This is a genomic window from Thalassotalea euphylliae (assembly GCF_003390335.1).
In the GTDB taxonomy this organism is placed as follows: Bacteria; Pseudomonadota; Gammaproteobacteria; order Enterobacterales; family Alteromonadaceae; genus Thalassotalea_F; species Thalassotalea_F euphylliae_B.
The window spans coordinates 4,439,843-4,497,513 of record NZ_QUOU01000001.1 but is presented as its reverse complement, the minus strand read 5'-3'; the positions used below and the strand labels follow the sequence as shown (position 1 = coordinate 4,497,513).

Here is a 57,671-nt window from a genome sequence, read left to right as displayed (position 1 = left end):
GCAAACAAATTTAGTAAAGCGGTGGCTGCGATATACAAGTTGCCGACATTTTGTCATAGCTATTTGCTCACTAAGTTATTTTGCTCACAAGTAAAGTATGCCGGAACTTCACGCGTAAAATTACAGCGCATCTCGAACCAAGAGGTTGAGCTAACGCTTGCCAACATTAAACGCGTGCAAAACCACATTGGTGGTGTTCATGCCATTGCCGCATCGTTACTCGCCGAATCGGCGACGGGTATTGTTTTTGGTATGAATGTCCCAGATAGCCACTTGCCATTGTTAAAGTCGATGACGGTAAATTACAACAGGCGTATGCAGGGGGCACTAACGGCGAAAGCGCAGTTGAGCGACGCACAAATCACCGCTATTACCAGCGAGGAAAAAGGGGATATGCTAGTGCCAGTCACGATTACTGATGAATCAGGGCAAGCGCCGATTGAATGTTTAATGAATTGGGCTTGGGTGCCGAAAAAGCGCAAGTAACCTAAGCCCCAAACAAGTACAAACGCTAAGGCAACATACCAGCGCTTTACACTCGACCAAGCATCTAGCATTATTAATCGACACTTTAACGACTAATACTGCGAAATGCTTGTCAGCGCTTATCTCGTCGATAAGTTGTCATGTCAACGCAACCAGTGATGGATTATTGGGTTAACTGACCCGGGTTAACAACATGACATACGCCGTGAATATTAAGCCCATTACCGCTAAAAAACTCAGCGTTTTGCTTATCGCCGCTGTGGCGCTTTTCGTATTTGCTGCAGGTATGGCAAGTACCGCATTTGTGATTCAACAGCGCAGTTTAGCGCATATCAACCAAGAGCAATTGCCCCGCGTTTATGGTGACTTTAACCAGCTAGTGAAGATAAGTCGGTTGATCGAGTCGCTCAATAAAGTGCAGCTGTCATCGGCAGTGCCAGCAATGGTTGAACAGCACACAGAGTGGGCAGCATCCGCTAAACTCGCTTTTCAATCGTTGCGCGCTAACCGCTTACAGTTTTCGGCGCTTGAAGCATTGATTAACTTTGACCGCGCGACCCTGAATCGACTCAGTGAAAATGCTAACCGCAATGCCATGCTGACCCAACTGGCAATCGAGCGAGTCGAAGTGGCTCTTGCCTTGCTGGCAAATTCAAGAGATCAGCAGCCACTGGCACTCAACACTGCCTTACGCTTGTTAAAGACCTCATTAGAAGCCATTGCTAAGCAACCTGTACCCCTTGAGCAAGCGTCGATAACCGCACAAATAGAACAGCTGTCTCAATGGCTTGCACTGCAACGCGCAAACGGAAATCGCAACACTTCCAATACGCTAGTTGAGGCGATTCGCTTACTGGTGGGCATTTTTACTGATGAGCACGCCTTGTTTGGCAAATGGCAGGGACAACAGCGATTATATGGACAATTTAACACTCAGGTTGAGCAGGCGATCGCTGAGCTGATCAACTATCGCGAACAGCTAAGTCGCAACAATGCGATTAACGGCACGCGCATTGATCCAGATGCTGCTATTCGCTTTCGAGGTTATTCAGTGCTATTGAGCGATGCTGTGGTTTGGCTAGCAAGTTTGGCGGCGGGCTTTTTTATCATTGCATTAATCCTTGTATCGCGTTTACACAAACGTCACCATCAACGTTTAGATCAGCTGGTGGGATTCACCTCGGCGGTGTTGTCTGATCAAAACGGTACGTACTTACAACAGGTTGTTGCGCAAACACAGCAAGGGAAGATCACAGAGCAACAGCGCGAGCTTGCGAAAGCGCTCACAACGAGACTGAGTCACACCTACTCACAAGCGTATGTTGATAATTTGCAAGCTCGCCATCGAGCGAGTCGGGAACAACTGGCGTTGTGCGCGGCAACGTGGCAATGGCGATGTTCAAATGGTGTCGTGGATTTCTCTCAACGCTTGAGTTCATCCTTGCTAGCGCAGCTCAGTGCGCCAGATGAATTGAGCTTTTCTTTGAGGGCAGTACGGCGCGCTATCGGCAAGGAAAATTTTCACAGGCTGCTGGAAGCGAGTCATAGTGCCACTGAGCTATATCAGTCTCACTCTCTGCCACAGCCACAGAGCTGTTTGATCGCGTTAGGCGATGGTGTGTATTGTCAGGTAAAAATCACCTATCGCGAAGGACAGTGGTCAGGCACGCTGGTCGATCAAACGGCATTACATACCAAAATCAACACACTAAAAAAACAACTCACTGGGCAAAAAAACTCACTTGAGGAACAACGCCAATCGTCGATACAAGGCACCTCAAGTGACTATCAGGCGCTTAGTAAAATGCTTATACAAGGAGCGCTGCAAAGTCAGGGTATGATGCTAAGTGAGGCCGATACTAGTACGCAATCCGTCAACGACAAAGCTTTGCTGAGGGCGTTGAGTCGTCTTGATGAATTACAAACGATGGCGATGCTGTCAACCCAACAGCGCAACCGCGAAGCGCAAGATATTGATGTGCATCAGCTTAACGCAGCCATCATTGCGAATTTGAACAGGGAATTTATCAGTCGTAAGCACAGCGTTGCCATTTTCCACGAAGACAATATTCACGCACATGTCAATTTAGATGTAGACTTCTATACGCGTTTACTGACAGGCTTTAGTAACTTGATGCTGGCGGGGCTACATAAACAGCAGCTATTGATTAAGTTGGCAGCCATCGACCAAACCAAAGGTCAGCAAACCTGGCAGCTCAGTTTCGCGCTACTGACGCCAGCCTCCGCACAGACGCAAAGCAGTCAGCAGGCGTGTTCGCAACCACTTGCTGACTTAATCAAAGATCCTAGTAGCCAGCATTGTCATCACACACGCTATTGCCAACAAATGTTAACGGCCTTGCGCGGCCAGCTTGTCACTATTAAGCAGCAAGCAACAAGTGTCGAGTTAGTCTTAAACCTGCCCGTTGCCTTGCTTGACGTTGCTGAAAATACGCCAGCCAGCACACGGTTAACGCATGCCAAAGTGCTCGTGTTAAGCGCACAGACGGCGCTTGCTGAGAGCATCTCTCTCTCGTTGGCCTCAACCAAGGTTGAATGTCAGCAGATTAACAACATGGAAGCGTTTTACGCTCGGTGCAGTGCAGTACAAATCAAGCAGCGAAAAGTGGATGCGGTGGTGGTCTGTGAAGGGCTGTCACGAGAATATTCAGCAATAGATAAACACATCAAAAGCTTGGCTGACAAGGTGCGTCCATTCGTCGTGCTATTGCAGGACAAGCCACACAACTTAGCGACGACGGGATTACACGCATTAACCGCGCGAGCGATTACACCGACTTGCTTGCAAGCGACTATTGCTCAAGGTTTAACGGGTAAAACACCAGATACTGCGCTAATTTCGGCTGACACGTTAAGTCCTCATCAATTTGTACATACTCATGTTGCGCTGCTACTGGCGGTTAAACAGGTTGAGCGCCACCAAGCATTGATCAATTTGCTCACATGGCTGGGCTTTCAAGTCACCTTAGTTGTTGATGCTGTTTCTATGCATAACCACTGGCGCAGTGGCAGGTTTTTAGTACTCATTAATGAATTTACCCTACCACGTGAACTAACACCGCTGGTAGGACAGGGGGTGACTCGCGGTGTCTTTACACTAAGTAATAGCGAGCAGAGCACAGCTGTTGAGCAAGAGCAAGTTGCCGAAAAAGCCTTACTTCAAGAAACAGAAGAACAACAAGATAAGCACCAAGATTTCGCTAAATCATGGCATGTTGCAACAGTTGCTGGTGGCTTGGGTGATTTAAGTGGCTTTGACCTTGATGGCTGGATGCAACGCCTGTCTCCATGGTTAATCACACGCTCTGTGGGCACGAAAATTCCTCACGTAACATCAACGCGAGCTGCACATACACCTGCTGGGACGGGGTTAACCGGGCTGGCATTTGCCAGTCAGCTCGATGAACTGATGCCAGCTGCGTTCGATCTCGCCAACTATGCGCAAAATCAAGGCTCGGCTGAGTTGGCAGCATTTATGATTGACGATTATATCGAGCAGTTGGTGATTATTGCGCGTCAACTGACAGAGCAAGTGAAATACGAAGATAACCAGACGTTACTGGCGACGCTTGCAGACATGTCAGTTATTGCCCATATCCTTTCTGCGCAAGGGCTAGTACAGCTTTCGTTGCAGTTTGAACACGCCTTAAAAAATCAATCAAACATGGGGATTGAACGTATACTTGGGCAAATGAAACGAGAAATCGTCTTGATCAAGCAATATGCGGATGCGATTTAGGAAAGTATGTCGACAATAACTCAAACTAACGCCCAAGTGATTAGCCCGTGTGTACGCAATTGCTGCCTCAATCGCGCGGATTATTGCTTAGGTTGCAAACGCCATATCGATGAAATTGTCGGTTGGCGCGCACTCAGCGAAGCGCTTGGCAATTATGACGCAGCTTACAGCGCGAGATATTGGTGATTAGCACTTGGCTTTTTTAGCATTTGGTTTTGTTAGCACAATCGGCTGTGGTTAAGCATCTCTAGGTAAGCCTTTTTCTATTGCTCTGATCAACCGCTGGTTTAGGCGTTTTGTCTTATTGTCATTGGCGTTGTCGTGATTAGTACTAGTGCTATTGGCTTCGTTATCCTGCAATAGAGTGTCATTTCTCGGGACATTCACCGCGATACTGTGCTGCTTTGCGGCCTGCTCGGCCAACGCCCATTCGATGTGCTCGAGCACCATCTTTGCGGCTTGCTCAGACGACTCGTCTCTAAGCTGCGCGGCTCTTGCTGTTAGTGCACCAACTATTGCTGGTTGAAACGGGGCATTGCCCAAAGCTACGGCAATATTGCGCAACCAACTGTGATAACCAATACGTCTAATGGGGCTGCCTTCGGTGCGCGATAAAAACTCCGACTCACGCCATGCAAATAACGTCAATAAAGTACTGCCATCAAGTTGCTGGCGAGGGTGAAAATCAACTTCCTCGGTCAATGAGCTGAATTTGTTCCACGGGCAAATTAGCTGGCAATCATCGCAGCCATAGATGCGATTGCCGAGCGCTTTGCGAAACTCAACCGGAATAGCGCTTTGATTTTCTATCGTTAAATACGAAATACACCGCTTGGCATCGACAACATAAGGCTCAACAATGGCATTGGTTGGGCAAATTTTCATACAGGCCACACAATGACCACATTGATTACTGGGGGCGTTGTCCACGGGTAATGGCAAATTCACCAGTAATTCGCCCAAGAAAAACCAAGAGCCAGCTTCTTGATTGATCAACAAACTGTGTTTACCCACCCAGCCAAGCCCCGCTTTTTCGGCGAGCGGTCGCTCTAACACAGGAGCTGAATCAACAAATGGACGAAAGTTGAATTCAGTGCAGTAGTCTTGAATTTTTTTACCCAGCTGTTGCAAACGCTTGCGCATCAATTTGTGGTAGTCGCGACCCAGTGCGTAGCGACTGACATAGCCAAGCTCTTTATCTTTGAGGGTTGCCGCAAATTTTGCGTTAGGGGGTAAATAGTTCATGCGAGCGCTAATCACACGTACTGTGCCCGGCTCAAGCTCATTTGGCCTTGCGCGCATCATGCCATGGCGCGCCATGTAATCCATTTCGCCGTGATACTGATTGTCTAACCAAGCTTGTAAACGCGGTTCGTGTTCACTGAGGTCAATGTCGGCAATGCCCAGTTGAGCAAAACCAAGTGATTGCCCCCAAAGCTTGATTTTTTCTGCAAGATCCTGATAGTTGATAGCGGCAGTCATCAATGGTGAGTAAAAATGGATGTAATAAAATTGAGCGCTAGTTTACCACAGCCTGTTTACAGTGCGAATGAGGTACTAGCAAACGAAGCCGCAGCAGCGAGCGCCAAAGGTGTGCCGCTATTTGCCCTTATGCAAGCCGCAGGTAAAGCCGCGTTTGAACTGATAAGTCTGCACGCTGAGCAAGCCAGCTCAGTGTTAATTATTGCTGGCAAAGGCAACAATGGCGGCGATGGCTATATTTTGGCGCGTCACTGCGCTGCAGCTGGCTATGTTGTTTCATTGCTCGTACTGGCCAGCGAAGATAAAATTACTGGTGACGCGGCTAAAGCACTGGCGATGCTCGATCCCAACAGTGTTAACTTGCGTTTTGAACCAGATTTAGCCAAAGCCAACGAGCTGATTGCCGATTATGAAGGTGACTGGCTAGTCGACGCGATTTTTGGCATTGGTTTACGGGGCAAGTTAACCCGTGCGTGGCAGCAGCTGCTGACCACGATTAACGACCATTACAGTCAAATCTTGAGTTTAGATATTCCATCCGGCCTTTGTGCTAGCACTGGGCATGTTGACAGCATCGCCGTTGCCGCAGACTTCACGGTGACGTTTATCGCCCTCAAACAAGGATTACTCACCGGCAAAGCCGCGAATTACATTGGCGATTTATGGTTGGCGACGTTAGCTGTGCAAAACGAGTTCGTGCAAACCATACCGGCGCAAGTATTTGCACAAGGCACCACTGGCTTACCCGGCATAGCACCAAGGCGGCCAACCATCCACAAAGGCAGTATTGGCCTAGTGTTGGCATTGGGAGGAAATTTAGGTATGCCGGGGGCCATACGCATGGCGGCTGAGTCTGCTCTGCGCGCTGGCGCGGCACTGGTGGCGGTTGGCTGCCACCAAGACAACCAAGCCATTGTTGTGCAAGGGCGACCAGAGTTGATGTTAGCCCCCAGCGAACCAGAACGTTTAGTGGCATCGTCGTATACCGACAAGGCGAAAGTTATTCTGATCGGCCCAGGTCTTGGTCGTGATGCTTGGGCAAATCAACTGGTACAGGCAGCGATAAAAGCTGAAAAGCCTATGGTGGTAGATGCAGATGCACTAATCGCAATGAAAGCGCTAGGTGCCCGAAGCGACAATTGGGTGCTAACTCCTCACCCGGGCGAGGCGGCTTTCCTGCTCGATTGCGATATTGCCGCAATAGAAGCGGATCGCTTTGCTGCGGTGCGGGCTATTGCTGAGCAGTTTGGTGGAGTTTGCGTGCTTAAAGGGGCGGGCAGCCTTATTTGTGATGGTCAGCAAGTTATCGTCAACACCACAGGCAATGCTGGTATGGCATCGGGTGGCATGGGAGACGTATTATCAGGCATAATAGCGGCATTAATACTTCAAACAGGCTCTTTGATGGATGCGACCCGACTGGCGGTCAGTATTCACGGGCAAGCTGCTGAACACGTCACCCAGAACACTGGGATGCGTGGTTTATTGGCAAGTGACCTGTTTGAGCCAATAAGACAATTAGTAAATCAATATTAATGATATGAAAAAACAATATTTCCTTGCTGATGAAGCGGCAACTGTCGGCTTGGGTACAGCGTTAGCCGAGGTCGTGAAGAATCATTTGCAACAAGGTATTACCGTTTTTTTGAACGGCGACCTGGGTGCCGGTAAAACCACGCTAACCCGAGGTTTTGTCCGTGGCATGGGTCATCAAGGCAATGTTAAAAGCCCGACTTATACCTTGGTCGAGCCATATGAATTAGCACCATGGCAGGTCTATCACTTTGATCTCTATCGATTAGCTGACCCAGAAGAACTTGAGTTTATGGGCATAAGAGATTACTTTACCGACAAGAGTTGTAGTTTTATTGAGTGGCCAGAAAAGGGCCAAGGGCTGCTAGCTTCGCCAGATCTGATTATTGATTTGGCATACCAAAACGAACAGCGCATCGTGCAGTTAACCAGTGAATCGTCATTGGGGGAGCAGCTGCTAAACGCCTTGTCTTTAACTTACCAAGGCAGTCAGATTCAGGACACTCATTTTCAGGGTAGTAAAGTATAGATGATTTGGCATCGCACTAGCTTAGCATATGTGATCTTGCTGACCCTTTGCCTGGTTAGTAGTGAAGCCGTTGCGAGTAACAAAATTAAAGGGGTGCGGGTGTGGCCAGCACCAGAAAATACCCGTATTGTTTTTGATTTGTCGAGCAAACCTGATTACAGCTACTTTAGCTTGTCATCGCCGAATCGCTTAGTCATTGATTTTAAGCAGAGTAGCAATGCCGTTGCACTGAGTAAGCTGGCTAAAAATGATAAGCGCATACTGAAAGTACGCACCAGTAAGGCCAAGCAGAAAGGCGCGACACGGATAGTGTTAGAGCTTGCTCAATCTTATCAAACCACTATTTTTCCACTCGCACCTGCGGGCCAGTATGGCAATCGGCTCGTGGTTGATTTATACGATAAAAAGTCACTAGACAAGCAAACGGTTCGCGTAGAGAGCAAGAAAAAGCGCGACATTGTCGTTGCTATTGTGGCAGGCCATGGCGGGGAAGATCCCGGTTCAATTGGGCCAAGAGGCACCTATGAAAAGCATGTGACGCTCAGTATTTCCAAGAAATTAGCCAAGCTGATCAATAACAAGCCTGGCCTTAGTGCTAAACTCATTCGCACCGGCGATTATTACATTAACCATAATCGCAAAACGCAGCTGGCACGCAAATACAAAGCGGATCTCTTGATTTCTATTCACGCCGATGCCTTTACCTCACCTCAGCCAAGCGGTGCATCCGTGTTGGTGCAAGACCCTCGCCGCGCCAATTCTGAATTCGCCAAGTGGATTGCCAACCGTCAAAAAGAATCAGAATTGTTAGGTGGAGCAGGCGATACCATCAGGAAAACCAAGGATAAAAACTTAGCGTTAACGCTTGCTGATATGAAAAAAGAGCACACCATGGCAAGTAGCTATGATTTTGCAGAGCACGCGGTGAAACAGTTGAAAAAAGTCACCAAGCTGCATAAAAAGCGCCCGGAGGGCTTGAGCCTTGCGGTATTGAAATCTTCTGATATCCCATCGGTGCTGATTGAAACAGGCTTTATCTCTAACCCAACCGAAGAGCGTAACTTAAATAGCAGTAGACACCAGCAAAAGCTCGCGAAATCTATTTTTACCGCAGTTCATGATTATTTTATGGACTCGCCTCCTGCGGGCACCTTGTACGCATCGATTGGCTACAAAAAACACCGTGTTGCTAAAGGCGAGTCGCTATCTGTGTTGGCGCAACGCTATAAGGTCTCTGTTGGCCAGCTAAAATCAGCGAACAATTTACGCAGTAACACCGTGCGTGTTGGTCAAACACTGAAAATCCCCAGAGCATAATCATGGGCATTGAAATCTTACCCGCTCGTCTGGCCAACCAAATTGCCGCGGGCGAAGTGGTTGAGCGCCCAGCATCGGTTGTCAAAGAGTTGATCGAAAACAGCCTAGATGCCGGTGCCACCAAAATTGCTATCGATATTGAGAAAGGTGGAGCCAAACTTATCCGAATTGCGGATAACGGCAAGGGGATCGTTAAAGACGAGCTAACACTTGCCCTTAGTCGGCACGCTACCAGTAAAATTAAAGATCTTGATGATTTGGAAGCGATTGCCAGTTTGGGCTTCCGTGGCGAAGCACTGGCCAGTATCAGCTCGGTGTCGCGGTTAACGCTCACCTCAAAGCCCGCAGCGCAAGAAAATGCCTGGCAAGCGTTTGCCACAGGCCGCGATATGGCGGTTACTGTGCAACCTGCGGCGCACCCCAATGGCACGACCATTGAAGTTAACGATCTGTTTTTTAATACGCCTGCGCGCCGTAAATTTTTACGCACTGAAAAAACTGAATTTAATCATATTGATGAAGTTATTCGCCGGATTGCGTTAGCCCGTTTTGATGTCAGTTTTTCACTCAGCCACAACGGTAAAATGGTGCGCCAATATCGCGCCATTAAAAATGCTGAGCAGTTTGCCAAACGCGTTGGTTTAGTTTGTGGGCAAAAGTTTGTTGAGCAGGCTATCAAGGTTGATTGTCATCACGACGGCCTGCATTTGTGGGGCTGGCTCGCCCACCCCGAGCAACATCGCAGCCAAAATGATTTGTGTTATAGCTATGTGAATGGCCGGATGATGCGCGACAAGCTGATCAATCACGGTATTCGCCAAGCCTTCGCTCAGTGGATTCCGAACGACAGCTACCCTGCCTTTGTGCTTTTTCTCAACCTAGATCACAAAGAAGTTGATGTCAACGTGCACCCAGCAAAACACGAAGTGCGTTTTCATCAGGGGCGCTATGTTCACGACTTTATCTACTCGGTTTGCCATCAAGCGCTGCAGCAAGCGTTGAACCAGCAAGAGGTGCTCATTGGCGGTGAACAAGATCCGGTAGATGGCGAGCTGTCGCCCAGTGCTTTGACGCCCGATATTGGTGTATTGGCCCAGCCGCAAACACCCAATGTCGGTGATACCTCATATGCAGCAAGTGCCGAACGAGATTATACTGATCGAGATTATGTCAGGCCGTTAAAGCGCGCTTCACAGGTAAATGATGCCGCTGCCTCAGGTGCAGGTTACTCGACAAGTTATGGGGGCGCTGGTGCTGCGACGAGTGGCGATATGCGCCAAGCAGCGCAAAGTTATCAGGCGTTGATGACCGCTAAATCTAGCGACAATAGCGACCAGGTGCCAAATGCTATTGAGCAAGCGTCAAGTCAGCAGCTTTTACCTGATTTACTACACATTATTGATGACAGTATCGCCTTGATTAATCACCAAGGTCAGTTAGTGCTACTAAAACTTGAAGACATTAGCCATGCGACCAATGCTGTGTTAGTCGAGCAACGATGGGCGCAAGGCTTAACCAGCCAACCTTTATTGCTACCGATAGTGCTAACCTTAAATGAACGAGCAATCGATTGGCTTAATAGTCATATGGCCTTGATTGAACAAGCGGGCATTGTTTTGCAGATTCAAGCGGGTAACAAAGTGCAAGTGCGCCAGTTTCCGGCGATGCTGCGCGCGTTTGATGTCGCAAGCTGCACACAAACGCTCATTACACAAATGCTGGAGCTATCGAGTGATACGATTGGCGCTGATACCGATACAATCGCGGTGTTTAAGCAGCAGTTTGCGCAACTGATGACGCCGAGTTCGTTTGACGCCGCAAGTGCTAAGCAACTGTGGCGACAAGCAGAAACTGTGCTTGGCGAGCAACTAAATCAGCTTTGCGACTTGAAATCAGCACCACTAGACCTTACCTCTGCAATATCGCAATTACACTGAATAAATATGTCTGAACTGGATAAACAACCGCCTGTTATTTGTTTAATGGGGCCAACAGCTTCTGGTAAAACGGCACTCGCCATGGCGTTATATGACGCTTTGCCGTGTGAGATCATCAGTGTTGATTCTGCATTGGTTTATCGGGGAATGGATATAGGTACCGCGAAACCTACGGCAGAAGAACAAGCTAAGTATCCGCACCGCTTAATTGATATTATTGACCCGAGCGAAAGTTACTCGGCGGCCGATTTTTGTCGTGATGCGCTGCGTGCAATTGCTGAAATTCGGGCGCAAGGGAAAATTCCACTACTCGTTGGTGGAACTATGATGTACTTTAAAAGTCTGATTGATGGCATCTCGCCATTACCAGAAGCATCGCCTCAAGTGCGTGCCGAAATTAATGAACAGGCACAAACCCATGGTTGGGAGTATTTGCACAACGAATTGCAGCAGGTCGACCCTGTTTCTGCTGAGCGCATACACCCGAATGACCCCCAGCGGTTAACGCGTGCACTTGAAGTGTACCGCTTAACGGGAAACACTTTGACACAATTAACCGCGGTAAAAGGTGATACCCTGCAAGGAGATGTTTTACAATTTGCGATAGTGCCTGCCGATCGGGCAACGCTTCATCAGCGTATTGAACAAAGATTTCAGCAAATGATTGCCCAAGATTTTAAGCAAGAAGTGGTTAAGCTTAAATCGCGGGGAGATCTGCACGAGGACTTACCATCCATTCGATGTGTGGGCTATCGTCAAATGTGGCAGCATCTCAATGGTGAATGCGATTTCGATGAAATGGTATTCCGTGGCGTTTGTGCCACTAGACAGCTGGCGAAAAGACAGCTAACTTGGTTAAGGAACTGGCCAAATTTACATCGGTTAGACATGGACGATAGCACTAACTTAGCACAAGTATTGTCGGCAGTGAGCAAACTATAATCTTTGTATTATACTTAGCTTGTTACTGACTATTTGATTAATAAAAACTTTTTAGCTTAATTTATCTAACAATAACAAAAGGGGCCAAAGAATGGCAAAGGGGCAATCTTTACAAGACCCATTTTTAAATGCGCTTCGTCGTGATCGCATTCCTGTAGCAATCTACTTAGTTAACGGTATTAAATTACAAGGTCAAGTCGAATCGTTTGATCAGTTTGTTATCTTGCTTAAAAACACTGTGAGTCAAATGGTATACAAACACGCCATTTCCACCGTCGTTCCTGCTCGCGCAGTCAACACGGCACCTCAAGGTCAACCTGACTTTAATCAGGACAGTTAATATTCATGATAATACCTAGTATTGTGTGGAGTTGCTCATTTGTTTGATCGTTATCAAGCAGGTGAGCAGGCAATACTTGTTCATGTAGACTTTCCCGACGAAAGCAGCAGAGAAGACCTACAAGAATTCAAAATGCTAGTGTCATCTGCTGGCGTTAATGCGCTATCAGTGGTCACTGGTAAGCGAAATGCTCCTCACCCTAAATATTTTGTCGGTAGTGGTAAAGCGGAAGAAATTGCTGACGCCGTTAACCTCTTTGACGCGAATGTCGTGCTGTTTAACCACGCGCTTTCTCCATCCCAAGAAAAAAATATTGAAGCTTTGTGCCAATGTCGAGTGATTGACCGCACCACGCTTATTCTCGATATTTTTGCACAACGCGCTCGCACCCATGAGGGTAAACTGCAAGTAGAGCTGGCCCAACTGCGGCATATCAGTACTCGACTCATTCGAGGTTGGACGCACTTGGAACGCCAAAAAGGTGGTATTGGCTTGCGCGGCCCGGGTGAAACACAGCTCGAAACCGATAGACGCTTGCTACGTGAGCGCATGAACAATATTACCAAGCGATTGGAAAAGGTTGAAAAGCAGCGCCAGCAAGGCCGTCGCTCACGCGTGAGGGCGGAAATTCCAACCTTATCGCTGGTTGGCTATACCAATGCAGGTAAGTCGACATTATTCAATTTGATTACCCAAGCCAATGTTTATGCGGCTGATCAGCTTTTTGCTACCTTAGATCCCACGTTGAGAAAAATTGAAGTTGAAGACGTTGGTCGTGTTATTCTCGCCGATACTGTCGGTTTTATTCGTCATTTGCCCCATGACTTAGTGGCTGCATTTAAAGCGACACTAACCGAAACCAGAGAAGCCGAGTTACTACTACACGTGATTGATATCGCTGACGAAAGGCGTACTGAAAATATCAACGAAGTGCAAAGTGTCTTGGACGAAATTGATGCCGGTGAAGTCCCTCAGTTATTAATTTGTAACAAAATAGATAAACTCAGCGACTGTCAGCCACGTATCGACAGAGATGAAAACGGTCAGCCAATTAGGGTGTGGTTGTCGGCACAAGCAGATATTGGTGTCGACTTGTTGTTTGAAGCATTGGCAGAGCGCATGGGCCGTCAAGTGGTAAAACACAGTCTAAAAATCCCTCCCACTGCTGGCAAATTACTCGGTGCCTTATATCAACTCAATTGTATTGCTCGTGAGGATTACGACGAACAAGGCAACTGTTTAGTGGATATTAAGTTGCCCATTCGCGAGTGGAATCGTTTGATCAAACAAGACAAAGCGAGCGTGGAACGCTTTATCGAAAGCTAACAGGCTGATATATTATTGGCTTTCTTTATAATTTTAATTTCAAAGTCACATTGTTGCGGAGTGCGTCATGGCGTGGAATGAGCCGGGGAATAACGATAAAGATCCCTGGAAAAACAAAGGTGGTAACAACCAAGGACCACCAGATTTAGACGATCTATTCAAAGACTTAGGCAATAAGTTTAACGGTCTTTTCGGTGGCAAGTCTGGCGGTGGCGCCAGTGCTGGTGGCACCGGAAACAACTTTTCTGGTATTGCCGTAACGTTGGCACTAGTGATCGCGTTAGTTGCGTACTTATTTACCTGTGTATACACCATCAAAGAAGCTGAACGCGGCATTAAATTGCGCTTTGGTGAATATGTTGGTGTGGTAGAGCCTGGTTTGAGCTGGAAGTGGACCTTTATTGAAAACATCATTCCTGTCGACGTGCAAACGACGCGTGATATTCGTGCTGAAGGCTTTATGCTGACACAAGACGAAAATGTCGTGCGCGTTGAAATGGAAGTGCAATACCGAGTTATCGACCCACGCGACTACATATTTAGTGTCACGAATGCGGATAATAGCCTGAGTGACGCCTTAGACAGTGCACTGCGTTATGTTGTTGGCCATGCAAAAATGGACGATGTGTTAACCAGTGGTCGTGAAGACGTTCGCCAAAAGGTGCGTGAAGAGCTTGACGGTATCATAGAGTCATACAACTTAGGCTTATTGGTCGTAGACGTTAACTTTAAAGATGCGCGTCCACCTGAGGAAGTCAAAGAAGCGTTTGATGACGCGATTGCCGCACAAGCGGATGAAGAGCGTTTTATTCAAGAAGCTGAGGCCTATGCGCGCAGTATCGAGCCAAGAGCACGTGGTCGCGTTAATCGCATGGAGCAGGAAGCGTTAGCTTACCAGCAACAAACGGTACTGGAAGCGGAAGGTGCGGTTGCGCGTTTCGAAAAAATCTTACCTGAGTACCAAGCCGCGCCTCAAGTTACTCGTCAGCGTATGTACTTAGCGAGTATGGAAAAAGTTTACGGTAACACCAGTAAAGTGATGGTTGATGTTGAAGGTGGTAACAACATGATGTACTTACCGCTTGATAAAATCATGCAGCAGCAAGCCGCACCAACACGCATCGTTCCTTCGTCAGTAAGTAGTGTGCCTGCCAGCACGGGGAAGAACTCTTCTCCTACTTCAAACGTTGGGCGCAGTGATAGATTTAACAGTGGGAGAAACTAAGCAATGAAAAACTTTATTGTGACAGCGTTCGCGCTACTGTTTATTTTGGTGGTATCTGCGGTATTTGTCGTACCGGAAGGGCAGCGTGGTATCGTTTTCCAGTTCTCAAAAATCAAACGTGATGCTGACACGGGTGAAATGCGTATTTACGAACCCGGCTTACATTTTAAGATCCCTTTGATCGAAAACGTGAAGCGCCTAGACGCTCGAATTCAAACGCTAGATGAAGCGCCAGATCGCTTCGTCACCGCTGAGAAAAAAGACTTAATGGTCGATTCATACGTGAAATGGCGTATTGTTGATTTCTCAAGGTTCTACTTACGTACTTCGGGGAGTTTTGATCAAGCGTCAATCTTATTGAAGCAGAAAGTAAACAACGGCCTGCGCACTGAGTTTGGTACGCGCACCATTCAAGAAATTGTCTCTGGTGATCGCGATGGTTTAATGGCAAAAGCGCGTGAAAGTGCGGAAAGCAGCCGTGATGACTTAGGTATCGAAGTCATTGATGTACGTGTTAAAGCGATTAACTTGCCTAACGAAGTCAGTAACTCAATTTTTGAGCGTATGCGTGCAGAGCGTAATGCTGTAGCCAAAGAGCACCGCTCAAAGGGTCAAGAGCAATCTGAAATTATTCGCGCTGAAATTGACGCTAAAGTCACCGTTATGTTAGCTGATGCGCAAAAGAACGCGCAGCAGATTCGCGGTCAAGGTGATGCAACTGCGGCAAAAGTTTACGCCGATGCGTACAGTAAAGACGCAGAGTTCTATGCTTTCTTCCGTAGCTTAGAAGCTTATGAAAATAGCTTTAACAGCAAGAGCGATATTATGGTCGTTAAACCGGATAGCGAGTTTTTCAATTATTTGAAAAACGATAAGCAAGATAAGTAACGCACCGTCGGGTTCGTTATCTGACAATTGTAAAGGCCACAACTTTGTGGCCTTTTTTATGGTTTTTTCTAGCGAAATTGCAAACTTAAAGCGATTGCCCCTTCACCTATAGTCTGCTGTGACTTTCGTCAAATCTCGACAAATTCATTAACTTTAACTAGGGTTACTATAGTCACTCACCTAAATTGATTTATGTATCAATTGGTTAACTACTTACGCTTTGCAAAGTACTGTGTTTGTCATTGCCGTGTGCTTAGGTATACCGTTGTTTACCAAAAAGTTGCGCTATCTGTGCTGAACTTGAACACTAGTGCCAAGCTTGAACAAAAGGATCTGTTCAATGGGTAGTCGTCCACACAATGGCTTTACATTAATTGAGCTGATTATCGTCATTGTGATTCTTGGCATTGTTGCCGCCACGGCGGTACCTAGGTTGATTGATTTGACCGAGGATGCCAATTTAGCTGCGGTTCGCACATTTGCCGCCAACTTTGAAAAAGCGGCCAATGACGCCCATTTGCGCTGGCAAATTGCTGGAGCGCCAGGGCGTATTCAAAATATGCCGGGTTTTGGGGACGGTACATTGGATATGAGCACGAATGGCTGGCCTCTTGGCACCAACAAAGGCAATGCGAATGATAACGTTGGACGAGGTAGTGCAGGCTGTCATGCGCTTTGGAATTACCTACTGGTTGATGGCCCAAGAGCAGATGCAGATACGTCTCAAGACTTCCAAAGCTATCGCCACAGTGGTAACACCTCATGTTCTTTTGTTTATCGCGCGAATGGCGATACGGCGGCTAGAAGTGCGGCTAAACTCGGCGTGCTTTACAACTCTATCAGCGGTAGCGTTAGTGCTTGCGGCACACAAACCGCTACATCATGTTAGCTGGATGCAGGGCTAACAGCCCTAGGCTATTCAGCCTTTTGCCAAGAGTTAATCTATCCCCTTATGCGTTAAAATTAACCAATAAAACTTGGACTCATTTTTGATCTCTGGTAGAATCGCCGCCTAATTTTCTTACCAACATGTAATCATGGGAAAAAACGTTGTAGTTCTGGGCACCCAATGGGGTGACGAGGGTAAGGGTAAAGTTGTTGACTTACTCACAGACAAAGCAAAGTACGTAGTACGTTATCAAGGCGGCCATAACGCAGGCCACACACTAGTAATCAATGGTGAAAAAACCGTTCTTCATTTAATTCCATCTGGCGTTTTACGTGACAATGTAAAGTGTTTGATCGGTAACGGTGTTGTACTGTGTCCAAAAGCCCTGATGGCTGAAATCACTATGTTAGAAGAACGCGGCGTACCAGTACGCGAACGTTTACTTATCTCTGACGCATGTCCATTAATTTTGCCTTACCACAATGCGCTTGATGCCGCGCGTGAAAAAGCTCGTGGTAGCAAAGCGATTGGTACGACAGGCCGTGGTATTGGCCCAGCGTATGAAGACAAAGTCGCTCGTCGCGGCTTGCGTGTTGGCGATTTATTCTGTGCAGACTCGTTTGCCGCTAAATTAAAAGAAATCGTTGAGTACCACAACTTCGCATTAGTGAACTACTACAAAGCTGAGCCAGTTAGCTATGAAGAAGTGCTAGCAGACGCAATGTCCGTTGCTGAGGTGATCAAAGGTATGGTTGCTGACATTGCAGAACTGCTAGATCAAGCACGCAAGAACGGTGAATCAATCATGTTTGAAGGTGCTCAAGGTACCTTACTTGATATTGACCACGGCACATACCCATACGTAACGTCTTCAAACACTACCGTTGGTGGTGTGGCAACAGGTTGTGGTTTTGGTCCGCGTTACTTAGATTACGTGTTAGGTATTACCAAAGCTTACACGACACGTGTTGGCTCTGGTCCATTCCCAACAGAATTAGACGATGAGATCGGTAACCACTTAGGTACAGTAGGCCACGAGTTTGGCGCTACCACAGGCCGCGAGCGTCGTTGTGGCTGGTTTGATGCTGTTGCTATGCACCGCGCCGTGCAAATCAACAGTATTTCAGGCTTCTGTTTAACTAAGCTTGACGTACTTGATGGCTTAAAAGAGTTAAAAATCTGTACTGGCTACAAAACAGCCAATGGTGAAATCATCACTGTGCCGCCAACAGCAGCGGAAGGCTATGAGCAAATCACGCCAGTGTATGAATCTATGCCAGGTTGGGATGAATCAACTGTCGGTGCAACTTCTTTCGATGAGCTTCCAGCAAATGCTGTTGCTTACATTAAGCGTTTAGAAGAAGTCACTGGGGTGCCAATCGATATCGTATCTACTGGCCCAGATCGCAACGAAACCATGATTTTGGTTAATCCGTTCGACGAATAGCAGATACATTAGTGTCAGTAAAAACCAGCCTCTTGGCTGGTTTTTTTATGTCTGTTTGTCTTTAATATTTAGCGCGAAATGATACGCTGAGGCGGCAAGCAGCGATTCTTGTGACTTTACTCGCCATACCATATTAATTTTTGAACAATTCATAGCTCAAAGTTATGTAGGCGTAACGCAAAAATATTAACTTTTCTTTGCTAATTTAGCGGATTATCTTGGATTTAACTCATCAAGGGCATTGGTCTAACCTCTTAATTGGCATGAGTTACAGCCACTTTCTATTAAAAAATGACCTTGTCATCGTCATCTTAAATCCAATACCATATAAACTATCATAATAATAAACATAATAAGTATGTGATTTACAAATACAATTACATCCATCAAGTTAACAACGTGTTCATGTAAGGGAACGAAGATGACAGATTTAAAACAGCAGGCATTGGACTACCATGCCCTGCCAACCCCGGGAAAAATCAGTGTTTCCCTAACCACGCCCGCGGAAACGAGTAAAGACCTTGCATTGGCTTACAGCCCGGGTGTTGCTGAGCCAGTACGAGAAATTGCTGACAACCCAGATAACGTATACAAATACACAGCGAAAGGTAATACAGTTGCTGTGATATCTGATGGTAGCGCGATTTTAGGGCTTGGCAATTTAGGTCCACTGGCGTCAAAGCCAGTAATGGAGGGTAAGGCATTGTTGTTTAAACGTTTTGCTGACATTGATTCGTTCGACATCGAAGTTAAGCACAATACCGTTGAAGAATTTGTGACGACCGTCGCCAATATTGCTGACTCATTCGGTGGGGTAAACCTTGAAGATATCAAAGCCCCTGAGTGTTTTGAAATAGAGCGTGCGCTAATTGAGCGCTGCCGCGTTCCTATTTTCCATGACGACCAGCACGGTACGGCAATTGTGACTGCAGCGGGGATGCTGAACGCACTTGATATTCAAGGCAAAGAAATTCGCGATGCCAATATTGTTTGTATGGGAGCGGGTGCTGCGGCAATTGCGTGCATGGAGCTGTTGATTAAGTGTGGTGCACAACGCGAAAAAATATACATGCTTGATCGCAAAGGGGTTATTCATACACGTCGTGATGATATCAACGAGTACAAAAGACAATTTGCGAATAATACCGATAAGCGCACGCTTGACGATGCTATCGATGGCGCAGATGTATTTGTTGGCGTTTCTGGTCCAGATTTACTTGCTGCTGAGCAGTTGGCGAAGATGGCACCCAACCCCGTTGTTTTTGCTTGCTCAAACCCAGACCCTGAAATTAAACCTGAGCTTGCTTTAGCGACTCGCGATGACGTTATCATCGCTACGGGTCGTTCAGACTATCCAAACCAAGTGAACAATGTGTTGTGTTTCCCGTTTATTTTCCGTGGTGCGTTAGATGTCCGCGCGAAAGCGATTAACGATGAAATGAAAATTGCCGCAGTAAACGCAATACGCGACTTGGCGAAAGAAGATGTGCCAGCAGAAGTCTTAACCGCGAGCGGTGATAAAAGCCTAAACTTTGGTCGCGATTACATTATTCCTAAGCCAATGGATAGTCGATTAAAAGCGCGTGTGGCGAAAGCTGTTGCGCAAGCGGCTGTTGACTCAGGTGTGGCGGCACTGCCAATGCCAGAAAACTATATGGCTAAGTAAGTGCGTTAGTTTGATGGCTAGTTGTTGTAAAAACAGTGGCTTATAGCATTAAAAAAGGCGCTTTAAGCGCCTTTTTTAGCTGAGCGCGAGTGCGCCATATTAGTCTTCTTCGTCTTCAGTGTCGAATTGAGAAAAATCAGTTATTCCTTGTGCTATTAAGGCTTCACGCACGGCCTCTGGTAAGCGGTGTTCGTTGTCCTTGGCAAGGTCGTTATCATTTGGCAAGGGTTGGCCTGTGAACGCATGCAAAAATGCTTCACATAGCAACTCGCTATTGGTGGCATGGCGTAAATTGTTAACTTGGCGACGGGTACGCTCATCAGTTAGCACTTTCAATACCCGCAGTGGGATTGAGACGGTGATTTTTTTGACTTGTTCACTTTTTTTGCCGTGCTCAGCGTAAGGATTAATATATTCGCCATTCCAATCAGCCATTTAAGTACCTCTTAGATTATTATTAGTTGGGTGATGGTCAGCATTTTTAATGCGCTGTCATGTCTTTTCATAGCAACCCAGATATCAACGTTAAATTGTACTCGGTGGCATATTACAGTCAACCTATATGTGTAGAAGTTTAGATGTCTAAAACTGCTTGACCGATAATTTTAAAACAGATAGATTTATAGACGTCTAAACATCTAATCTTTGAATTTGTCCACAGGTGAATCTTATGAGCAAGCAAAAAGCTGCAACTACCGCTGCTAGAGCAGGTATTAATCGCGACCAACATCACGGTGCTGTTGTTGCTCCAATTCACTTATCGAGCACTTATTCCCTCAAAGGTTTTAATCAAAAACGCGAATTCGATTATTCGCGCACAGGTAACCCAACACGTGCCACATTTGGACAGACGATTGCCGAGTTAGAAGGTGGTGCGCTAGGTATTGTCACTAGCACGGGCATGGCGGCTGTGCATTTGATTTGTCAGTTATTGTCTGTCGGCGACAAGGTGGTTATCCCGCACGATTGTTACGGTGGCAGTTATCGCTTATTTGTCCATTTGGCTAAACGGGGTCAGTTTGACTTGCTTGTTGTCGATCAAAGCGATGAGCGCGCCCTCTCTGACGCATTGGCGCAAAAACCTAAGTTGGTACTCATTGAAACGCCAAGCAATCCATTATTACGTTTGGTTGATATTGAAAAAATCGCCACGGCGAGTAAAGCCGTGGGCGCACTGGTTGCGGTTGATAATACTTTCCTGTCCCCGGTATTGCAACAGCCGTTAGCGCTGGGGGCAGATATGGTTTTCCATTCCACGACGAAATATATCAACGGTCACAGTGACGTTGTTGGTGGGGTATTAGTCACCAAAGATCAGGCGCTTGGTGAAGAGCTTGCTTGGTGGGCAAATTGCATCGGTATTACCGGTGCGGCATTTGACAGTTTCCTTGCCTTACGCGGCTTGAAAACTCTGCCATTGCGCATGGCTGCTCATCAGCAAAATGCCAATGCCGTCGCCGCGTTTTTAGTGAAGCACCCAGCCGTAGAGAAAGTGTATTTCCCTGGGCTGAACGATCATCCGCAACACGCGCTTGCTAAACGTCAACAGCAAGATTTTGGCGCGATGTTGAGCTTTGAAATTAAAGGCGGTGAAGATGCCGTTCGCACTCTGTTCGACAACTTGTCATTGTTTACCTTAGCTCAGTCGCTAGGTGGTGTTGAGAGCTTAATTAGCCACCCGTCAACCATGACACATGCAGGGATGGACTTAGCGGCACAAAAAGCCGCGGGCATTAGCCAGTCGTTAGTACGCCTATCGGTGGGGATTGAAGACATCAGCGATATTTTGGCTGATCTCGATGCCGGCCTGAATGCGAGTCAGCAAGTCAAAGCCTAAGTGTGAAGTCATGAGTAGTCATCTAGCCCCAAATAATTTACCTCAAAACGATCTACCTCGAAATGAGCTACCTCGAAATGAGCTACCTCGAAGTGAACTACCTCAAAATAGGTTAGCCAAGCATGCAGTTGAAGTGCATAAGTTTGGTGGTAGCTCGCTAGCGTCTGTTGAGTGTGTTAATCGCGTGGTCGAAATCATTCAGCGCAATTGTCAGTTGGATGACATTGTTGTGGTTTCTGCCAATGGTGATACCACCGACGATCTTATCGAAATTTTTCAACTGGCCATTGAGAATAGCGATCAATTGCATCAAGCAATCGATGGTTTAAAACAAAAACAACAAGGTCTCGCTAAAGGGTTACTCAGTGACGTGAACACAGGAGCGCTGTTCACTGCTATTGAGCAGGACTTCGCGCTACTGGCTAAATGGTTACAGCTCGATATTCGGGCGCACGAAGCTGAGTTGTTGGCATTTGGTGAAATGTGGTCAGCAAGGTTGCTCGCTGCTGTCTTGGCAGAGCGGGTTTGCCCTAGCTATGCTATTGATGCGAGAACATTTCTAGTCATTGATGATGAAGTCAATTGCCAGGTTGATTATGAGCAGAGTCGCGACAAGCTGCAGCGCCAATTAAACGGGCAACAACTGGCGGTGATCACCGGTTATATTGCCCGTGACGCTCAAGGTTTACCTTGCACACTTGGGCGCAATGGCAGTGATTATTCGGCCACGATTTTAGCGGCCTTAACGGATGCGCAAAATGTTACGTTGTGGACGGACGTTGATGGTATTTATAGTGCGGATCCTCGTGTCGTGCCGCTAGCGAGAAAGCTGCACCGCGTGCCGAGAACGGTTGCCAAAGAACTGGGGCGGCTGGGCAACCCGGTACTGCATGCCAAAACACTCAAGCCGCTAGTGCAAGTTGGTAGCCATTTGAATGTGGCCAGCAGTTTTGACCCGGCGACCATTGGCACGGAAGTTGGTGACTTTGGTCAGATTGCTCAACAAGAGCTGTCAGTAACCTCATTGAATGATTTATTGTTAGTTGAATCAGCTGCGTTAAAAGGCGAGCAAGGTCAGCAAATCGCGAGTGAATTTGCTGCGCTCAGTGGTGATGTAAACACCGGGCAGTTAGTGATTCGTCTAGCGCAACAAAAGCTCATCAGTGAGTCTCTGGTGAGCTTGGGGCAGGAAATTAAATTCACGCCTGTCGCTATTATTGCTGTCGTTGGTCACCAAGCGGCGCAGCGCGCTAATTTGCGTGCGCGCTTTAAACGCGCATTAAAACACCAGGGTATGATTGCGCTCTTTAACGCCTTACACCAAGATAGTTTAGTCGCTGTGCTGCCACAAGCGGTCACCGCAGAGTTACTTAATACCGTGCATCACGACGTGATCAAAGACGCCCGTCATATTGGGCTAGTCGTTGCTGGTCTTGGCAATATAGGTGAGCAGTTCTTAGCGATGCTGCCGCGCCAACTTGAGCAAGTAAAAGCACTGGAAAATGTGCACTTGGTCGGGTTGCTGTCGTCAACAAAGCGTTTATTTCAGTTAGACGGCATTGAGCCAGAGCATGCGGTATCGAGCTTTCAGCAATTGGCAACGCCATATCAGATAGATGGCTTGGTTGAGCAACTTACTGCCCACCCATACGACGAACTCATTGTTGTCGATATCACACCGAGTGAGGCATTTAGCCAATTGTATGGTCAGCTCTTTAGTCATGGTATTCACGTGATTGGCGCAAATAAGTGGGCGGCGTCTGCGCCGCTTGCTGAATATCAAGCTAACAAGGCGATTGCGGCAGAAAATCAGGCGTTATGGCTCGGTAACACAACCGTTGGTGCGGGCTTACCCATAAATCATGCCATCGACGATTTACTGCAAAGCGGGGATCGTATTCTCGAAATCTCGGGCATTTTTTCCGGCACCTTGTCATGGCTATTTGAGCACTTCGACGGCGCGCAAGCATTTGGTCGCTTGTTAACCGATGCGCTATCACAGGGGATCACAGAACCTGACCCTCGCGAAGATTTATCGGGCCGTGACGTCCAGCGAAAGTTGCTGATTCTGGCGCGTATGGCAGGATTTGAGTTGTCGCTGGAAGATATCACTTGTGAAAACTTGGTACCTCAAGCACTGCGTGACATATCGCTGTCAGAATTCTTAGCGCGGGTTGATGAATTAGATCAACCATTTGCCGCGCGTCTTAAACAAGCGCAACAAGCGGGGCAGTGTATTCGCTATATTGCGCGTTTTAGTGCTGATGCAGGCAAGCTCACGGCACAGGTTAGGCTGGAAAGCATCGCCACATCAGATGCATTTGCGAGCCTAATACCGTGCGACAACATATTTAAAGTAACAAGCGATTGGTATCAAGACAATCCGCTGATTATTCGCGGCCCTGGTGCTGGCCGAGAAGTCACCGCTGGCGGCTTGCATTCCGATTTAGCGAATGCTTGTAAACAGCTGTCCAGCAAACAACATCAAGTGAAATTAAAGGGGATTAACGAATGACATATAGCCATGCCAGACAAGTCGAGTCACTTAACCAAAGTTTAAGTGAAATTAGCAATGATATTAATGTCTCGTTTGAGTTTTTCCCGCCAAATTCGCCTCAGATGGAAACCACACTGTGGAACTCAATTGAACGGTTAGCGCCGCTTAAACCAAGCTTTGTCTCGGTGACATACGGTGCGGGCAGCGGCACACGCGATCGCACTCACGACGTGATTAAACGCATTCAAAAGGACACTGCGCTTTTGGCGGCACCGCATTTAACCTGTATTGATGCCGGGCGTGACGAGCTTATCCAGATCGCTAAAGACTATTGGGAAAGCGGTGTGCGTCATATTGTGGCATTGCGTGGTGACTTGCCCGATAGCAGTGAAAAGCCATCTATGTACGCCGCTGACCTCGTTGAATTGTTAAAGTCGGTCGCTGATTTTGATATTTCAGTCGCTGCTTACCCGGAAGGCCACCCCGAAGCGCCAAACCCGCAGTTTGATTTGCTTAACTTAAAGCGCAAAGTTGATGCTGGTGCGTCGCGTGCCATTAGCCAGTTCTTTTTTGATATTGAGTCATACCTGCGTTTTAGAGATCGCTGTGCATCGGTTGGTATCGATGTTGAAATCATTCCGGGCATTTTACCTGTCACTAACTACAACACCCTTAAACGATTTGCGGGGTTAACCAATGTACACGTACCAAGCTGGATGCCAAAAATGTATGAAGGGTTGGATGACGATGAAACAACACGCCGTTTAGTGGGAGCCAATATTGCGATGGAACAAGTAAAAGTGCTTCACAAGGAAGGAGTGAAAGATTTTCACTTCTACACACTTAATCGCGCGGAATTGACCTACGCCATTTGCCACACCTTAGGTATTCGCCCTAAATAGCCGAAAGCTAGGCTGGCCACGCGCTAATCCTCTTAGCAAGGAACAATAGTTACGGTTAGAGCTGCGCCAACCGCTAAAATCTACAAAAGGTTACCAATTTGGTAACCTTTTTACATTAAGCTGTCAGTATTTGAGTTTCATAGGCTTTTCACTTATGGTTAGCAGAGCAGCCGCTTTTTTACTTCCACGAGTATGCTTCACCAGTTAATCCAATTTTCATGAATAAAAAGACTCATCAATCGATATTAACGGCGCAGGTCACGAATCTACTCGACCGCATGTTCAAAGAAAGTGCGCTTAAAGATACGATTCTCGACGGTGCGCTTGAGTTTTATCAAGCTCAGTTGGCGAGTGAACAAGCCACGCAAGCATTGGATAATGAAGCGAGCAACGTATTTAAATCTCAAGAAAGTCCACACAGTGCGAGATATGAACGGCGCCAAGCAGAGCTAGAAACAGGTCGCACGCAACTGCAACAGCAGCAACGCTCGGCGCGAATTGCGCGTCACGAACGTTTTGACAATCTGTGTTTGGAGATTTTAGATCTCAGTGAAGGCGAAACGTTTGACGAAACCAATCGAAAATCCGCTCAGCTACTGGGGACTATTCAGTTATTAAGCCCGACCGAGGGCAGTCATGTGGCAAAAACCAATGAGCAACACAAACCATTGTACAAAACCGTGCTTATGTTGCGCTTGCTCGACCGTTTGATTTTAGATGGGGCGATTAAAGACGCTTACATTCAAGAATTCTTGGGGGATATTACGCCAGCGCAATACATGGCGTTTGAAGCGTTGGACGAAGTGGCTTACAAGGCGTTTCGCGATCAAGTGAAAATTCCTTTGATGAAAGCGGTGTTAGTGCAAGATATCGGCACTTACCACCCTGAGGCACAAGCACTGTTGCTTGGGGAAGACCAAGACCAAGATCCTTATCGCACGCTACCCGTTGAAGAGCGTAAACAGCTCTTGCAAATCAACTATCGCGAATCCATTAAGTTTTTGGTCGATGGTTTAGGGCCGGGTGAATATTTTGGTAACTCAAAAAAAGATCGCGTGCTATTCGAAGAGCAAGAGCTACGTAAACTCAAATTTGTCAGAAGTTTACTCAAGCAGGCAATCAATCCCAAAGAGGGGTTAGCCAACGTGATTAAAGTGCCGCAAATTTATTGCTCTATCGTGCTTTCAACCAAGTCAAACTACAAATACAAGCTGATTCCAAAAGTTTATCAGGCGCTTTATCAAAACGCAGAGCGCGGCGCTTGTAGTAAACAAGTCGTCGACAGCTTATACAAAATTACAGGCATGTTTCCGCAGGGCTTCGGTGTCACTTACTTAGCTGTCGATGATGCGGGCAATTCCCTCGATCGCTATGAATATGCCATAGTTAATCACCTATATCCTGACAACCCAGAAGAGCCGGTGTGCAGAATTGCCTCGCGCCAGCTTACGTTCATTGGTTATGGTGCCGATTTAGTGGTGAGAAAAAGTGAAAATCTTTATTTCGCTGAGTCAGCAAAGCGCCTAGCCAATATTAGCCGAGCGCGTCTACAAGAAATTTTGGAAAATCTGGTGTCAAACTATCAAGAGCGAGCTGAGCTCGATTTGATCCCGCGCTGCTGGCACCCTATGGAGTTCTTTTCAATTCGCACCAACCAGAAGCTTTGGAACAAGCCTTCTTAATTGGCTAACATAGTTGTTTAAACATAGTTGTTTAAACATAGTTGGCTAGCACCGTTGACTGACTCAGTAGCGTCGAACCGCTACTGACTCCGATACGGTTTGAGCTAATCCCCAAGCGATTAGTCCTGCATACAGTAGCGCTGAATCATAGCGGTAAGCACGCGCAAGGTCTCGTCAATTTGATCATAGGCCAAGAATTCATCCGGCTGATGCGCTTGATTAATCGAACCGGGACCAAGCACGATAGTGTCGCACCCAAGTGATTGAATATAAGGGGCTTCGGTACAATAATTAACCGCACAGCATTGATGACCAGAAATTTCTTCGGCAACAGTCAATAAACCATGGCTATCTGCTTGGCCGAAACTTGGGCAAGGCGGGTGCAGCTCTTCCATCGTGATACGGCCTGGGTATTGTTCAGCAATGGGCTTTAACGCTTCACTTAACCAATGCACTAATTCTTCATCTTTAAGGCCGGGTAGAGCGCGCATATCGATGTCTAGATTACAGTGACCACAAATGCGATTGGCGTTATCCCCCCCGCTGATGGCGCCCAAATTTAAGGTTGGCTCAGGGACGTCAAATGCCTGATTTTGGTACTTGCTGCACAAGTCTTGCTTCAACGCCAATAATTGGCCAATAATTTGGTGAATAATCTCTATCGCATTCACACCAAGGGCGGGCTTACTTGAGTGACCGGATTGCCCTGCTACCGAAATGCGATGCGACATATGACCTTTGTGCATAACCACGGGCACCAACTCTGTTGGCTCGCCAATAATCGCGACATCAGGCTTTATTAATTGTTGCTCTGCGAAAAAGCGAGCGCCAGCCATGGTGGTTTCTTCATCAGCGGTTGCTAATACATACAGGGGCTTTTTAAGTTGTTTAGCATCCACTTGGCGAGCCACTTGCAAAATAAAGGCGAAGAAACCTTTCATATCGCAAGTACCTAGCCCAAAAAATTTATCATCTTGCTTGGTGACGTTAAGCGGATCACTTTGCCAGCGATTGTCATCAAATGGCACAGTGTCAGAGTGTCCCGCCAGTAACAAACCGCCTTCACCGGTTCCCAGCTGAGCGAGCATATTAAATTTGTTTCGGGTATTCGGCACTGGCTGAATTGTTATCGAGAAGCCGAGTGTTTCGAACCAGCTTGCCAGTAAATCAATCACCTCGCGATTGCCGTGATCCCATTCAGCTAAATTAGAGCTGATTGACGGGCTAGCGATCAACTGTGTGAGTGCAGACTCAAAATTGGGTAATAATTTATTCATAAAATATTTATGTTGATTAGTTGCATAAAAATTCATGCAATGTTACTTTTCTCACCACAGTGTAAATAACCTAATTTAAGAAGGCTACGGAAATATCAGCATGTATTCAATGCGACGACGATAATGCTTTATATATTCAACTATAGTTTGCTGCTTGGTTGATGTTATAAGTTTGAGTGTCCCGCCTTATCGTTCAGTACTCGATAGGGGAGTAAAGGCAACGAAGTCTTGTTTTTGGTACTGGTTTACGTTTAGTTTTTTATTGGTTTAATTGAATACAATTGCAATTTTGGTGTTTTGATATGAAAGTCGCGGTTATTGGCGCAAGTGGATACGTTGGAGCTGAGCTTGTTGGTTTATTGCTTCAACATGACAAAGTTTCGATCTCGCATTTAGTGGTATCGGAAAACAGTACTTCCAATGGATCATTATTTTCAGAGTTACATGCTCGCTGGCTGGGGATCTGTGATGTACCCCTCCAGGCTTTTTCCGAGCAATGGTTCAATACTGCTGTTGACGAGCTAGATGCGGTCTTTTTTGCGACACCGCACGAGTTTAGTGCTGATTGGGCGCAAGCCTTCATTGATAAGGGCGTTCAGGTGTTTGACTTGTCTGGCGGCTTTCGCCTCAAGGCACCCGAAGATTACCCAACTTACTATGGTTTTTCACATGCCAATACAGACGCACTGGCGCAAGCTCAATACGGCTTAGCGGAATGGCTACCAAGTGATTTTGCTGACGCGGCACTAGTTGCGGTGCCGGGCTGTTACCCAACGGCCAGCTTACTGTCGCTCAAGCCTGTGGTCAGCCAGAATTTGCATCTTGAAAACAGTTTAATTGTGGTTAACGGCATTAGTGGCGTTAGCGGTGCTGGTCGCAATGGCTCGTTAGCGACTAGCTTCAATGAAGTGAGTTTACGCCCGTACAATATTCTTAAACATCGCCACCAACCGGAAATTAGCCAAGAAGCTGGCGCGCAAGTCATTTTTAATCCACACCTCGCGCCGTTTAAGCGTGGTTTGCTCGCAACGGTGACGTTATCACTCAAAGCCGATGTCACCAGCAATATGGTTGATCAAGCGTTTACCTGCGCTTATCAAGACCAACCGCTGGTACGGATTAAACCGCAATGTCCGCAAATTGACGATGTGGCACACACGCCGTTTGCTGATATTTATTGGCAATATGACGAGAGCAAGCAAGTGCTAGTGGTAACCACGGCGATTGATAACCTGCTCAAAGGTGCGGCTTCACAAGCAGTGCAATGCCTGAATGCTAAACTTAATCTACCTCTTGCCTATTCGCTAATTGCGCAGCAAAGCAGTGCTGCTCGGAGTTAACGCATGAAACCTCTTGTCATCAAAATTGGCGGTGCCATTTTAGAGAAAGCCGACGCACTTCATCAGCTATTGTCGGTTATTGCCAAATTACAACAAACCGAAAATACCCCAGTCGTGTTAGTGCATGGCGGTGGTTGTGTGGTTGATGAGATGCTTGCACAAGCAGGTTTTTCGAGCGAAAAGAAAAATGGTTTACGCGTTACCCCACACGAGCAAATGCCGATTATCAGTGGCGCTTTGGCGGGCAGTGTTAACAAACAAATTGTCGCCACCGCAAGCCAAGTAGGGCTGAATGCTGTGGGGCTATCGCTCGCTGATGGCAATATGGTCAGTTGTACGTTAAATCCAAATGACCTTGGTGCTGTTGGTATTCCCAAAGCACAACACAGCAAATTACTGGACAGTTTACTGAAAGCTGATTTTCTGCCCGTGGTTTCTTCAATCGGTATGCTGACAGCAAATGAGCAGCAAGCCGGTGCCTTGGTAAACGTGAATGCAGACGATGCCGCCGTGGTGATTTGCCAGTTACTCAATGCTCAATTGCTGTTGCTCACCGATGTAAACGGTGTGATGGATGACACTGGTCGCTATTTGGCTGATCTCACCGAACAACACGCCTCAGAGTTAATCGACGCAGGCGTTATCTCTGGCGGTATGACCGCTAAAGTTAACGCCGCTTTCTACGCCGCCAATCAACTGCGACGAAGTATCGCGGTGGCCAGCTGGCAAGCACCAGAGCAGATTCTATCGCTGCTTTCAGGCGCTGATATTGGCACCCGCATTATTCCGAGTAACGCCGCATAGCTCCCAGTAATGCTGAATAGCAATGACTGACTAAGCTAGCAACAGGGCAACAACCTCTAGACAAGCATATTTGATACATTTTCAGGGCGCTTTGATTAAGTGCCATGTTAGGACTTTACCATGACAATTTCACAGTTTTTAGCGGACGACTCACAAAGCAAGTCGCAAATTTTAGACCTGATCAACCTCGCCAAAACTATCAAACAAAACCCTGCCGATTACAGCCAAGTATTGGCGGGTAAATCGGTGGCGATGATCTTTGAAAAGCCGTCACTGCGCACGCACGTCAGCTTTGATATTGGTATCGCGAAATTAGGCGGTCATGCCCTTTATCTTGGTCAACAAAATGGTAAGTTGGGCGAGCGTGAGCGAGTCAGCGACTACGCGAAAAACCTCTCATGTTACGCTGATGCCATCGTCGCTCGGGTATTTTCACATGAGTCTATTACTGGCTTGGCAACCCATGCCAGTGTGCCTGTGATTAACGCGCTGTGTGATTTATATCACCCGTGTCAGGCATTGGCAGATTTTGTCACTCTGGCAGAGCAGTTTGATGACTTGACTGAGGTCAAAGTCGCTTATGTCGGTGACGGTAATAATGTCTCTAACTCATTGATGTTAGTGGCAGCAATTTTAGGCGTTGACTTCACCCTTGCCTGCCCAGAGGGCTATGGCCCAGCACCTGAAATGGTTGCCAAAGCTCAAGCACTGGCGGCGCAATCTGGTAGCAAGCTGGTATTAACCAGTGATGCATCAGCCATTGGCGCGCAAGATGTTATCTATACTGATACATGGGTTTCCATGGGCGACGACACTAAGTTTGCCGATATTGAAGCGCAGTTTATGCCGTTTCAGGTCAATCACGCCATGATGGAAACCACAGGGGCAACGAAAGTTATGCACTGTCAGCCAGCGCACTTAGAGCATGAAATAACCACAGCGCTGTTTGATGATGAGAAGTACTCGGTGGTTTTTCCACAAGCTGAGAACCGCATGTGGGCGCAGATGGCGGTTTTCGTCAGTATCTTTGCCAGTCGTTAATGAAAACGGCAAGCAACGAACAGAATTAGCACAGATTAAACAAATACAGATTACGTAAGCACAGATTAACAAAGAATTATTAGGTAAGCACAATGGCATTAGCAAAGAAAAAACAAATCAAAAAAGTGGTATTAGCATACTCTGGCGGCTTAGATACATCGGCGATCATTCCGTGGTTAAAAGAAAACTACGATGGCTGTGAAGTGGTCGCCTTTTGTGCCGATGTCGGTCAAGGGGATGAAGAGCTGGATGGGATCAAAGAAAAGGCGATTGCCTCAGGCGCTTCTGAATGTCATGTGGTTGATTTAAAAGAAGAGTTTGTCAAAGATTACATTTACCCCATTCTAAAAACCGGCTCTGTCTACGAAGGCCAGTACTTGTTGGGGACGTCGATGGCACGCCCAGTGATTGCCAAAGCTCACGTTGAAGTTGCGTTAAAAGTGGGGGCGGATGCGGTCTGTCACGGTTGTACTGGTAAAGGTAACGACCAAGTGCGTTTTGAGTCTTGTTTTGCTGCGCTTGCGCCAGAATTAACCGTGATTGCGCCATGGCGCGAGTGGGATATGGTCTCGCGTGAAGATCTGCTGAATTACTTGGATGAGCGCGATATTCCATGCTCGGCATCGCTGACTAAAATCTACAGCCGTGATGCCAATGCGTGGCATATCTCACACGAAGGGGGTGAATTAGAAGATCCTTGGTGTGAGCCGTCTAAAGAAGTGTGGACCATGACGGTAGATCCAATGGACGCGCCGGATACACCAGAAACCGTACAATTAAGCTTTGACCAAGGTGAACTTATCGCGGTTGATGGCAAAGCCCTTTCAGCGTATGAAGCACTGGTTTACCTAAATGACAAAGCGGCGGCACATGGCGTTGGTCGTATTGATATCGTTGAAAACCGTTTGGTTGGCATGAAGTCGCGCGGCTGTTACGAAACACCGGGTGGTACGGTCTTAATGGCTGCCTACAAAGGCTTAGAAACCCTGATTCTCGACAAAGAATCACTGAAATTTAGAGAGTCTATTGGCCTTGAGTTTTCCCATGTGATTTACGATGGTCGCTGGTTTACACCGCTGGCAAAAGCACAGTTGGCTGCTGCTGCCTCATTGTCTGAAAAAGTGACAGGTGACGTGGTGGTGAAACTTTACAAAGGCACTGCCACAGTGACTCAACGCCGTTCGCCGAACAGCTTATACTCAGAAGAATTTGCGACTTTCGGCGCTGACGAGGTTTACGACCAACAGCACGCTGAAGGCTTTATTCGCTTGTTCAGCTTATCGAGCAGAATTACGGCAATGAATCAAAAAGATAAGTAAGCATAAGTAAGCATAAGCATCAGCGACAGTTAAAGATAAGGTTAGGAGAAAGACTATGGCATTGTGGGGCGGCCGGTTTAAAGAAAAGGCGAGCGTACAATTTAAAAAATTTAACGACTCATTGCCGGTTGATTACCGCATGGCGGTACAAGATATTGTTGGCTCGATTGCTTGGGCTGGGGCGCTCAATCAAGTCGGTGTGTTGTCTGATGACGAAGTAACACAGCTTGAGTCAGCGCTGCTTGAGCTGAAAGCATCGGTGGAAGAAAATCCGAAACAGATCCTGCTTTCTGATGCGGAAGATATTCACAGTTGGGTGGAAATTCAGCTGATTGAAAAAACCGGTGATTTAGGGAAAAAGCTGCACACTGGCCGCAGCCGTAACGACCAAGTGGCGACTGACCTCAAGCTTTGGTGTAAAGAAACGGGAGGCGAGTTACTCATCGCTTTAGTCAATTTACAGCAAGCGTTAATGAACCTCGCCGAGCGCGAATCAAATACGGTATTGCCAGGTTACACCCACTTGCAGCGCGCTCAACCGGTGACTTTTGGTCACTGGTGTTTGGCTTATGTGGAAATGTTCGACCGCGATATTGGCCGATTAAAAGACTCACTCTATCGTTTAGATGTTTCGCCGTTAGGCTCAGGCGCACTGGCAGGTACTGCCTACCCGATTGATCGCGATAAGCTGGCGCAAAATTTAGGTTTCCGCGCGGCAACCTTGAACAGCTTAGATGCGGTTTCTGATCGCGACCATGTGATTGAGCTGCTGTCTTCTGCCAGCATCAGCATGATGCACCTCTCGCGTTTCGCTGAAGATTTGATTTTCTATAACTCAGGTGAAGCTGGCTTCGTTGAAATGTCAGACTTGGTGAGCTCGGGCTCCAGCCTGATGCCGCAAAAGAAAAACCCGGATGCTTGCGAGCTTATTCGCGGTAAAGCAGGGCGCGTTTTCGGCTCATTAACGGGCATGTTAACGACAATGAAAGCTTTGGCACTGGCCTACAACAAAGACATGCAGGAAGACAAAGAAGGCTTGTTTGACGCTTTAGATACGTGGCAAGAGTGCATGGAAATGGCGACATTAGTGGTTGAAGGGCTTAAAGTGAATAGCGCCAGAACCCTAGCGGCGGCGCAGCAAGGTTATGCCAATGCCACTGAGCTGGCCGATTACCTTGTCAGCAAGGACATTCCGTTCCGTGAAGCGCACCATATTGTTGGCGAGGTGGTCTTGGCGGCAATCGACAAAGGGGTGCCATTAGAAGATCTCACCCTGACTCAGCTGCAAGCATTTAGTGACAAGATTGAACAAGATGTCTACCAACACCTTTCGATTGAGTCGACCCTTGATAAGCGTGAAGCACTAGGTGGCACCTCGCGTTCACAAGTACAAAAGGCAATTGCCCAAATGCAAAAAGGCCAAACCGATATTTTGAATGAACAAGTAGTCGGGGCACCGGGTAAACAACAAACCAAACTGGCGTTGAAACAAGTGCAGCAGCGTTTAAATGCACAAAAAGCCGAAGCCTTCTCTGTGCGCCGTGCGCGTATGTCGGATATCGACAAGATTCACGAATTGGTCGCTTACTGGGCCGATAAAGGCGAGATTTTAAATCGCAGCCGCGAGAACATTATCCACGATGTACAGAATTTCGTGGTTGCCGAAGTTGAAGGGCAAGTGGTGGGTTGTGCATCGCTTTACATTTACGAACCTGGGCTGGCGGAAATTCGCAGCATCGTCGTTGACGACAGCTGGCACGGCCAAGGGCAAGGCCAAGCGCTAACGCAATACCTGTTGGAATTTGCCCATATGATGGAGCTAGAAACCATTATTGTGCTGACCTATATTCCTGACTACTTTAGCAATCTTGGTTTTAGTGTGATCGATAAGTCAACCTTGGCGGATTACATCATTGAAGACAGCGAGCCTAGCCCGAATCGTCATCCAGAAGACGAAATCGCCATGGCTTACCAAGTGTCTCGTGTGGCGGGCTAGCCTAACACCGTTAGTCAGTTAGCCCTGTTAGCAAAAGTTTTTTATTGATTGGAAGAGGAAGAGCCCTCAGTGCCAGCTTCACACGCGCGTCAGCAGATGAGTCAGAACGCTATGACTGAAACGAGCGAAAAAAACCAAGACTATGTTAAGTGGTTTAGAAATGCCGCCCCCTACATTAATGCCCATCGCGGTAAAACCGTGGTATTAATGTTTGGTGGTGAGGCGGTGCTTCATCCCAACTTTGCCAATATTATTCACGATATTGCGTTGTTGCGTAGTCTTGGTGTCAAGCTGGTTATTGTGCATGGCGCCCGCCCGCAAATCGCCGAGCGCGCAGACTTACTGGGTGTTGAACAGCAGTTCGAACAACACCTGCGCATTACTGACCCAAAAACCTTAATGGCCGTTAAAGATGCGACGGGTTCACTGCGCGTGCATATTGAAGCGCTGTTAACGACCGGGTTAGCGAACTCGCCAATGCATGGCGCGCAAATTCGCGTGAGTACAGGTAACTTTGTTATTGCTCGCCCGATTGGGGTTAAAGAAGGGGTGGATTATCAGCACACAGGGCTAGTGCGCCGCATTGACACTGAAGCCATTAACCGCCAATTAGATTACGGCTCGATTGTGCTGCTCTCGCCAGTGGGCTATTCGACCACGGGGGAAGTGTTTAACTTGGCGCTGGAAGATGTTGCGACCCAAACAGCAATCTCGCTAGGTGCAGATAAACTCATCACTTTTACCGAGGACGATGGCCTGCTGGATAACGATGGCTCGTTAATTCGCAGTTGCAGTGTTCGTAAGGTCAAAGAGTTACTGGACTCTTATGGCGAGCAAGAGGTGGATCACGTCCGCCAATTGCTGCTGCGAGCGATTATCCAAAGTGGTGAAAATGGTGTTGAGCGCTGTCACTGTGTGTCATATCAAAGTGATACCGCGCTGCTGCAAGAGTTGTTTACGCGTGATGGCGCGGGGACGCTCATCGCCAAAGATCACAAAGAACATATTGCCACGGCGTCAATTGACGATGTGGGCGGCATTTTAGAGCTCATTCAGCCGCTGGAAGACGAAGGCGTGTTGGTGCGCCGCTCACGCAAACTGTTAGAGACAGAAATTGATCGCTTTATCGTCCTGAAAAAAGAGGAAGTGATCATTGCTTGCGCTGCGCTATACCCATACCCAGAGGTGAAAGCGGGTGAGCTTGCTTGTGTCGTCATCCACCCGGATTATCGCAAAGGCAATCGCGGTGAGCGGCTCATTGCGGCCGTTGAAGCATTTGCCAAGCGGCAAAAATTAGAGCAACTGTTTGTGTTAACAACCGTCAGCGGTCACTGGTTTCGCGAACAAGGTTTTGCCGAAACAAGCGTCGACAGCTTGCCGGAAGAAAAGAAAGAAATGTATAACTACCAACGCAAGTCTAAAGTGTTGGTCAAATATATTGCCTAAATCACAGCCTCGCCTATTCGGTTGCTCTTGATGGGCGCAAACCTGCCATCGATATTACGCTTGATATAACCTTTGATCGCACCTGTATTATTCGTGGGGGCGGCATCAAATGCGCCAGCAGTTGCTTAATACCAATTGAATTAATTAATTGATCAATTCAGAGCGCTGTCAGCGGTGGGAGAACAAGCCAAATTTTTGTTGATATAGTTATTCTACATCTCATCAATTTGGTGCAGTTATCGCGACGCTGACACGCTCCCAAAGGGCTGAGGGATCCCCATTTATCATACAATGATTATCTTGTTGTAGTCGTTAATGAAATTTAACCAACTCCTTTTGATAAACCTCTTTGTTAACTGGTGAGGGCATTGTTTGACAATATTTTTGGCGAGTGACAGAAATGAAAGCACGCGCCGCTTTCTCACGGTATTTGCTTGGAACCTAAAGTGCCATTTTCTTCTTTCTGCTTCAAAGCCAATAAGCCAGAGTACCAAGCTTGCTACACAAGCGATAAGGCACAGTATGCTCATCCGTTTAATGCCCATCGTTCGACTAAACCGCCAAGAAAAACCATACTGCTCACTTTTGTCATCTCTAAAGTTTTGCTCTATTTGCATACGTTTAGCGTACAAATTGATTACTTCGCGACTTGTTAGCTCGGCATCAGATGTCGCGATGAGCCAAGGTTCATGAGCAAGGTTGCGGTACATTTTATCATCCTTAGTAAAGCGGCTTTTCCCGCGTCGGCCTCTGTGCTCACCTTGATAAAGGTGCAGGCTCGCTTGGCACCCCGTTTTGCTGTGTTGCGTTAACCTTGCGCTCCCTAAATTTTTAGGTGTACAACTGGCGTCCTTTCTTAACTGCGCTAAGGTTTGCCATTGCGTTGGCTGCTGTTTCAATTGGCACTTCATTGTACCTCGCAGTCGACCAATAAAATCCCATCCGTGGGCAAGTACTTCGGCATACCAAGGTGTTAAAAAGCCGCCGTCAGATGTGATATACACTTTCGCATGCCCCGCCAATATGTGACTTAATCGTGAGAGAAACAATTGATGAGTGGTACGGGTTTCCTTATCCTTTTCTTCAACAACCATGTTGTAGAGCGTCATTGAGCGACCATCGACCAATAAACTAGCGCGTAACAAATGATAATTTGAGCCACAGCACCCACTCCAGTCGACAGCAATGACTAGGTATGGCAATTGGCTTATAACGGGCTTGGCAAGCGCACGGTAAATGTCAATAAGCTCTCGTTGTAAGTGGTCATTGTTTAAAAATCTGTCGATTCGTTTAATTTTGTTTTTACTGAACGCTTTTCCTTCGAGGTGTCGACCTATATCAGTGAGAGTTAACCGATTCGAGTCAATTAACGCATCGGCACTGAGCATTAAGGTTTTCATGCGTGCGCGATTGAAGGAAGATAGCGTATTTTTAAAGTAGTTGTGGCATAGTGATTTTACAGGCATAGCAGTTGTCCTTATTGTGTTTGGCGATTCAATAAGATCACAAATTGTTATGCCTGTCACTTTTTGGGGATTCCTCAGCCCAAAGGGCGAGTTTAAAAGGCTCATATGCGGCGTTATTGATTTTGACAAGGAAGCGACCATTCTCTGCAATCAATGCCTTGCCTCTAAGCCTTTTAATTCTCGCTGAATGATTAAGTATTTATTTCAATTGGTATAAGTAGTTATTTCAATTGGTATAATATGTTTTCGCTGCTCGCGTTTTTTGCTGTTGGCTCACAGTGCGATGTTAAGTTTTTACCGTATTGAATGATTAATCTCACTGTAAGTGATTGTATTTTATACAGGAGCTGTCACGTTTTTTAACACTTTGAAAATCGCCTAAAAATTTAATTGTTAATATTCAATCGCTTATGTCGGCGGCATTAAAATTGCTTAGGGTCAAAACACTGCTTTTAGCGTCAATTCTAATTAAAAGTGCTAACTAAAAGCAGCGAAAAGCGTAATTAAGTGCGAACAAAGAAAGTAGTATTGTGCGTTGTGGTCTATGACAGCCCCTCCTAGTATTGCTATGCCGATAATCCCGCATTTAATTGAACTTCTAACAACTATGGATAATTAAATAAGCAGTTAAGGTAGGATTTCCTTATGAATAAATTTACTAAGTTAGCGCTTCCCATTGTTTTTTCTACTATTGCAACAACGGCAAACGCTGGACTTATTTCTGGCACACATGAATTCCAAAATGGTTTTGGTCAAACCCAGCAAGTCGATTTACAGGGCTTAGAGTGGTTATCTCTTGACAGTACTTTTGGTTTAGCACGTTTAGATATTGAAAATCAGGTGTGGACAGACAAGGCTGGCACAACGTGGCAGGCAGATGACTGGCGCTATGCGACTCGCCAAGAAACCAATACCTTACTGAACTCACTATCGGCAAATTTAAGAGATGGCTGGAGTGTGAGTAATTATCAAGGAGCAGATTGGTTTGCCGATAACTTTGGCATGATTGATTACACGCGTGATGAATTTAATTTTGCTCAACGCGCTTGGTTTAACTATGGCGACACATTTGAGTGTAGTGCGAATGAGGGGCGTACTTGTCAGGGCTTAATTGAGGTTGCGGCCGAGGCTCATGTCTCGCACGTTATTAATTTTGGCAGTAGCTATAATTTTGTAACAAACCGAGAGTCCAGTTCTTTATTTGACCCTAACCAACATACTGGCATCGGCTTTATTGCTGAAAAATATGGTGCTGAATTTGGTTTGCAAAGCGGTGCGTTTACGAGTACCACTAATGAAGAGCACTTTCGTGTTGCCAACTTACTCGTCAGAAATGCGCCGGTAGATGTACCTGAGCCTGCGCCACTAAGCCTATTGGCAGGCGCATTGGTAGCCTTAGGGATTATGCGTAAACGCAAAGCGCGCTAGATAAACAAACTCGTTTGATAAAAGTAAAGCCGAGTATCTGCACATACTCGGCTTTTTCGTACAAGTATACTGCGCACTTGTTTGCTGTTATCTTTGACTTATTAAAGTGTCAAAAAAATTTACACTTTAGGTTGTCGTGCTTGGAGTGTGTCAGCTCACCTAGCCATTTGTCCTTCCTTGGTTTGATCATCATCACTGTGGGCGATTTATCGCTGATAATCCTTACTTCAATCCCAAAACCGATATAAAACAATAGCGTTATGGTCAATGGTGTCGATTGTTTAGTGGCAACCGTCGTTTACTTTACTATTCTTTGAATTCTAATGACTTGTTTTTTCAAGGAGGAATATCATGAGTGGCCAAGACGCTGACACTGGGTCTCACAATAAAAATCGTGCCAGAGGTGTTAAGGCTTCCCCATTAAAACTGCGCGCTGCATTAAATGCCAAGGGCTTAAAGTCACAGGCTGAAGTTGCCGAAGCCATTCGCCAACAAGAAGGATTGGCCAAACCGCCCAGAACACTTGTTGGGCGAGTGTTTCGAAGTGAAGCCGTTGATCCTGTAAGTATTGAACGAGTTGCTCGAGTGCTTGATGTCGAAGCGTGGAATTTATATTTAGACTCAAGTGAAAAAGCACTTATCTCAAGCAATGCCAGCCAAGATTTTAATACGAAAAAGACATCAGCCAGCACCGCAGATGAAAGAGAAAATATTGGGCACATGGCGACCAATAAGCCGCCAATATTTTCTGCAACAGATAAATTCCCTCATACACAGGAAGCGATAGCACAGCAGGGTGACAATCTCCAAGGAAAAGCCATTAAGGGGTGGGTTGTGCTGTGCTTTGTCGCTGTCATTTTAGTTGCTTCCTACCTTTATCACACAATTTACCGTGTGGAAGAAACACTCCCCGTTAAATCTCCCGCTATTGATTTTAGTAACAAGGTACTTGTTGTTCTGCCGTTTGAAGGGCCACGTGGGGCTGATATCAGCAACATGCTCCACCAAGTACTCAATGAAGCTTCCCATTGGGTAAGTGCCAGTTCCCTGTATCAGAGCACGGCTAGTCCATTAGACTTGATCAGTCAGCAACAATCCGATTTAGTGTTCAGTGGTAAAGTCAAACAAATAGGGCGCCATATCTTGCTACAAATCTTTGTTTCTGAACTAGAGACAACCCGACAAGTATGGGCAGAGACGTTTGTTAAATCAGCGTCCAATCAATACCTTAAACAACAGATAGCCGCTTGGTTTGAGGCATATATGCAACAAACCTCACCTCCCGTATTTCCGTCAGGCGCGATACTACTTCGCTACTTGAATGCAAAAACTTATATGCAACAAGACCGCTCTACCCATGTCTTACTCAAAACCTTGACCGAGCTGCAAAGTGTGGCGCGTTTAGCGCCTGATTTTGCCAAAGGGCATGCCGACCTGTGTGCCTCTTTAGTGGAGTACAGCAAGCTATCTGGCGATCAGGCGAAACTGACCGAAGCTGAACTTCACTGCCAAACGGCTGAAAAGCTAGCACCCGATCAAGTGAGTACGGTAACTGCAAATGCATACCTGAGCCGCAGCAAGGGCGAACTCAAACAGGCTTTGCAGCAAATAGAGCGCGCATTGGCAATAGCGCCTGATCATATTGACGCCATACGTGCAAAGGCGGAAATGCAAATGCGCGTTTATTTAAAAAGCCGAGAACCGCAACTTTTTACTGAGATCGAACGTGAGCTTGAGCGCGCGGCAACCATAGAGCAAGACAATTGGAAAGTGCCGTTTACCCTTGCCAGACTCTATTATTTTGCCGGTAAGCAGCAGCTAGCGGTCGTGCAATTTAAACAGGCGAATCAGCTTTATCCCAGTTACCAAACCCATAGTAATTTAGGGACACTGGAGTTTTGCCTTGGCAACTTGGCAGCGGCGCGCACTCATTATCAACAAGCACTTAACTACAGCCCGAATGAGCAGACTTTGCTCTCTAATATTGCAACTTTGCATCACTACTTAGGGGATTATGAGAAAGCACTTGCCATTTATCAGCCACAGCTTACCGCGCTCAAGCGCGATGGCGCAGATCACCTTTACCAAGTTTGGGCAAATATCGGCGATGCCCATCGCATGCTGGGGCAAACTGCCGAGTCTATTGCGGCGTATCGCCAAGCTTTGCTGACCTTAGAGCAAGAGATCGCCAAAGGCGAGGACACTATACAGCATCAAACGGCGCGTCTTGCGCTTTACCTGTTGCATGCCGAGTTAGAGCCAACCGCCTATTCCGCCAATTTTTTAGCAACACTTGAACAGCAGGCACACCAATATCAACAAGTGGGCGATCCTGTGTCGCTATTTTACATGGCCAATACTTGGCGCATGTTAGGTGATATTGCGCAAGCCAAACGCTTGCGCGATCAACTGGGCGCTAGTTGCCCTGGCTATGTTGCATCGCCAGACTTGCGCCAACTCGACCAGCTTTGAGCGCTGTGCCAGTTTAAGCCCTTAGCAGGGCATTGCGACCTGCTAGCCCAAGCCCTGCTATCAGCAATAACCAAGTGGTTGGCTCAGGAATGCTCGGCGGTGTAGTCACTAAATCATTGACATTAATGGTGGCAGTAAAGTTGTCAAACGCTAGGGGTAAAGCCAACTCATCTGACAATAGCGCACTGCTAATCTCAATAATGCCACTGCCAATGGCCGCAGTATCAAATGAGAAACTGGCTAAGCGAAACGCATCGGCCTGCGCTGACAAATCACCAAACAATGATACGCCACTGAGTTCGACGTTAGCAGCACTAGGCGATATTGATAAAAAATCAAACTCAGTCAGCAGCGGGTCTAAGACCGCATTGGTTAAGCTTAATATGCTGTTGTCAAAGCCCATATTGATATCAAAACCGCCCAGATTGTCTGCATCTAAACCTGAAATCCACAAGTCTAAATTGACGCTATCGCCCAACGTTACTGTTTCGATAATATCACTGCCGCTGTTATTGAACGACAATATCGGGGTCGCTTTAAGTGTTGTACTCAAACAGAAAAGCATACAAAACAACGCCCAGTAACCTGCTCTGTTAACTTTCATTACTGCTCTCCTTCTTGTTGTTTACGCACCAGCGTTGATCTCCTGATTGTGCTGATACCATGTTATGGTTTAGTGGCTGAACGCCAGTATGACCACACTGGCGTTCTCGTTGTTGTCGGTTATTGAGGTTGATTTATCGCACAGCGTGGCAGTGAACATTGCAATACACAGCCGCGCGCATCGAGCACGTTAATGGTGCCATCACGGTTCCAATCGGCTGGATCGTTCGCGCCATTGGCAGGGGTATTTCGGCGCCCCATGATCTGCCCAATATCTAGGCGATCAACCATGGCATCGTTATTCATGTCACACATCAATGGCGCTTGTTCGGTAACCAGTACTGTCACGGTATCAGTTGCACTGACGTCCGGTTCGCCATCTGTGACGGTAAGTTGCACGACATAACTACCAATGGCATCTGGCGTAAAGCTTGGATTGGCCGTGCTAGCGCCAAGCAGGTCACTCGCGCTAATTTGACTTGCTTGCGGAATCGACTCAAGTGTCCAGCTATACGTTAGTGGTGCAGGGGCATTATCTGGGTCGTTACTACCACTACCATCGAGCATGGCGGTGTCGCCAAGCGTAATTTCCAAGTTACTGCCCGCATCGGCGATGGGCGGTATATTGACAGGCTGAGGCGTGGCGGTGATCTCTGCCATCGTCGCGTCTGCCAAATCACCATCTTCGACCCGCAACTCGACGCTATAAACGCCTTCCACATCGGGCACAAAGCTGGTTAATGCTGCCATCGGCTCAGCGATATCGGCATCGGTTAAGCCACTGCCATCAGGCACCGACATAAATGACCACTGATAAGTCAGAGGTGACGGGCCGTTGTCAGGATCATTACTATTGCGACCATCTAACGTCACCTGACTGCCGACCTGTACTTCGTCGCTGGCTAGAGCAATCTCCGCTTGTGGTGGCAAATTGCCTTGTAGTACCTCTACCTGCACAATATCAGCCGGACTATCGTCCTCGCCGTCATTGACCACTAGCGCAAACTCATAGCGGCCAACGACATCACCAACAAAGCTGGGCATTGGCGTGGTTGGGTCGTTGAGTTGTGTGAGGCTGCTGCCATCGGGCACATTGACTATTTGCCATTGGTAAGTGATTAAGTCGCCTTCCGGATCGCTTGAGGCTGAGCCGTCGAGAGTGACAGTATCACCGACCGCAACGGTTTGGTTGTCGCCAGCATTGGCGACTGGGGGATTATTGACCACGCTAACCGTTGCCGTTACCGTATCGGTGAATTCACCATCAAGTACTGTGAGCTCAAAGGTGTAATTGCCAAGTACATCCGGGACTAGACTGGCCATTATTGCATTCGAATCGGCTAAGTCGGCCTGAGTCAGAGCGCTAGCACTTGGTACAGAGATCAATGTCCAGCTATAGCTAAGTGCCTGTGGACCGGGCTCGGCATCTGATGAATTACTGCCATCCAGATTAATGGTTTCATTCCTAAAGACTTGCATTGGCGCTTGAATATTAGCGAATAGTGTTTGCGTACCGGGCGTTAAATTAAAGTTGATTCGGTAGTCGCCAGTGCCAGCAAATGTGCTGTCTCTGGCAGTAATTACCCAGTCCTGAACAAGAACAGTATATGTTCCTGATTGAGGTATTTGGATATCGGTGAATGAAACGACATTTTCGTTTGCTGCCCCATTGAGCTGTATGCCGTCAGGTGAATATATGCGAACGAGTGGTGAGAAAGCGGTCTCGCGGTTTAAATCTATAACTTCAATAGATACTGAACCGCCTTGGTTTGCGACAAAACTCCACGTATCAATATCAGCGAGGCCATCAATGGCCTCCTCAACAAAACCACCGTTGACGAGTTCACCGTGCTCGCTGACAGGAATATTGGCAAAGTAGATTCGATAGTCACCGGTACCCGCTAAGGTACTGTCTCTTGCGGTAACTGTCCAGTCTTGCACTAGCACAGTATAGGTACCTGCTTGCGGTGCAACGATATTGGATAGCGTCAGTGCCGTGGTATCGACCTCAGAGTTGAGCAGGGTGCCATCTGGCGCGTATAGACGAACAAGTAACGAGAAATTTTGAGCATTGCTATAGTCAGCGGCCGTTAAGGTAAAAATATCACCAGCTTCCGCATCGAAGCTCCACGTATCAATATCTCCAATTTCACCAATGGCTTCTTCAACAAAACCACCGTTGACGAGTTCACCGTGCTCGCTGACAGGAATATTGGCAAAGTAGATTCGATAGTCACCGGTACCCGCTAAGGTGCTGTCTCTTGCGGTAACTGTCCAGTCCTGCACTAGTACAGTATAGGTACCTGCTTGCGGTGCAACGATATTGGATAGCGTCAGTGCCGTGGTATCGACCTCAGAGTTGAGCAGGGTGCCATCTGGCGCGTATAGACGAACAAGTAACGAGAAATTTTGATCATTGCTATAGTCAGCGGCCGTTAAGGTAAAAATATCACCAGCTTCCGCATCGAAGCTCCATGTATCAATATCTCCAATTTCACCAATGGCTTCTTCAACAAAACCACCGTTGACGAGTTCACCGTGTTCGCTGACAGGAATATTGGCAAAGTAGATACGATAGTCACCAGTACCCGCTAAGGTACTGTCTCTTGCGGTAACCGTCCAGTCTTGCACTAGCACAGTATAGGTACCTGTTTGCGGTGCAACGATATTGGATAGCGTCAGTGCTGTGGTATTGACTCCTGAGTTGAGCAATGTACCGTCAGGCGCGTATAGACGAACAAGTAACGAGAAATTTGGATCATTACTATAGTCAGCGGCAGTTAAGGTAAAAATATCACCAGCTTCCGCATCGAAGCTCCACGTATCGATATCCCCAACTTCACCAATAGCTTCCTCGACAAAACCACCGTTGACGAGTTCACCGTGTTCGCTGACAGGAATATTGGCAAAGTAGATACGATAGTCACCGGTACCAGCTAAGGTACTGTCTCTTGCGGTAACCGTCCAGTCTTGCACTAGCACAGTATAGGCACCTGTTTGCGGTGCAACGATATTGGATAGCGTCAGTGCTGTGGTATCGACTTCAGAGTTGAGCAGTGTCCCGTCGGGTGCGTAAATACGAATAAGCAGAGAGAAATTTACTTCGTTACTATAATCTCCGGCGTTTAACGTGAATATATCACCAGCTTCCGCATCGAAACTCCACGTATCAATATCCCCAACTTCACCAATGGCTTCCTCGACAAAACCACCGTTGATGAGCTCTCCGTGTTCGCTGACCGGGGCGTTGGCCAAATAGATTCGATAATTCCCTGTGCCGTTTAGCGTATTATCCCTCGCTGTAACAAGGCCGTCTTGCACAAATACGGTATAGGTGCCTGCTTGAGGTGCTCGAATATTTGAAAAAGTTAATGCTACTGTATCTACGGCTGACAAAATTTGAGTGCCGTCAGGGGCATTGACCCGAACGCGAGGTGAGAAGTTTGCTTCACCACTGTAATCAGCAATATTGAGCGTAAATAAATCACCATTTGTTGCATTAAAGGTAAAGCTATCAACCTCACCGGCTACCGAGATTTCGCCGTTAACAAAACCGCCATTAACCAGATCATCGGCCTTGGCTGTGGCGGTAAATCCACTACTGAACCAACATAGCGCTAACAGTAGTGCTGGTAGCCGCCTGTTAGCGCCTGTGCGGTCATTTTTAGTTGTGGAGCGGTTGGGCAGAAGTTTTCGCTCTGTAAGGTTGTAATATAACCGATAGATTGATCTTAACAGTGGGGATCGCATAGTGGTTCCTTATACTTTTCGCGTGTTTTGTCGCTTTTTAGCAGTGAGCAACAGTTTTAACTAGTGGTTACGCGATACTGCGAGCGCAGCCCGATTCACTTTTGCAAGGGGAACAACTTATCAACTCCTTGATGATTGATTTTTCCTTACTTCTTAGCCTTAGCCAAACACTTTATCTCTGGTATGGAGGAGCTTCCTCAGAGTTCGTCAGGCGTACATATAAAGAAATATCGTTTGACTTAATGACACATCAAAAAGTGGCATATGAAAAGGACGTGTTGATTAAGATTTGTGACAATTGGAATTAACTGACACTAAGTGAAGCTAACTGAAGCAGAGCAACACGCGCCAGTATCCGCAAAGCTTTATCAAAGATATTTAAAACTGTATTAGGTACTCTTTGGTTGAAGCATCGCTGAGCAACAAGTGATTCGAATTTTATCAGTCGCCTTTTGACGGATGAATACTGATACCAATTGAAATAACTACTTAATCATTCAGCGAGAATTAAAAGGCTTAGAGGCAAGGCATTAATTGCAGAGAATGGTCGCTCCCTTGTCAAAATTAATAACGCAGCATATGAGCCTTTTAAACTCGCCCTTTGGGCTGAGGGATCCCCATTTATCATACAATGATTATCTTGTTGTAGTCGTTAATGAAATTTAACCAACTCCTTTTGATAAACCTCTTTGTTAACTGGTGAGGGCATTGTTTGACAATATTTTTGGCGAGTGACAGAAATGAAAGCACGCGCCGCTTTCTCACGGTATTTGCTTGGAACCTAAAGTGCCATTTTCTTCTTTCTGCTTCAAAGCCAATAAGCCAGAGTACCAAGCTTGCTACACAAGCGATAAGGCACAGTATGCTCATCCGTTTAATGCCCATCGTTCGACTAAACCGCCAAGAAAAACCATACTGCTCACTTTTGTCATCTCTAAAGTTTTGCTCTATTTGCATACGTTTAGCGTACAAATTGATTACTTCGCGACTTGTTAGCTCGGCATCAGATGTCGCGATGAGCCAAGGTTCATGAGCAAGGTTGCGGTACATTTTATCATCCTTAGTAAAGCGGCTTTTCCCGCGTCGGCCTCTGTGCTCACCTTGATAAAGGTGCAGGCTCGCTTGGCACCCCGTTTTGCTGTGTTGCGTTAACCTTGCGCTCCCTAAATTTTTAGGTGTACAACTGGCGTCCTTTCTTAACTGCGCTAAGGTTTGCCATTGCGTTGGCTGCTGTTTCAATTGGCACTTCATTGTACCTCGCAGTCGACCAATAAAATCCCATCCGTGGGCAAGTACTTCGGCATACCAAGGTGTTAAAAAGCCGCCGTCAGATGTGATATACACTTTCGCATGCCCCGCCAATATGTGACTTAATCGTGAGAGAAACAATTGATGAGTGGTACGGGTTTCCTTATCCTTTTCTTCAACAACCATGTTGTAGAGCGTCATTGAGCGACCATCGACCAATAAACTAGCGCGTAACAAATGATAATTTGAGCCACAGCACCCACTCCAGTCGACAGCAATGACTAGGTATGGCAATTGGCTTATAACGGGCTTGGCAAGCGCACGGTAAATGTCAATAAGCTCTCGTTGTAAGTGGTCATTGTTTAAAAATCTGTCGATTCGTTTAATTTTGTTTTTACTGAACGCTTTTCCTTCGAGGTGTCGACCTATATCAGTGAGAGTTAACCGATTCGAGTCAATTAACGCATCGGCACTGAGCATTAAGGTTTTCATGCGTGCGCGATTGAAGGAAGAGAGGGTATTTTTAAGGTAGTTGTGGCATAGTGATTTAACAGGCATAGCAGTTGTCCTTATTGTGTTTGGCGATTCAATAAGATCACAAATTGTTATGCCTGTCACTTTTTGGGGATTCCTCAGCCCTTTGGGAGCGTGGCAGCGTCGCGATAACTACGCCAAATTGATGAGATGTAGAACAACTATATCAACAAAAATTTGGCTTGTTCTCCCACCGCTGACAGCGCTCTGAATTGATCAATTAATTAATTCAATTGGTATGATGTGTTTTAAGTGCGCAAAAGCGAACTAGTATTGAGGGATTAAGTTTAAAACGCCGATTGCCGCTGGCAGGTCATCTGGCCAAATCCAAAGTCGATAAGGCGGCGGCACTATAAAGTAGCCCTCCGGTAGGTAGAGTTGTCGGTTGCGCATATCTGCGCAATAACGTGATCGCCAACTTAGCTTTTTCTTTTCAGACATTGATTTACCGGCGACTAGCTGACGGGTGATTTGATACAGCTTTTCACACATTCGATATTCATACCCTGCCATCGAAAGCGGCTCTTGATATTGCCCCAAACCTTGGTTTATTGCTTTTTCGCACATATCGACAACTAGTGGTAAATCCGCTTCATTGGGAATATTGGGAAACAGCACAAATGGCGCAGCCCAGCCACTGGCGAGCATATCGAGATTAAACGTTGCCCGCTCAAGTCGTGTCATGGCGGCGCGCTCGCTTGGGCTGTAGCTTGGCGCGACATAGGCAAGTAAGCGGCCAAAGTGATCAAATGGTGGTTCAGGGCTGCGGATGTATAATTTACGCTGACTACCATTAGGCTTAGTTAGGCGCTTGTTAATAACCTCTTGGTAGTGTGCACTCGCTAACTTGCCTTGGTTGAATTGTAAAGTACCCGCAGCAACTTGCGTTAACTTAGGCAGGATATAGTCGGCAAAGCTCGCAGTAACAGGTGATTTTCCCTGTGCTATCCAAGTGGCGAGTTGTTTGAATTTGGCATCGACTTTTGCGGCACCAGTAGGTGATTTCGCTGTTACTTCCGGAGTGTCAATCGATAACATGCGGATCGGCATGCGAATATTGGGGGTATCGCCATCTGAAATATCGATAAGTGACTTAACCCCTAGCGACGGTAAATTCGTGCCACTGGGCGACCAGAGGATTTCAAGCTTAGTCATCGTGAATATCTCTATGCAGTGATAGCGATATTAACTATAGCGTATCTTTTTATTAGTGTTCGACTGAGCATTTACCTTGACTGTCTTACCAACTAACTTTCGAAGAGCGTTGACGCTAATCGATAAAAGAGCTGGTAAACGGCCATTAGCACTATACCTAACAGGGCGTAGTAACTGAGTTCACCCCATATTGATGGGTTATGAAGTACTTCGAAATTGTGTTGCAAATATCGTTTAAACCAAGCGGCGAAAATTGCCGTGAAAAATACCGATAATCCAGCCGCCCAGCGCTCACTTAACGCTTTTATTGCCGCTGCGTTTTTAGCTTATTGTACTGGGCCTAGTTGGCGAGGCGAGTCTTGCGGTTCTGACATATTAAATCCTTGTTTTGCGCTCTCTTGCTTTACCTTGCCTAGCACAGTGGAGAAATTAGCAGAAGTTAACTGACTTTATTACTTATCCACACGGTTTGGTAGGGAGCGAGTTCGATTGCTTGAGTAAGATCATCAAACACTTTACCAGAAATTAAATCTTGCCATTGCTCCGTGATAATGAGGTTAAGTTCGCCAATGGGCAATGCCAGTGGCTCATCGGTGATATTCGATATGCAAAAAATACTTTGTCGTCGGTCTTGGCTTTGACGCCAAAAGCCAAAGAGATTTAAGCCCAAATGCAAAGTAAACTGTGTCGCATTGGGGTGAAAGGCTTTTTGTGCTGTGCGAATGTCAATCAAGGTCAACATGTGCTTGAACACCTGTGCATGAGGGCTGGTGTCATCTGCTAGCTGTGTTTCCAGGCGTTGATAATCCCAGCGATGGCGATTGATCGAGCGGTTGTGATGGGTGTTTTTCAGCTTTTCGTAGTCGTTGCGAGTTCCCAGTAAGCTGTGAATATAAATGCCAGGAATTCCCTCAAGGCCGAGCATAATACTGTGGGCGCAAATAAAGCGTTGCATGCCCCATTTATCTGGCCCATTTACTGTCCCTTGTAGGGCGTCAAACAGTGAAATATTCATCTCGTAAGCTTTTTGCTCGCCAGATTCGCTGGTACGCCATGAAATGGCACCACCAAAATTCTTCATGGTGTTGATCAGTAGCGAAATTTCTTGGTCGCTAAGCAGGCCTTCCGCTGGCCGCAGGCCAATGCCGTCGTGTGAGGCGATAAAGTTAAAATAGGTGGTGCCATCTTGTGCTGGTGGCATACTCATCAGCCAACGCTTCAAATACAGGCAGTTACCTGTAATGAGGGAGTTGATCAGTAGTGGCGGTAGTGAAAAATTATAAATGCAGTGGGCTTCGTTCGCATTGCCAAAATACGTCAGGTTTTGTGTGTTGGGAATATTGGTTTCCGTGATGATCACCGCATCTGGCTGCGCGTGTTCAATTAGCGTGCGCAGTAATCTGACGACTTCATGAGTTTGCGGCAGGTTAATGGACGACGAGCCAACCACTTTCCACAAAAAGGCAACGGCGTCCATGCGAAATATCCGCACGCCGTTATCCAAATACTGGCGAATAATTTTCACGAATTGGCTCAGTACTTCGGGGTTTCGAAAGTCTAGATCCACTTGATCATGGCTAAAAGTGCACCAGACATACTGCTCGCCATGCGCGGTGTCAGTGGCTCTCAGCAATGGCGAAGTACGCGGCCGCACAACTTGGCTTAAATCGTTTTGAGGTGAGGCGGTAAAAAAGTAGTCGTGGCCTTGGCCAGCGCCTTTAATAAAGTTGTCGAACCACAAACTGCGCGAAGAGCAGTGGTTGATCACTAAATCAGACATTAAACGCTTTTTCGTGGCAATGGCTTTGATATCTTGCCAATCGCCGAGCGATTCGTTGACCGACGAGTAGTCGATAACGGAGAAGCCATCATCAGAGCTATACGGGAAAAACGGCAGAATATGGATGCTATTGATGTGATCTTGTAGGTAATTGTCGGCAAAGTGCTGCAAGGTTAATAAGGGTTTTTCATTGTCACGCAGTAAAGAGTCGCCATAGGTGATCATGACAACATCACGCTCTGACCAATGGTTGGAAAACGGCGGTGGCGGTGTGCATTGCTCATCGATACGCATTTCACCAATAAGTCGTTGCGCCAAAGATTCTAGCGGGATTGTCAGCTCAATGTCGGCATAAATAACCGCTAATTGTTGGATCAGTTTATTGCTGAGTACCGCTAACGTGTTCATTGCACACTCTGCCATTATGTTTCCTAGTCGTGATTTATCAATTGGATTTAGTTTTTACTGAATTCCACGTTATCCTGCTCAACCGCTTCTTTAAGCTCGCTCAAAATTGTCGGCTCGGCACTGATGACTCGGTTCCAAGTTGGAATAAATGGTGTTTCCATCGGGTTCTCTAAAAAGGTTTGGCCAGCATTCATAATATTCTTGGCGAACATTTCCACCGCCGCTTCTTCGTTGTGAATATCCAGCGACAAGCCGTTCATTAGCGCGTCGTGGCGATAAGTTTCAACATAATCCAAGGCAATGCGAAAGTAGGTTGCTTTAATTGAACGGAAGGTTTCCGTGCTAAAGGTGTGTCCTTGGGTCGCCAACTTGCGGAAGAAAGCCTTGGTAATGTCGATCGACATTTTCGATAACCCTGCCTCGGCGTTATCGAGCGATAAATCTTGATGCTTGTGATCGTAAACGTCGGCAATATCAACTTGGCAGATACGGTTGGTGGCGTAATTGCGGTGCATTTCACTGAGTACACCAATTTCAAGCCCCCAGTCACTGGGAATGCGCAAATCATTAAGGACATCGCGACGGAAAGAAAATTCACCCGCCAGTGGGTAGCGAAAGCAATCCATATAATCGAGATATTCGTTCGGGCCAACGACGCGTTTTAAGGCTCGGATCAGCGGTGTCACCAATAAACGCGATACGCGGCCATTGATTTTACCGTCTGCTACTCGCGCGTAGAAACCTTTACTAAATTCGTAATTAAATTGTGGGTGGGCAACAGGATAGAGTAGGCGAGCCAGTAAATCTTTTTCGTAAGTTAAAATGTCGCAGTCGTGCAATGCCACTGATTCTGCGCGATTTGAAGCGAGAATATAGCCCATGCAGTACCAGACATTGCGGCCTTTACCCAATTCTGTTGGCGCTAGGCCAAGTGCTTGCAATTTAGCGTCTATCGCTTTTAATCTTGGGCCGTCATTCCACAACACGCGGTGGTGCTGTGGCAGTTTACCAAAGAATTCTAAGGCGTAGCGATATTGCGCTTCATCTGCGCGATCTAAGCCAATGACCACTTCTGAGAGATAGGGAACCTGAGCAATTTTATCGATAATTTTCGCTAACGCTGGGCCTTCTAGCTCGGAAAATAGCGACGGCAACAACAACCCCAATGGCCTTGTTTTATTGAAGCTGATCAGCTCTTTTTCCATATCCTGGTATGAGCGCTGGCCTAAGTTGTGCAGCGTAGTAACACTGCCGTTTTGGTAAAAATCAGCCATGAGAAAGTTCTCCGTTCGGTAGTGATAGTTGGTTTGAAAGCGCAGTAAAATCGATAACAAAGTTAAGCGCCTCGCTCCAACCGATGGGGCCATAGCCTTGGGTTTGATAGATAAAATTAGCTTTGCTGTTATCTAACGGCGGATAGCTATGGGTGGGCGACTTGATTTGTACGGCAATATCGGCTGTTTCTAGCATCGCGATATCGTTGCCACTGTCGCCAAGTGCGATAACGTTGACATTAGCGAGCTGTAATTGATGTTGATACTCGCCCGCGAGCCAGTTCATGGCTTTGCCCTTGTCGCAGTTGTCGCATAAATGAATAAAACGACCACCTTGTAAAATGTTCGCGCCCAGCGCTTTGGCAGCCTCAATAAATGCGCGCTTGTCTACTTCGCTGCCCCGCCAAAGCACAGGTTCACCGTATTGACGTTGGTTTGCCAGTTGTGCGTCAGCGAGGCTTAGGCCCGTGACATCAGCAATTTCGTCGATGGTCATAGCGGCAAAATGGGTATAGCTGTCGCCAAATGTTGTTTTTAGTTTTTGCGCTATGTCGATGTAATTGGCGCGCGGTGAACTAAAGGTTTTTACCCAAAAATTTGACTGCACCTCACAACCTTCGGGTTGTTTGGTAAACAGCTGTTGAGGGATGTAAACCGCGGCACCGTTTTCAACAATAAACGGGCCGTTAATGGCCATCGCTTCGTATAAATGGATGACTTCTTGCACCGTTTTACTGGTCGTGGCAATGACCGGAATTTGGTGTCTTTTGAGCTTTTCGAGCATAGGGACAGCGGCGCTAAAGCTGTAATCGTGATGATCGAGTAATGTGCCGTCTAAGTCGGTAAAAATCATCGGCCACGAACAAGGCAGTGATGAAAATGGTGCTGTAGCCATGCTAAATATTTCCTATTGCGCTGGTAATAGTGCGATGCTCATCAAGCTCAAATACTAAGTCGCAAGCTTTTGGCAGTGTCGTAAGTGAGTGCTCGGTTAAGCGCTGAAAATAAGCGATAAACGCCATTACTTGTGCCTGATTCATTACCTTGCTGGGCATTGCTTTAGTATTAGTGAGAGTTTGCTGTGCTGCCAGTTGCTGCTCTTGTTGCCACCGCCAATTGGCAACGCACTTGAAGCTAGGCGCTTTGAGCATCAGCCACTTATCCATCAAACTATACAGTGGTTGATAATATTGAACGAGTTGGTCGTTGACATAGTTTCGCCAAACGCCTTTATCATCTTGCGTAGATTCAAGCGTATTGATCGGTTTAAGCAACTGATGTTGGTTTTGCGCGCCGACTCCCCAACACCAGCCTTCGATAATGATAACGTCAACACGCGGCGGCGACAGTGGCCATTGTGAAGGTTGTGTTGGGTTGTCTCGTGCTTTGTCGAAACTTGGCAGCGGGACTTGTTCACCCTTGATAAGTTGTTTGAGCGTGCTAGCCAGCAAGCGAGTATCATGAGTGCCAGGCACACCACGCGTAGCCAGCATAGGGTGAACAGCCTGCGCAAGCTGTTGACGAGTTGCTTGATCAAAATAGAAATCATCGAGCGACAGGTTAACCACTGATAGCTCCGCCTGCTCAGACAAATAGTGGTGTAAATAGGACGCGAGCGTTGATTTTCCAGAGCCTTGGCAGCCGTTAATTCCCAACGTAAAAGGGGCTTGCTGCTGACGGGACTGCTCAGCTATTCGCTTGGCAAGTGGCGTGAACCATTGCTGTGCAGTTTGCTCAAATGTTGTCGGCAATCCCGATTGCTCGATAAAAGAGGTAAGCATTAGCAGCCTGAGTAATGTCAATGGATGATAGTAATACTAACAAGCTTTGTGCCAAACACTAGTTTTAAACTATTGTCTATAAAAATCAGTGTGATAGCTTGGTATTATTGAAATGGGTAAGGCTCAAATCAGTAAGCGTTTGAACCATTGTGGTGCAGCACTGTTTTGGTGCTATTTATTGGGGCGTCTTTTCTCTAGCCATATCGCTAGTCATAGTGTCGAGGCAGATACTCGCTGAGCGGCAAGTTACCTTTACTTCACTATATAGCGTTAACATGCAGCTTCAACACCCATGTATTGCATAAAAGCCAAATGAACACTCTGGCTGATGTCGGAGATATTAAATTACGCAGCTAGAATATATCCTGCTCTGCGGTTTCCTCACCGTCTAAAATAACGCTACTGTCATCAACCTTAATGTATTCTGTTGGTGCGGTTCCCATGCTGAAGTACTCAAAAATACTACTTTTATCGGTTTTTGTGGTGAGCATGCCGGACTGTTTATCAATGCGCACCGAAACGATGTTTTCAGGTGGCTCAAAAGGCTCAACAACTTGCTCTGCGAGTGCGGCTTTCATAAAGGTGATCCACGCGGGCTGTGCAGATTTAGCACCAGCTTCTGTACCTGTAATTTGGTTTTTACCCAAATTGTTGTTGTAGCGCGTTTTACCTAAGTTTCTCGTGTGGTCGTCAAAGCCTATCCATGAGGTCGCGACAATGCGTCGACTGTAACCAGAAAACCATGCATCTTTCGCTTCGTTCGTGGTGCCGGTTTTGCCCGCAATGTCACGGCGTTTAAGTGCTCTTGCACGCCAACCTGTGCCTTGCCAACCCGGTGTAACAGACCAATCAGCTCCCCAAATGGCACTGTTGAGCGCTTGTGTGATTAAAAAAGCATTCTGTTCACTGATCACACGCTCAGCAGTCACTAAAGGTTGCTCACCTGCCATTTCATTTTCATGTGGTGCTTGGCTTAATAAGGGTTGAGCGTTCGGCTCTTCGAATTGAATAACATCCGGAGCAACGGGATTGGCGAATTTAACGCAGGGTAACTCGCACGCGAGAGCCGGGTTGGCTTGATAGACAGTATGGCCAAATGAATCCTCAATACGCTCGATAAAATAAGGCTCAACTAAATAGCCACCATTGGCGAATGTGGCGAAGCCTGTCGCGACTTCAAGTGGTGTTAATGAAGCAGAGCCTAATGCCAGTGACTCGTTTTCAGGTAATTCATCTGGCATAAAGCCGAAGCCAGAAAGGTGGTCAATTATCTTTCCTAAGCCAACGGCTCTGAGTAAACGCACCGAGATCACGTTCTTTGATTGCGCCAAAGCACGTTTAACCCGGATTGGACCGTTGTATTCAGCAGGTGAATTTTTCGGTCGCCATACCACGCCAGAGCGTCTGTCCCATTGGTTTATCGGCGCATCATTGACGAGCGTGGCTAACGTATGATCATTCTCTAGGGCCGCAGAGTAGACAAAGGGTTTGATGTTTGAGCCAACTTGTCGCTTTGCTTGGGTGACGCGATTGAATTGACTTTGTTTAAAGCTGAAACCACCCACAACCGCTTGAATTGCGCCAGTATCTGTTGATAGTGCAACCAGCGCGCTACTTGCTTGCGGTAGTTGGCTTAAACGATAACCACCTGCTGCTTTACTGACGTAGATCAGATCGCCAACATTGACGACTTCGCTTGCCAGTTTAGGCGCCGGGCCTTGTTTTTGGTCGCTAATAAATTCGCGTGCCCAAGATAATCCTTGCCAAGGCAATTCAATCGAGCTGCCCGACTCAAGCACGGCCAATGCGCTTTGTTCAAATACGCCGATGACCACCGCTGGCTGTAAGTTCTGATAACTTGGCACATCGGCAAATGCCTCTTGAATTTCAATTTCTGAGAGTGGTGTGTTGAGCTGGGCAAGTTGCTCTTCAGACAAGGTGCTTTCTTCTTCGTCTAAACGCGGGCGAAGGGCTTTCACTGGGCCGCGGTAGCCATGACGTTCATCGTAGCTCAATAGGTTTGATTGAACTGCGTGCTGCGCTGCGCGCTGAAGATTCGACGGTATGGTCAAGTAAACCTTGTAGCCGCCAGTGTAGGCTTCTTCCTTGCCAAAGCGATCAATCATTTCTTGATGCGCCATTTCCGCGATGTAAGGCGCATCTAAGGCAATTTCTGCCCCGTGCTTTTTCGCTGTAATGGGCGCAGCTTTAGCGGTTTGATAATCCTGCTCTGATATATAGCCACTGACTAGCATGCGTTGTAGCACAACCGAGCGTCGATTTTTAGCACGTTCAGGTCGACTGATTGGATTAAGTGTCGAAGGGGCTTTGGGTAAGCCTGCTAGTACTGCAATTTGTGGTAAGGTCAGTTCTTTTACTGGCTTACCGTAATAAACCTGCGCTGCTGCGCCAAAGCCAAAAGCGCGATGGCCGAGCTCTATCTTGTTCATGTAAAGCTCTAAAATTTCGTCTTTACCGAGCAAACTTTCGATGTGAAAGGCGAGGAAAACTTCCCGTATTTTACGTGTGTAGGTAACTTCGCGCGTTAGGAAAAAGTTTCGTGCGACCTGCATTGTGATGGTACTCGCGCCACCTTTACTTTGGCCGATAAGTTTACCAAATACGGCGCGGCCGACCCCAATCGGGTCAACGCCAAAGTGCGTATAAAAACGGTCATCTTCCGTTGCTAAGATGGCGTCTACTAGCTGCTTTGGGAATTCATTTAAGGAGAGGGGGATGCGCTTTTTCTCACCAAACTGAGAGATCAGTTTGCCGTCTTGGCTGAATATCTGCATCGGTGTTTGCCAGCGCATATCTTTAAGAGATTCAACGCTTGGTAAGTCGTTTTTCATTGATAAATATAGGGCGAATAATGAAACAACACCCAACACACTTAGCGCTACAGCGATTTTCGCCAAATTTTTAAATGAAAACACAGAAAAAGCTCGAAAATTGACATAATTTTATAAGTTAGGGCTAGTATATCGTGTAAATCCATGTAATAAATGTATTTGTGCGTATATTATGACTAAAATAATTACAACTATATATTTAGTAGGAAGTTATGCTAAGCAACTTATGGAAAAAGAAAGCATCAATGATGGTTGGGATCGATATCGGCTCCCATGCTGTCAAGGCGGTGCTATTGAGTCAAGGAGACGATGGCTATACTTTAGAAGACTACGCAATTGAACCTATGCCTCGCGGCGCTATTATTGACCGCGAAATCCAAGACATTGAAGCGGTTGGCAAAGTGATTGCCAAAGTTCGCAAACAAATTTCTTCCTCTGTAAAACTCGCTGCTGTTGCCGTATCTGGGCAAACCGTAATTACCAAAGTCATCTATATGGATGTTGCGCTCAGTGATGATGAGTTAGCGGGGCAAATCGAAGTAGAAGCTGACAGCTTAATCCCATACCCACTTGATGAAGTAAGCTTAGATTTTGAAAAGCTCGCGGTTAATGAATCTGATCCAAGTAAAATCAATGTCTTGCTCAGTGCTGCGCGAACAGAATCGGTAGAGGCTCGCGTAGCAGCGCTTGAAGCGGGTGGTTTTTCAACGAAAGTGGTTGATGTGGAGTCATACTCTATTAGCCGAACGTTCGATCTATGCTTAGCACAACTGCCTGACGACGCCACCAAGAAAATGGTTGCCATGGTCGACCTTGGTGCAACGATGACCTTGTTTTCGGCCACCAACGAAGGTGAACACGTTTACAGCCGAGACCAGTTATTCGGTGGCGAGCAATACACACGCTCAATTGTTTCATACTACAACCAATCTTTCGAAGAGGCTGAGTCGGCAAAAGTTAAAGGTAAATTGCCGCCAAACTATCGCTTCGAGGTGCTTGCACCATTTCACAC

General features: G+C 46.8%; 41 protein-coding genes (2 of these 41 running past the window's edge). 28 read left to right on the top strand and 13 right to left on the bottom strand.

Features of this window, described 5'->3' with window-relative positions; all coding sequences use genetic code 11:
• The 3 genes from DXX93_RS19510 to DXX93_RS21225 form a co-directional block, all read left to right on the top strand.
• Positions 1-486, top strand: partial view of a DUF4442 domain-containing protein gene (locus DXX93_RS19510; protein WP_116009569.1) — the 3' portion only. Its footprint begins 3 nt before the window's first position; the window shows 486 of its 489 coding nt (coding positions 4-489); the start codon falls outside the window, past its left edge; its stop codon occupies positions 484-486.
• A gap of 193 nt (positions 487-679) precedes the next feature.
• Complete coding sequence (locus DXX93_RS19505) at positions 680-4,246, top strand: hypothetical protein (RefSeq protein ID WP_116009568.1); 3,567 nt, start codon at positions 680-682, stop codon at positions 4,244-4,246.
• Positions 4,247-4,252: 6 nt separating this feature from the next.
• On the top strand, positions 4,253-4,432 hold the full coding sequence (locus DXX93_RS21225; RefSeq protein ID WP_258872723.1) for a DUF1289 domain-containing protein: 180 nt from the start codon (positions 4,253-4,255) through the stop codon (positions 4,430-4,432).
• A gap of 51 nt (positions 4,433-4,483) precedes the next feature.
• On the opposite strand, the gene queG is transcribed toward DXX93_RS21225, so the two are convergent.
• A complete protein-coding gene (gene queG, locus DXX93_RS19495; RefSeq protein ID WP_116009567.1) occupies positions 4,484-5,728 on the bottom strand; it encodes a tRNA epoxyqueuosine(34) reductase QueG in 1,245 nt (414 codons plus the stop codon).
• A 15-nt stretch (positions 5,729-5,743) separates the two neighbouring features.
• On the opposite strand from queG, the gene DXX93_RS19490 reads away from it, so the two are divergent.
• The 12 genes from DXX93_RS19490 (at position 5,744) to DXX93_RS19435 (ending at position 19,767) form a co-directional block, all read left to right on the top strand.
• A complete protein-coding gene (locus tag DXX93_RS19490; RefSeq protein ID WP_116009566.1) occupies positions 5,744-7,264 on the top strand; it encodes an NAD(P)H-hydrate dehydratase in 1,521 nt (506 codons plus the stop codon).
• Between the two features lie 4 nt (positions 7,265-7,268).
• Positions 7,269-7,790, top strand: coding sequence for a tRNA (adenosine(37)-N6)-threonylcarbamoyltransferase complex ATPase subunit type 1 TsaE (gene tsaE / locus DXX93_RS19485; protein ID WP_116009565.1), 522 nt, complete (start codon positions 7,269-7,271; stop codon positions 7,788-7,790).
• Entirely contained in the window at positions 7,791-9,107 is a 1,317-nt protein-coding gene (locus DXX93_RS19480) for an N-acetylmuramoyl-L-alanine amidase (RefSeq protein WP_181902273.1), read from the top strand. It begins immediately after the preceding gene.
• 2 nt (positions 9,108-9,109) lie between these two features.
• Complete coding sequence (gene mutL, locus DXX93_RS19475) at positions 9,110-11,044, top strand: DNA mismatch repair endonuclease MutL (RefSeq protein WP_116009564.1); 1,935 nt, start codon at positions 9,110-9,112, stop codon at positions 11,042-11,044.
• Positions 11,045-11,986, top strand: coding sequence for a tRNA (adenosine(37)-N6)-dimethylallyltransferase MiaA (gene miaA / locus DXX93_RS19470; protein ID WP_374188954.1), 942 nt, complete (start codon positions 11,045-11,047; stop codon positions 11,984-11,986).
• A 91-nt stretch (positions 11,987-12,077) separates the two neighbouring features.
• Positions 12,078-12,326 (top strand): RNA chaperone Hfq, encoded by a 249-nt coding sequence (gene hfq / locus DXX93_RS19465; RefSeq protein ID WP_116002023.1) that lies wholly within the window; start codon positions 12,078-12,080, stop codon positions 12,324-12,326.
• A 39-nt stretch (positions 12,327-12,365) separates the two neighbouring features.
• Positions 12,366-13,652: a ribosome rescue GTPase HflX gene (gene hflX, locus DXX93_RS19460; protein ID WP_116009562.1), complete on the top strand. Its 1,287-nt coding sequence runs from the start codon at positions 12,366-12,368 to the stop codon at positions 13,650-13,652.
• Positions 13,653-13,719: 67 nt separating this feature from the next.
• Positions 13,720-14,877: an FtsH protease activity modulator HflK gene (gene hflK / locus DXX93_RS19455; RefSeq protein WP_116009561.1), complete on the top strand. Its 1,158-nt coding sequence runs from the start codon at positions 13,720-13,722 to the stop codon at positions 14,875-14,877.
• A gap of 3 nt (positions 14,878-14,880) precedes the next feature.
• Positions 14,881-15,765 (top strand): protease modulator HflC, encoded by an 885-nt coding sequence (hflC, locus tag DXX93_RS19450; protein WP_116009560.1) that lies wholly within the window; start codon positions 14,881-14,883, stop codon positions 15,763-15,765.
• A gap of 340 nt (positions 15,766-16,105) precedes the next feature.
• Positions 16,106-16,654, top strand: a complete 549-nt coding sequence (locus DXX93_RS19445) for a prepilin-type N-terminal cleavage/methylation domain-containing protein (RefSeq protein ID WP_116009559.1) — start codon at positions 16,106-16,108, stop codon at positions 16,652-16,654.
• Positions 16,655-16,802: 148 nt separating this feature from the next.
• Positions 16,803-18,101, top strand: a complete 1,299-nt coding sequence (locus tag DXX93_RS19440; protein WP_116009558.1) for an adenylosuccinate synthase — start codon at positions 16,803-16,805, stop codon at positions 18,099-18,101.
• A 421-nt stretch (positions 18,102-18,522) separates the two neighbouring features.
• Positions 18,523-19,767: a malic enzyme-like NAD(P)-binding protein gene (locus DXX93_RS19435; protein WP_116009557.1), complete on the top strand. Its 1,245-nt coding sequence runs from the start codon at positions 18,523-18,525 to the stop codon at positions 19,765-19,767.
• Positions 19,768-19,866: 99 nt separating this feature from the next.
• On the opposite strand, the gene metJ is transcribed toward DXX93_RS19435, so the two are convergent.
• Positions 19,867-20,202, bottom strand: coding sequence for a met regulon transcriptional regulator MetJ (metJ, locus tag DXX93_RS19430; RefSeq protein ID WP_116009556.1), 336 nt, complete (start codon positions 20,200-20,202; stop codon positions 19,867-19,869).
• Between the two features lie 235 nt (positions 20,203-20,437).
• Between metJ and metB the strand changes: the two genes are divergently transcribed.
• The 4 genes from metB to DXX93_RS19410 all read left to right on the top strand — a co-directional run bounded on the left by metB (position 20,438) and on the right by DXX93_RS19410 (position 26,685).
• Positions 20,438-21,604, top strand: a complete 1,167-nt coding sequence (metB, locus tag DXX93_RS19425) for a cystathionine gamma-synthase (RefSeq protein ID WP_116009555.1) — start codon at positions 20,438-20,440, stop codon at positions 21,602-21,604.
• A gap of 10 nt (positions 21,605-21,614) precedes the next feature.
• A complete protein-coding gene (gene metL, locus DXX93_RS19420) occupies positions 21,615-24,119 on the top strand; it encodes a bifunctional aspartate kinase/homoserine dehydrogenase II (RefSeq protein WP_116009554.1) in 2,505 nt (834 codons plus the stop codon).
• Positions 24,116-25,003 (top strand): methylenetetrahydrofolate reductase, encoded by an 888-nt coding sequence (gene metF, locus DXX93_RS19415; RefSeq protein WP_116009553.1) that lies wholly within the window; start codon positions 24,116-24,118, stop codon positions 25,001-25,003. The genes metL and metF overlap by 4 nt, the downstream gene beginning before the upstream one ends.
• A 218-nt stretch (positions 25,004-25,221) precedes the next feature.
• On the top strand, positions 25,222-26,685 hold the full coding sequence (locus DXX93_RS19410) for a hypothetical protein (RefSeq protein WP_116009552.1): 1,464 nt from the start codon (positions 25,222-25,224) through the stop codon (positions 26,683-26,685).
• 119 nt (positions 26,686-26,804) lie between these two features.
• Here the strand turns inward: DXX93_RS19410 and argE are convergent, their stop codons facing one another.
• Complete coding sequence (gene argE / locus DXX93_RS19405) at positions 26,805-27,962, bottom strand: acetylornithine deacetylase (RefSeq protein ID WP_116010060.1); 1,158 nt, start codon at positions 27,960-27,962, stop codon at positions 26,805-26,807.
• A gap of 302 nt (positions 27,963-28,264) precedes the next feature.
• Between argE and argC the strand changes: the two genes are divergently transcribed.
• The 6 genes from argC to argA all read left to right on the top strand — a co-directional run bounded on the left by argC (position 28,265) and on the right by argA (position 35,908).
• A complete protein-coding gene (argC, locus tag DXX93_RS19400; RefSeq protein WP_116009551.1) occupies positions 28,265-29,302 on the top strand; it encodes an N-acetyl-gamma-glutamyl-phosphate reductase in 1,038 nt (345 codons plus the stop codon).
• A 3-nt stretch (positions 29,303-29,305) separates the two neighbouring features.
• A complete protein-coding gene (gene argB / locus DXX93_RS19395; protein ID WP_116009550.1) occupies positions 29,306-30,106 on the top strand; it encodes an acetylglutamate kinase in 801 nt (266 codons plus the stop codon).
• A gap of 126 nt (positions 30,107-30,232) precedes the next feature.
• Positions 30,233-31,147: an ornithine carbamoyltransferase gene (locus DXX93_RS19390; RefSeq protein WP_374188953.1), complete on the top strand. Its 915-nt coding sequence runs from the start codon at positions 30,233-30,235 to the stop codon at positions 31,145-31,147.
• Positions 31,148-31,239: 92 nt separating this feature from the next.
• Positions 31,240-32,466, top strand: a complete 1,227-nt coding sequence (locus tag DXX93_RS19385; protein WP_116009548.1) for an argininosuccinate synthase — start codon at positions 31,240-31,242, stop codon at positions 32,464-32,466.
• 55 nt (positions 32,467-32,521) lie between these two features.
• Positions 32,522-34,462 carry an argininosuccinate lyase gene (gene argH / locus DXX93_RS19380; RefSeq protein ID WP_116009547.1) on the top strand — a complete coding sequence of 647 codons (1,941 nt, stop codon included), beginning with the start codon at positions 32,522-32,524 and terminating at the stop codon, positions 34,460-34,462.
• A 111-nt stretch (positions 34,463-34,573) separates the two neighbouring features.
• Positions 34,574-35,908, top strand: coding sequence for an amino-acid N-acetyltransferase (gene argA, locus DXX93_RS19375; protein WP_116010059.1), 1,335 nt, complete (start codon positions 34,574-34,576; stop codon positions 35,906-35,908).
• A gap of 284 nt (positions 35,909-36,192) precedes the next feature.
• Here argA and DXX93_RS19370 read toward each other — a convergent pair whose 3' ends face one another.
• Positions 36,193-37,374 carry an IS4 family transposase gene (locus tag DXX93_RS19370; RefSeq protein WP_116006901.1) on the bottom strand — a complete coding sequence of 394 codons (1,182 nt, stop codon included), beginning with the start codon at positions 37,372-37,374 and terminating at the stop codon, positions 36,193-36,195.
• Positions 37,375-38,019: 645 nt separating this feature from the next.
• On the opposite strand from DXX93_RS19370, the gene DXX93_RS19365 reads away from it, so the two are divergent.
• Positions 38,020-38,802: a PEP-CTERM sorting domain-containing protein gene (locus DXX93_RS19365; RefSeq protein ID WP_116009545.1), complete on the top strand. Its 783-nt coding sequence runs from the start codon at positions 38,020-38,022 to the stop codon at positions 38,800-38,802.
• 351 nt (positions 38,803-39,153) lie between these two features.
• The gene (locus tag DXX93_RS19360; RefSeq protein WP_116009544.1) at positions 39,154-41,274 is read left to right on the top strand and encodes a tetratricopeptide repeat protein; all 2,121 of its coding nucleotides are present in this window, start codon (positions 39,154-39,156) and stop codon (positions 41,272-41,274) included.
• A gap of 13 nt (positions 41,275-41,287) precedes the next feature.
• On the opposite strand, the gene DXX93_RS19355 is transcribed toward DXX93_RS19360, so the two are convergent.
• From DXX93_RS19355 to DXX93_RS19310, 9 genes are all read right to left on the bottom strand, one after another.
• Positions 41,288-41,878, bottom strand: coding sequence for a PEP-CTERM sorting domain-containing protein (locus DXX93_RS19355; protein ID WP_116009543.1), 591 nt, complete (start codon positions 41,876-41,878; stop codon positions 41,288-41,290).
• Positions 41,879-41,997: 119 nt separating this feature from the next.
• On the bottom strand, positions 41,998-45,627 hold the full coding sequence (locus tag DXX93_RS19350; RefSeq protein WP_116009542.1) for a PKD domain-containing protein: 3,630 nt from the start codon (positions 45,625-45,627) through the stop codon (positions 41,998-42,000).
• A gap of 624 nt (positions 45,628-46,251) precedes the next feature.
• Positions 46,252-47,433 carry an IS4 family transposase gene (locus tag DXX93_RS19345; RefSeq protein WP_116006317.1) on the bottom strand — a complete coding sequence of 394 codons (1,182 nt, stop codon included), beginning with the start codon at positions 47,431-47,433 and terminating at the stop codon, positions 46,252-46,254.
• A gap of 243 nt (positions 47,434-47,676) precedes the next feature.
• Positions 47,677-48,564: a nuclease gene (locus DXX93_RS19340; RefSeq protein ID WP_116009541.1), complete on the bottom strand. Its 888-nt coding sequence runs from the start codon at positions 48,562-48,564 to the stop codon at positions 47,677-47,679.
• A 439-nt stretch (positions 48,565-49,003) separates the two neighbouring features.
• The gene (locus DXX93_RS19330; protein ID WP_258872722.1) at positions 49,004-50,767 is read right to left on the bottom strand and encodes a sugar phosphorylase; all 1,764 of its coding nucleotides are present in this window, start codon (positions 50,765-50,767) and stop codon (positions 49,004-49,006) included.
• A 32-nt stretch (positions 50,768-50,799) separates the two neighbouring features.
• Positions 50,800-52,026, bottom strand: a complete 1,227-nt coding sequence (locus DXX93_RS19325; protein WP_116009539.1) for a glycosyl transferase — start codon at positions 52,024-52,026, stop codon at positions 50,800-50,802.
• Entirely contained in the window at positions 52,019-52,921 is a 903-nt protein-coding gene (locus tag DXX93_RS19320; protein ID WP_258872721.1) for an HAD-IIB family hydrolase, read from the bottom strand. The genes DXX93_RS19325 and DXX93_RS19320 overlap by 8 nt, the downstream gene beginning before the upstream one ends.
• 1 nt (position 52,922) lies before the next feature.
• Positions 52,923-53,807 (bottom strand): kinase, encoded by an 885-nt coding sequence (locus DXX93_RS19315; protein WP_116009538.1) that lies wholly within the window; start codon positions 53,805-53,807, stop codon positions 52,923-52,925.
• A gap of 353 nt (positions 53,808-54,160) precedes the next feature.
• Positions 54,161-56,743, bottom strand: a complete 2,583-nt coding sequence (locus tag DXX93_RS19310) for a penicillin-binding protein 1A (RefSeq protein ID WP_258872720.1) — start codon at positions 56,741-56,743, stop codon at positions 54,161-54,163.
• Positions 56,744-56,871: 128 nt separating this feature from the next.
• Here DXX93_RS19310 and DXX93_RS19305 point away from each other — a divergent pair, with 128 nt between their 5' ends.
• Positions 56,872-57,671, top strand: partial view of a pilus assembly protein PilM gene (locus tag DXX93_RS19305; protein WP_116009537.1) — the 5' portion only. The gene runs 280 nt beyond the window's last position; the window shows 800 of its 1,080 coding nt (coding positions 1-800); its start codon is at positions 56,872-56,874; its stop codon lies beyond the right edge, outside the window.

What these genes read in the sequence shown, in the direction of transcription:
- tsaE (WP_116009565.1), top strand. Translation starts at nt 7,269, where the DNA reads ATGAAAAAACAATATTTCCTTGCTGATGAAGCGGCAACTGTCGGCTTG.
- DXX93_RS19435 (WP_116009557.1), top strand. Translation starts at nt 18,523, where the DNA reads ATGACAGATTTAAAACAGCAGGCATTGGACTACCATGCCCTGCCAACC.
- DXX93_RS19370 (WP_116006901.1), bottom strand. Translation starts at nt 37,374, where the DNA reads ATGCCTGTAAAATCACTATGCCACAACTACTTTAAAAATACGCTATCT.
- argB (WP_116009550.1), top strand. Translation starts at nt 29,306, where the DNA reads ATGAAACCTCTTGTCATCAAAATTGGCGGTGCCATTTTAGAGAAAGCC.
- metF (WP_116009553.1), top strand. Translation starts at nt 24,116, where the DNA reads ATGACATATAGCCATGCCAGACAAGTCGAGTCACTTAACCAAAGTTTA.
- hflC (WP_116009560.1), top strand. Translation starts at nt 14,881, where the DNA reads ATGAAAAACTTTATTGTGACAGCGTTCGCGCTACTGTTTATTTTGGTG.
- mutL (WP_116009564.1), top strand. Translation starts at nt 9,110, where the DNA reads ATGGGCATTGAAATCTTACCCGCTCGTCTGGCCAACCAAATTGCCGCG.
- metJ (WP_116009556.1), bottom strand. Translation starts at nt 20,202, where the DNA reads ATGGCTGATTGGAATGGCGAATATATTAATCCTTACGCTGAGCACGGC.
- DXX93_RS19490 (WP_116009566.1), top strand. Translation starts at nt 5,744, where the DNA reads ATGGATGTAATAAAATTGAGCGCTAGTTTACCACAGCCTGTTTACAGT.
- DXX93_RS19315 (WP_116009538.1), bottom strand. Translation starts at nt 53,807, where the DNA reads ATGCTTACCTCTTTTATCGAGCAATCGGGATTGCCGACAACATTTGAG.
- queG (WP_116009567.1), bottom strand. Translation starts at nt 5,728, where the DNA reads ATGACTGCCGCTATCAACTATCAGGATCTTGCAGAAAAAATCAAGCTT.
- DXX93_RS19345 (WP_116006317.1), bottom strand. Translation starts at nt 47,433, where the DNA reads ATGCCTGTTAAATCACTATGCCACAACTACCTTAAAAATACCCTCTCT.
- DXX93_RS19320 (WP_258872721.1), bottom strand. Translation starts at nt 52,921, where the DNA reads ATGGCTACAGCACCATTTTCATCACTGCCTTGTTCGTGGCCGATGATT.
- DXX93_RS19385 (WP_116009548.1), top strand. Translation starts at nt 31,240, where the DNA reads ATGGCATTAGCAAAGAAAAAACAAATCAAAAAAGTGGTATTAGCATAC.
- DXX93_RS19505 (WP_116009568.1), top strand. Translation starts at nt 680, where the DNA reads ATGACATACGCCGTGAATATTAAGCCCATTACCGCTAAAAAACTCAGC.
- hflK (WP_116009561.1), top strand. Translation starts at nt 13,720, where the DNA reads ATGGCGTGGAATGAGCCGGGGAATAACGATAAAGATCCCTGGAAAAAC.
- DXX93_RS19340 (WP_116009541.1), bottom strand. Translation starts at nt 48,564, where the DNA reads ATGACTAAGCTTGAAATCCTCTGGTCGCCCAGTGGCACGAATTTACCG.
- DXX93_RS19330 (WP_258872722.1), bottom strand. Translation starts at nt 50,767, where the DNA reads ATGGCAGAGTGTGCAATGAACACGTTAGCGGTACTCAGCAATAAACTG.
- hfq (WP_116002023.1), top strand. Translation starts at nt 12,078, where the DNA reads ATGGCAAAGGGGCAATCTTTACAAGACCCATTTTTAAATGCGCTTCGT.
- argE (WP_116010060.1), bottom strand. Translation starts at nt 27,962, where the DNA reads ATGAATAAATTATTACCCAATTTTGAGTCTGCACTCACACAGTTGATC.
- DXX93_RS19440 (WP_116009558.1), top strand. Translation starts at nt 16,803, where the DNA reads ATGGGAAAAAACGTTGTAGTTCTGGGCACCCAATGGGGTGACGAGGGT.
- argH (WP_116009547.1), top strand. Translation starts at nt 32,522, where the DNA reads ATGGCATTGTGGGGCGGCCGGTTTAAAGAAAAGGCGAGCGTACAATTT.
- metL (WP_116009554.1), top strand. Translation starts at nt 21,615, where the DNA reads ATGAGTAGTCATCTAGCCCCAAATAATTTACCTCAAAACGATCTACCT.
- DXX93_RS19445 (WP_116009559.1), top strand. Translation starts at nt 16,106, where the DNA reads ATGGGTAGTCGTCCACACAATGGCTTTACATTAATTGAGCTGATTATC.
- DXX93_RS19480 (WP_181902273.1), top strand. Translation starts at nt 7,791, where the DNA reads ATGATTTGGCATCGCACTAGCTTAGCATATGTGATCTTGCTGACCCTT.
- DXX93_RS19350 (WP_116009542.1), bottom strand. Translation starts at nt 45,627, where the DNA reads ATGCGATCCCCACTGTTAAGATCAATCTATCGGTTATATTACAACCTT.
- argC (WP_116009551.1), top strand. Translation starts at nt 28,265, where the DNA reads ATGAAAGTCGCGGTTATTGGCGCAAGTGGATACGTTGGAGCTGAGCTT.
- DXX93_RS19410 (WP_116009552.1), top strand. Translation starts at nt 25,222, where the DNA reads ATGAATAAAAAGACTCATCAATCGATATTAACGGCGCAGGTCACGAAT.
- DXX93_RS19360 (WP_116009544.1), top strand. Translation starts at nt 39,154, where the DNA reads ATGAGTGGCCAAGACGCTGACACTGGGTCTCACAATAAAAATCGTGCC.
- argA (WP_116010059.1), top strand. Translation starts at nt 34,574, where the DNA reads ATGACTGAAACGAGCGAAAAAAACCAAGACTATGTTAAGTGGTTTAGA.
- metB (WP_116009555.1), top strand. Translation starts at nt 20,438, where the DNA reads ATGAGCAAGCAAAAAGCTGCAACTACCGCTGCTAGAGCAGGTATTAAT.
- DXX93_RS19365 (WP_116009545.1), top strand. Translation starts at nt 38,020, where the DNA reads ATGAATAAATTTACTAAGTTAGCGCTTCCCATTGTTTTTTCTACTATT.
- DXX93_RS19355 (WP_116009543.1), bottom strand. Translation starts at nt 41,878, where the DNA reads ATGAAAGTTAACAGAGCAGGTTACTGGGCGTTGTTTTGTATGCTTTTC.
- DXX93_RS19325 (WP_116009539.1), bottom strand. Translation starts at nt 52,026, where the DNA reads ATGGCTGATTTTTACCAAAACGGCAGTGTTACTACGCTGCACAACTTA.
- DXX93_RS21225 (WP_258872723.1), top strand. Translation starts at nt 4,253, where the DNA reads ATGTCGACAATAACTCAAACTAACGCCCAAGTGATTAGCCCGTGTGTA.